At 59.7% G+C, this 57129-nt stretch carries 50 protein-coding genes and 1 pseudogene (1 of these 51 only partly in view); 32 read left to right on the forward strand and 19 right to left on the reverse strand.

The window, feature by feature from the left end; genetic code table 11:
* A pseudogene (locus HMPREF2712_RS04960) lies at nt 1–506 on the reverse strand (alpha-amylase family glycosyl hydrolase); the annotation flags it as partial.
* 70 nt (nt 507–576) lie between these two features.
* Nucleotides 577–1455, reverse strand: coding sequence for an endonuclease/exonuclease/phosphatase family protein (locus HMPREF2712_RS04965; protein ID WP_070819417.1), 879 nt, complete (start codon nt 1453–1455; stop codon nt 577–579).
* Nucleotides 1456–1874: 419 nt separating this feature from the next.
* On the opposite strand from HMPREF2712_RS04965, the gene HMPREF2712_RS04970 reads away from it, so the two are divergent.
* The 5 genes from HMPREF2712_RS04970 (at nt 1875) to HMPREF2712_RS04990 (ending at nt 9561) form a co-directional block, all read left to right on the forward strand.
* Nucleotides 1875–3512, forward strand: coding sequence for an alpha-glucoside-specific PTS transporter subunit IIBC (locus HMPREF2712_RS04970; RefSeq protein WP_070819418.1), 1638 nt, complete (start codon nt 1875–1877; stop codon nt 3510–3512).
* Nucleotides 3513–3775: 263 nt separating this feature from the next.
* Nucleotides 3776–4576, forward strand: a complete 801-nt coding sequence (locus HMPREF2712_RS04975; protein ID WP_256370599.1) for a MurR/RpiR family transcriptional regulator — start codon at nt 3776–3778, stop codon at nt 4574–4576.
* Between the two features lie 87 nt (nt 4577–4663).
* A complete protein-coding gene (locus HMPREF2712_RS04980) occupies nt 4664–5122 on the forward strand; it encodes a hypothetical protein (RefSeq protein WP_049346409.1) in 459 nt (152 codons plus the stop codon).
* 127 nt (nt 5123–5249) lie between these two features.
* Complete coding sequence (locus HMPREF2712_RS04985; protein WP_070819419.1) at nt 5250–9251, forward strand: DEAD/DEAH box helicase; 4002 nt, start codon at nt 5250–5252, stop codon at nt 9249–9251.
* Nucleotides 9244–9561 (forward strand): P-loop NTPase family protein, encoded by a 318-nt coding sequence (locus HMPREF2712_RS04990; protein ID WP_049341821.1) that lies wholly within the window; start codon nt 9244–9246, stop codon nt 9559–9561. Before HMPREF2712_RS04985 ends, HMPREF2712_RS04990 begins: the two co-directional genes overlap by 8 nt.
* A 92-nt stretch (nt 9562–9653) precedes the next feature.
* Here the strand turns inward: HMPREF2712_RS04990 and HMPREF2712_RS04995 are convergent, their stop codons facing one another.
* Together HMPREF2712_RS04995 and HMPREF2712_RS05000 are read right to left on the reverse strand one after the other, a co-directional pair.
* Nucleotides 9654–9839: an FmdB family zinc ribbon protein gene (locus HMPREF2712_RS04995; protein WP_005508445.1), complete on the reverse strand. Its 186-nt coding sequence runs from the start codon at nt 9837–9839 to the stop codon at nt 9654–9656.
* 230 nt (nt 9840–10069) lie between these two features.
* Nucleotides 10070–10738 (reverse strand): 5-formyltetrahydrofolate cyclo-ligase, encoded by a 669-nt coding sequence (locus HMPREF2712_RS05000; RefSeq protein WP_239662250.1) that lies wholly within the window; start codon nt 10736–10738, stop codon nt 10070–10072.
* A gap of 339 nt (nt 10739–11077) precedes the next feature.
* Between HMPREF2712_RS05000 and galU the strand changes: the two genes are divergently transcribed.
* The 7 genes from galU to HMPREF2712_RS05035 all read left to right on the forward strand — a co-directional run bounded on the left by galU (nt 11078) and on the right by HMPREF2712_RS05035 (nt 19081).
* Entirely contained in the window at nt 11078–11986 is a 909-nt protein-coding gene (gene galU, locus HMPREF2712_RS05005; RefSeq protein WP_005508447.1) for a UTP--glucose-1-phosphate uridylyltransferase GalU, read from the forward strand.
* 321 nt (nt 11987–12307) lie between these two features.
* Nucleotides 12308–13939, forward strand: coding sequence for a hypothetical protein (locus HMPREF2712_RS05010; RefSeq protein WP_070819420.1), 1632 nt, complete (start codon nt 12308–12310; stop codon nt 13937–13939).
* Nucleotides 13940–14361: 422 nt separating this feature from the next.
* Nucleotides 14362–14862: a DedA family protein gene (locus HMPREF2712_RS05015; RefSeq protein WP_049341824.1), complete on the forward strand. Its 501-nt coding sequence runs from the start codon at nt 14362–14364 to the stop codon at nt 14860–14862.
* Nucleotides 14863–14958: 96 nt separating this feature from the next.
* On the forward strand, nt 14959–16131 hold the full coding sequence (locus HMPREF2712_RS05020) for a LysR substrate-binding domain-containing protein (RefSeq protein WP_141762570.1): 1173 nt from the start codon (nt 14959–14961) through the stop codon (nt 16129–16131).
* Between the two features lie 26 nt (nt 16132–16157).
* A complete protein-coding gene (locus HMPREF2712_RS05025) occupies nt 16158–16667 on the forward strand; it encodes an NUDIX domain-containing protein (RefSeq protein ID WP_005508451.1) in 510 nt (169 codons plus the stop codon).
* Nucleotides 16667–17851, forward strand: a complete 1185-nt coding sequence (locus tag HMPREF2712_RS05030) for a glycine betaine ABC transporter substrate-binding protein (protein ID WP_070819421.1) — start codon at nt 16667–16669, stop codon at nt 17849–17851. The genes HMPREF2712_RS05025 and HMPREF2712_RS05030 overlap by 1 nt, the downstream gene beginning before the upstream one ends.
* 6 nt (nt 17852–17857) lie before the next feature.
* Nucleotides 17858–19081 (forward strand): pyridoxal phosphate-dependent aminotransferase, encoded by a 1224-nt coding sequence (locus HMPREF2712_RS05035; protein ID WP_005508453.1) that lies wholly within the window; start codon nt 17858–17860, stop codon nt 19079–19081.
* Between the two features lie 142 nt (nt 19082–19223).
* Here HMPREF2712_RS05035 and HMPREF2712_RS05040 read toward each other — a convergent pair whose 3' ends face one another.
* Together HMPREF2712_RS05040 and xseA are read right to left on the reverse strand one after the other, a co-directional pair.
* Nucleotides 19224–19481, reverse strand: coding sequence for an exodeoxyribonuclease VII small subunit (locus tag HMPREF2712_RS05040; protein WP_049354175.1), 258 nt, complete (start codon nt 19479–19481; stop codon nt 19224–19226).
* Between the two features lie 64 nt (nt 19482–19545).
* Nucleotides 19546–20847, reverse strand: a complete 1302-nt coding sequence (gene xseA / locus HMPREF2712_RS05045) for an exodeoxyribonuclease VII large subunit (RefSeq protein WP_070819422.1) — start codon at nt 20845–20847, stop codon at nt 19546–19548.
* Between the two features lie 155 nt (nt 20848–21002).
* On the opposite strand from xseA, the gene HMPREF2712_RS05050 reads away from it, so the two are divergent.
* The 8 genes from HMPREF2712_RS05050 (at nt 21003) to HMPREF2712_RS05085 (ending at nt 31413) form a co-directional block, all read left to right on the forward strand.
* Entirely contained in the window at nt 21003–22211 is a 1209-nt protein-coding gene (locus HMPREF2712_RS05050) for a dehydrogenase (protein WP_070819423.1), read from the forward strand.
* Nucleotides 22212–22238: 27 nt separating this feature from the next.
* Nucleotides 22239–23324, forward strand: coding sequence for a 4-hydroxy-3-methylbut-2-enyl diphosphate reductase (locus HMPREF2712_RS05055; protein WP_070819424.1), 1086 nt, complete (start codon nt 22239–22241; stop codon nt 23322–23324).
* A 498-nt stretch (nt 23325–23822) separates the two neighbouring features.
* Nucleotides 23823–24776, forward strand: coding sequence for an ABC transporter ATP-binding protein (locus tag HMPREF2712_RS05060; RefSeq protein ID WP_070819425.1), 954 nt, complete (start codon nt 23823–23825; stop codon nt 24774–24776).
* A 69-nt stretch (nt 24777–24845) separates the two neighbouring features.
* Nucleotides 24846–25604, forward strand: a complete 759-nt coding sequence (locus HMPREF2712_RS05065) for an ABC transporter permease (RefSeq protein ID WP_005508459.1) — start codon at nt 24846–24848, stop codon at nt 25602–25604.
* A 164-nt stretch (nt 25605–25768) separates the two neighbouring features.
* The gene (locus HMPREF2712_RS05070) at nt 25769–27031 is read left to right on the forward strand and encodes a sensor histidine kinase (protein WP_070819426.1); all 1263 of its coding nucleotides are present in this window, start codon (nt 25769–25771) and stop codon (nt 27029–27031) included.
* Between the two features lie 138 nt (nt 27032–27169).
* Nucleotides 27170–27802 carry a response regulator transcription factor gene (locus HMPREF2712_RS05075; RefSeq protein WP_005508461.1) on the forward strand — a complete coding sequence of 211 codons (633 nt, stop codon included), beginning with the start codon at nt 27170–27172 and terminating at the stop codon, nt 27800–27802.
* Nucleotides 27803–28109: 307 nt separating this feature from the next.
* Nucleotides 28110–29195, forward strand: a complete 1086-nt coding sequence (ychF, locus tag HMPREF2712_RS05080) for a redox-regulated ATPase YchF (RefSeq protein ID WP_070593684.1) — start codon at nt 28110–28112, stop codon at nt 29193–29195.
* 148 nt (nt 29196–29343) lie between these two features.
* Nucleotides 29344–31413, forward strand: coding sequence for an AAA family ATPase (locus tag HMPREF2712_RS05085; RefSeq protein WP_083323942.1), 2070 nt, complete (start codon nt 29344–29346; stop codon nt 31411–31413).
* 111 nt (nt 31414–31524) lie between these two features.
* On the opposite strand, the gene HMPREF2712_RS05090 is transcribed toward HMPREF2712_RS05085, so the two are convergent.
* Nucleotides 31525–31737 carry a TOBE domain-containing protein gene (locus tag HMPREF2712_RS05090; protein ID WP_044150246.1) on the reverse strand — a complete coding sequence of 71 codons (213 nt, stop codon included), beginning with the start codon at nt 31735–31737 and terminating at the stop codon, nt 31525–31527.
* Nucleotides 31738–32076: 339 nt separating this feature from the next.
* Between HMPREF2712_RS05090 and HMPREF2712_RS05095 the strand changes: the two genes are divergently transcribed.
* Complete coding sequence (locus HMPREF2712_RS05095) at nt 32077–32445, forward strand: zinc ribbon domain-containing protein YjdM (RefSeq protein WP_060824477.1); 369 nt, start codon at nt 32077–32079, stop codon at nt 32443–32445.
* 126 nt (nt 32446–32571) lie between these two features.
* On the opposite strand, the gene HMPREF2712_RS05100 is transcribed toward HMPREF2712_RS05095, so the two are convergent.
* From HMPREF2712_RS05100 to HMPREF2712_RS05115, 4 genes are all read right to left on the reverse strand, one after another.
* On the reverse strand, nt 32572–32829 hold the full coding sequence (locus HMPREF2712_RS05100) for a GlsB/YeaQ/YmgE family stress response membrane protein (RefSeq protein WP_005505157.1): 258 nt from the start codon (nt 32827–32829) through the stop codon (nt 32572–32574).
* A gap of 166 nt (nt 32830–32995) precedes the next feature.
* On the reverse strand, nt 32996–33388 hold the full coding sequence (locus tag HMPREF2712_RS05105; protein ID WP_012903126.1) for a DoxX family protein: 393 nt from the start codon (nt 33386–33388) through the stop codon (nt 32996–32998).
* Between the two features lie 454 nt (nt 33389–33842).
* Nucleotides 33843–34616 carry an LppP/LprE family lipoprotein gene (locus HMPREF2712_RS05110; RefSeq protein ID WP_070819428.1) on the reverse strand — a complete coding sequence of 258 codons (774 nt, stop codon included), beginning with the start codon at nt 34614–34616 and terminating at the stop codon, nt 33843–33845.
* A 204-nt stretch (nt 34617–34820) separates the two neighbouring features.
* Nucleotides 34821–35702, reverse strand: coding sequence for a hypothetical protein (locus HMPREF2712_RS05115; RefSeq protein ID WP_141762571.1), 882 nt, complete (start codon nt 35700–35702; stop codon nt 34821–34823).
* 174 nt (nt 35703–35876) lie between these two features.
* On the opposite strand from HMPREF2712_RS05115, the gene tpx reads away from it, so the two are divergent.
* Nucleotides 35877–36377: a thiol peroxidase gene (tpx, locus tag HMPREF2712_RS05120; RefSeq protein WP_049327611.1), complete on the forward strand. Its 501-nt coding sequence runs from the start codon at nt 35877–35879 to the stop codon at nt 36375–36377.
* Nucleotides 36378–36627: 250 nt separating this feature from the next.
* On the opposite strand, the gene HMPREF2712_RS05125 is transcribed toward tpx, so the two are convergent.
* From HMPREF2712_RS05125 to HMPREF2712_RS05135, 3 genes are all read right to left on the reverse strand, one after another.
* Complete coding sequence (locus tag HMPREF2712_RS05125; RefSeq protein WP_070819430.1) at nt 36628–37581, reverse strand: AzlC family ABC transporter permease; 954 nt, start codon at nt 37579–37581, stop codon at nt 36628–36630.
* A 10-nt stretch (nt 37582–37591) separates the two neighbouring features.
* On the reverse strand, nt 37592–37927 hold the full coding sequence (locus tag HMPREF2712_RS05130) for a branched-chain amino acid transporter permease (protein ID WP_005505182.1): 336 nt from the start codon (nt 37925–37927) through the stop codon (nt 37592–37594).
* Between the two features lie 534 nt (nt 37928–38461).
* Nucleotides 38462–39289: an AzlC family ABC transporter permease gene (locus HMPREF2712_RS05135; RefSeq protein WP_070819431.1), complete on the reverse strand. Its 828-nt coding sequence runs from the start codon at nt 39287–39289 to the stop codon at nt 38462–38464.
* 208 nt (nt 39290–39497) lie between these two features.
* Here HMPREF2712_RS05135 and HMPREF2712_RS05140 point away from each other — a divergent pair, with 208 nt between their 5' ends.
* Both HMPREF2712_RS05140 and HMPREF2712_RS05145 read left to right on the forward strand, forming a co-directional pair.
* Entirely contained in the window at nt 39498–40010 is a 513-nt protein-coding gene (locus HMPREF2712_RS05140; protein ID WP_210399530.1) for an OsmC family protein, read from the forward strand.
* Nucleotides 40011–40338: 328 nt separating this feature from the next.
* Entirely contained in the window at nt 40339–41832 is a 1494-nt protein-coding gene (locus HMPREF2712_RS05145; protein ID WP_049354198.1) for an amino acid permease, read from the forward strand.
* Between the two features lie 138 nt (nt 41833–41970).
* Here HMPREF2712_RS05145 and HMPREF2712_RS05150 read toward each other — a convergent pair whose 3' ends face one another.
* Entirely contained in the window at nt 41971–43641 is a 1671-nt protein-coding gene (locus tag HMPREF2712_RS05150; RefSeq protein WP_070819432.1) for a hypothetical protein, read from the reverse strand.
* Nucleotides 43642–43892: 251 nt separating this feature from the next.
* Here HMPREF2712_RS05150 and HMPREF2712_RS05155 point away from each other — a divergent pair, with 251 nt between their 5' ends.
* The 3 genes from HMPREF2712_RS05155 to HMPREF2712_RS05165 all read left to right on the forward strand — a co-directional run bounded on the left by HMPREF2712_RS05155 (nt 43893) and on the right by HMPREF2712_RS05165 (nt 45911).
* Nucleotides 43893–44441 carry an NUDIX hydrolase gene (locus tag HMPREF2712_RS05155; protein WP_210401009.1) on the forward strand — a complete coding sequence of 183 codons (549 nt, stop codon included), beginning with the start codon at nt 43893–43895 and terminating at the stop codon, nt 44439–44441.
* Nucleotides 44442–44591: 150 nt separating this feature from the next.
* Nucleotides 44592–45164: an LOG family protein gene (locus HMPREF2712_RS05160; RefSeq protein WP_070819433.1), complete on the forward strand. Its 573-nt coding sequence runs from the start codon at nt 44592–44594 to the stop codon at nt 45162–45164.
* A gap of 42 nt (nt 45165–45206) precedes the next feature.
* On the forward strand, nt 45207–45911 hold the full coding sequence (locus tag HMPREF2712_RS05165; protein WP_070819434.1) for a pyroglutamyl-peptidase I: 705 nt from the start codon (nt 45207–45209) through the stop codon (nt 45909–45911).
* A 128-nt stretch (nt 45912–46039) separates the two neighbouring features.
* Here the strand turns inward: HMPREF2712_RS05165 and pgi are convergent, their stop codons facing one another.
* Nucleotides 46040–47716 carry a glucose-6-phosphate isomerase gene (pgi, locus tag HMPREF2712_RS05170; RefSeq protein WP_070819435.1) on the reverse strand — a complete coding sequence of 559 codons (1677 nt, stop codon included), beginning with the start codon at nt 47714–47716 and terminating at the stop codon, nt 46040–46042.
* A gap of 129 nt (nt 47717–47845) precedes the next feature.
* On the opposite strand from pgi, the gene HMPREF2712_RS05175 reads away from it, so the two are divergent.
* The 5 genes from HMPREF2712_RS05175 to dapC all read left to right on the forward strand — a co-directional run bounded on the left by HMPREF2712_RS05175 (nt 47846) and on the right by dapC (nt 54775).
* A complete protein-coding gene (locus HMPREF2712_RS05175; protein WP_070819436.1) occupies nt 47846–48778 on the forward strand; it encodes an NAD(+) diphosphatase in 933 nt (310 codons plus the stop codon).
* A gap of 209 nt (nt 48779–48987) precedes the next feature.
* Nucleotides 48988–50901, forward strand: coding sequence for a translational GTPase TypA (gene typA / locus HMPREF2712_RS05180; RefSeq protein WP_070819437.1), 1914 nt, complete (start codon nt 48988–48990; stop codon nt 50899–50901).
* 372 nt (nt 50902–51273) lie between these two features.
* Entirely contained in the window at nt 51274–52623 is a 1350-nt protein-coding gene (locus tag HMPREF2712_RS05185; RefSeq protein ID WP_070819438.1) for a PIG-L family deacetylase, read from the forward strand.
* Between the two features lie 498 nt (nt 52624–53121).
* The gene (gene fdxA / locus HMPREF2712_RS05190; protein ID WP_005505213.1) at nt 53122–53442 is read left to right on the forward strand and encodes a ferredoxin; all 321 of its coding nucleotides are present in this window, start codon (nt 53122–53124) and stop codon (nt 53440–53442) included.
* 193 nt (nt 53443–53635) lie between these two features.
* Nucleotides 53636–54775 (forward strand): succinyldiaminopimelate transaminase, encoded by a 1140-nt coding sequence (gene dapC, locus HMPREF2712_RS05195; protein ID WP_070819439.1) that lies wholly within the window; start codon nt 53636–53638, stop codon nt 54773–54775.
* A 119-nt stretch (nt 54776–54894) separates the two neighbouring features.
* Here dapC and HMPREF2712_RS05200 read toward each other — a convergent pair whose 3' ends face one another.
* The 3 genes in view from HMPREF2712_RS05200 to HMPREF2712_RS05210 are tightly spaced (at most 20 nt apart) and all read right to left on the reverse strand, a layout consistent with a single transcriptional unit that may run on beyond the window.
* Complete coding sequence (locus HMPREF2712_RS05200) at nt 54895–55833, reverse strand: amino acid ABC transporter permease (protein ID WP_070819440.1); 939 nt, start codon at nt 55831–55833, stop codon at nt 54895–54897.
* Nucleotides 55830–56513: an amino acid ABC transporter permease gene (locus HMPREF2712_RS05205; RefSeq protein WP_049327621.1), complete on the reverse strand. Its 684-nt coding sequence runs from the start codon at nt 56511–56513 to the stop codon at nt 55830–55832. The genes HMPREF2712_RS05200 and HMPREF2712_RS05205 overlap by 4 nt, the downstream gene beginning before the upstream one ends.
* A gap of 20 nt (nt 56514–56533) precedes the next feature.
* Nucleotides 56534–57129: the 3' portion of a glutamate ABC transporter substrate-binding protein gene (locus HMPREF2712_RS05210; protein WP_049354212.1), read on the reverse strand. It continues 235 nt past the right edge of the window; only the last 596 of its 831 coding nucleotides appear in the window; its start codon lies beyond the right edge, outside the window; it ends in the stop codon at nt 56534–56536.

Genomic DNA, 57129 nt, shown 5'->3' on the forward strand with positions numbered 1-57129 from the left:
TGCAGGTAGAACTGGCCGGTCGCCTCGTCCCATTCCCACACGGAGGGGCTGAAGCAGGAAATCCAGTTGTTCGGCGGAATCGGCTTGCCGTCCTCGTCGAAGCCCTTGGGGTCGCGCCAGATGTAGTAGTCGCGGTAGGGGTTGTCCTTGGAAGAGCGTGCCTGCTTGAACCATTCGTGCTCGTCGGAGCTGTGGTTGACGACCAGGTCCATCATGAGCTTGATGCCGTGCTTGTGCGCGGTTTCGAGCAGCTCATCGAAGTCTTCCATGGTGCCAAACTCGGTCATGATGGCGCGGTAGTCGGAGATGTCGTAGCCGTTGTCATCGTTCGGGGAAGCGTAGATGGGGGAGAGCCACAGCACCTGAATACCGAGCTTGGCCAGGTACGGAATCTTTTCAGTAATGCCGGGCAGATCGCCGATGCCGTCGCCGTTGGAATCGTTGAAGGAGCGGGGGTAAATCTGGTAGACAACGGGTTCCTGCCACCACTGGGTTTGGGTCGTCATTGTTCTTCCTTCCCTTGGTATGGATGAGTGTTGTGCGGGGCCGCCCTGGGGCGGCTAAAGTCTGGCGCCCTTAGTGCTGGGTGGTGAGGGGCGTCAGGAGGCTCTGCGGTGCCCAGCTGGAGGGGTCAATTTCCAGGAGTAGACCGCTGTGGTCAGAGATGGCTTCGGGGGAGTTGTCGCGGAAGACTACCGCGTGCGAGTTCACCGTGAGCAGTCGGTCAGCGAACACGAAGTCAATGCGCTTGGCGTCCGTGCTACCTTCCCAGCCGGCGATTTCGCGGTGGACGGTGTTTTCGCCGTCGGTGTGCTCCGCCAGTGAGCGGGTATCAACCATACCGCTGGAGGTGACCAGCGCGTAGCCTTCATCGCTCAGATGCGCGGCGGAGTTAAAGTCGCCGCCGAGCAGTACGGGTGCGGTGAGGGCACATTCTGCCAGGGCCTGTGAGAGGCGGGTGTATTCCTGCGCGAAGAGGGGCTCGCCGTCGAAGTCCCACCAGGACATGTGGGTGGTTGCGCACCAGAAGGTGCCCGTCTCAGTTTCGATGAGCGCCGCCTGCGCTGCACGGCGCTGTACCTGGTGGTAACCGTACTCGGGGGACATGTCGATGGGCTTGATGCCGCGAATCGGCAGGCGCGAGAGAATTGCTACGCATTCGTCGTAGAGGTCCCAACCGATGTGGGCTTCGGTGAGAGTCCACTCGTAGGTTGCGCCCATTTCGTTGAGTGCCTGCACGAGTAGCAGGGCGTAGTTGTCTTCGTGAACCGGCACGCCTGCGCCGCCGCGGTAGTTGAGGGGGTCCTTCACCACGGGGGTGGAGGTGAGCTGGTTGACTTCCTGCAGCGCAATGACATCCACCTGCTGTTCAATGATGAACTTTGCGAGGGTGCGGATTTTGGCAATCTGGTGGATTTCGCACCAGCTGTGCGTGTTGAGGGTGAGGAAGCGCATGTATTAAGTCCGGGGTATGTGTGAGGTTGAAGAATGATATGCACACCGCGCATTGAGGCGGCGAGTGTTTTTATGCACTCTGACCTATGGGTGCACTGTTTATGCTATCGATTCTGTGCGCTAGGTAATAGGGAAAAAGTCTCATCTGCAGCAAGTATTTTTAACCAGTGCCGGGAGATGTTTCAGGTTCTGAAAAACTCTTTCAAAACTTCTGCTTTTGGTATCTGCGGGTAGGTATGACCTGGCATTATTGTTTTTGTCTAAAACACATTCGGCATTTAGCGCACGCAGGATATGTGGCACCCGTCTCATATACTTTCGTTTGGAGGTATAAAGATACGGCGTGACCATCGCAGGATGGCAATGATCGCCAACCCCTGCGTCCGCTCACTCGACAACCCGAAAGGGCGTATAGCCTCATGATGGAAAAAGTACAGAGGTTCGGCTCTGCCATGCTGGCACCCGTTCTTCTCTTCGCATTCGCTGGCCTCGCGGTCGGTATTGCGATCATTGCACAGAACGGCGACCTGATCCCCCTCGCTGCTGACAAGGAAAGCGCGTGGAACCACTTCTGGTCTGTTTGGGAAGCCGGCGCATGGACCGTCTTCAACCAGATGGAACTGCTCTTCGTGATTGGTCTGCCCATTGCACTGGCAAAGACCGCTAACGCACGTGCAGTGATGGAAGCTGCAATGGTCTACCTGACCTTCAACTACTTCGTCGGCGCCATGCTCAAGGTATGGGGCAAGGGTGGCACCGGTTTCTTCGACCTGGACTACACCACCGATATCTCTAAGAGCGCGGCAGGTACCGGTCTGAAGATGATCGCCGGTATCAAGACCATGGACACCGGTATCTTCGGTGCGATTATCATCTCCGCAATCGTGGTGTGGGTACACAACCGCTGGTTCGACAAGAGGCTGCCCGACTTCCTCGGTATCTTCCAGGGCTCGCAGTACGTTTACGGCGTCTGCTTCTTCCTGATGATGCCCGTGGCATTCCTGTTCTCCTGGCTGTGGCCCTACGCTCAGCACGGTATCTCCTCCCTGCAGGGCTTCTTCATCGCATCCGGCGCACTCGGCGTGTGGGTTTACACCTTCCTCGAGCGCTTCCTGATTCCGACCGGTCTGCACCACTTCATCTACTCCCCGTTCGTCTTCGGTAACGTTGTTACCCCGAACGGTATCGCTAAGGACTGGCCGAGCCACCTGAGCGAGTTCGCTAAGAGCGACAAGCCCCTGAAGGAACTGTTCCCCGGCGGCGGCTTCGCACTGCACGGTAACTCCAAGGTCTTCGCACCCATCGGTATCGCAGCGGCGTTCTACACCACCGCTCGTCCCGAGAAGCGCAAGGAAGTTCTCGCACTGATGATCCCCGTCTGCCTCACCGCGATCCTGATTGGTATCACCGAGCCCCTCGAGTTCACCTTCCTGTTCCTGGCACCCCCGCTGTTCCTGGTCCACGCAATCCTGGCAGCATCCATGGCAGCAATCATGTACCAGCTGGGTCTGGTTGGTTACATGGGTGGCGGTCTGCTCGACTTCCTGTTCCAGAACTGGATCCCGCTGTGGGCAAACCACTCCGGCACCTACCTCATGCAGATTGGTGTGGGCCTGTGCTTCACCGTCCTGTACTTCGTGATCTTCCGCTTCATGATTCTGAAGTTCGACTTCAAGACCCCCGGTCGTGAAGAAGACGGCGGCGAGACCAAGCTCTACAGCAAGGCAGAGTACAAGGCTGCTAAGGCTGCTGAGAAGAACGGCGGCGCAGCTGCTGAGTCCGCTGATGGCGACCTCTACGCACCCCGCGCAGCAGGCTTCCTCGAACTGCTCGGTGGCGCAGAGAACATCACCACCGTGAACAACTGCGCAACCCGCCTGCGTGTCTCCGTTGCTGATGAGTCCCTGGTCAGCCCCTCGGATGCAGACTTCAAGAGCGCAGGTGCTCTGGGTCTGGTCCGCAAGGGCAAGGCATTCCAGGTCATCGTCGGCATGGACGTTCCCCAGGTTCGCGAGCGTTTCGAGACCATGGTGAACGAAGCTAAGACCCTCTCCTAAGAGGATTCAGCTTTCAACCGTCTGACGGTATGACGCCTCATAAGGTATAGACTTCGCCGGCGGTATCGGATAACACCGATGCCGCCGGCGAAGCTGTACCCGGACACGTACCAGGCGCATACCCAGCTCAAATCTGCTGGCATACACACTCAAAGTGAGAGATGACCGTCCTCACCCACCCTGGCCGATGACTCTAGAGCGTGTACTATTTATATATTGCTCACCATCGGATTCAGGAGCTTTGAGTGGATTTACAAGACGTCGTGAATGCGAACCAGCACCGATTCAGTGAAACTGAACGGGAAATTTTGGCATTCATGCTAGAAAACGAAGAGTTCGTTGCAGAGTCAACGATCAACTCTCTGGCACATAAAACCTATACTTCGACCAGCTCAATTATCCGCCTGACGAAGAAGCTGAACTTCTCCGGATTTGCCGAGTTGAAGTACTTCATTAAGTCCTCTCTGAACCGCAGCGAACCTTTCAACCCGCGGTTCATTGAGAGCGGTCGCGAAGATATTCAGCGCACCTACGACTACCTCGAGCACATGGAACTGAGCGGACTGCTCAAGCGCATCCATGAGGCTCGCACCGTGTACTGCTTCGGTACCGGCTACGCGCAGCGCAACGCCGTGCAGGAATTTACCAAGTCCATGCAGGTGTGCGGTAAGTTCTGCCAGGTCATCCCGGCGCGCAATGAGTTCGAAAGCGCCATGAACAATATGACCCAGGACGATGTGGTCATTATTGTGTCCTTTTCAGGTCAGACCGAGAACATGCGCGAACACATTAAGATGCTGGCGCTGCGCCGCATCCCCATGATTGCGGTGACCGCCATTGGTGTGAACTACATGTCTTCACACGCCGAGTACTCCCTGCACTACCAGACCACCCCCACCCAGATCAGCACCCAGCGCAAGCCCTACTACTCCTTCGTTGCGCTGTCGGTACTGCTGGACTACATCGTGCGCCGCTATATTGAACACGTTGAACATGAGCGCCGCGAGTCCCTGCAGGACCAGGTGGATGACGCTCTCAACAATGGGGGCGAAATCGACGCCTGACAAGGCAATACTGTGCCCACCTGCCCCTTCACTCACTCCTCCTGAATCCGACCGAATCCACCTGAGATCACCTGAAAGAGACACCCAGTGACCGCAATTTTCGCGCTCATCGAAAACACCGAGAAGATGCGTAAGTACCTGTTCTGGTACCTCATGATCATCCCCGCGCTGCTGCTGCTGTGGATTGCTCTGGGCGCAGCGAACTCCCAGATGGACTTCCAAGCAGCCCTGAAGATTCCCTTCTTCACCGTGGCATTCCTGAACGCATGCCTCAGCCTGCTACTGGGCGGCACCCTCAAATTCGCGGGCGCAGAGAACGAACGCACCGAACGAGCCTACGCCCTGTACCTGACCATTCTGCTGGTCATCATCGGTAACCTGCCCGGCGCAATCCTGAGCTTCTTCCTCTTCCGCTCCCTGCGCTTCGGCAACCTGGAAGGCGAACTGGCACCCAAGTACCGTTGGGCGCTTCTGCCCGCCATGGTCTTCTACGTATTGGTGACCGTAGTGCTACTCGCTGCGAACATCGCAATGTGGTCGAAGTAAGCACAGAGGAACAGACAGCAAGCATGCGGGCACACTATGCACGCAGGCGCACGCTGACACCCGCCCCGCTTGAAGTACAGCATGAGGCACCCGGGCAGAGGACCCCGGAAGAACCACCATCTTCGGTGTGTACGCGCAAACGTACACCGCACTGACCCACAAGGACACTCACAACGTGAACCAGATTCCCGAGCCTACCGACGCGCAACACGCACCCGGCACCCCGGCTGATACTGCTCAGCCCGCCGCAGCCGCCGCGACCTCAGCAGAGGAAACCCACGAAGTAGCCGACGAAATCAACATCGCCGAGCTACCCGCACACCTGAACCCCGCCCACGAGGACTTCGACCCCTCGGCGGGGCTTGAGCGCTGGGCAGAACAGATGGACGTCTACACTGGACCGGACGCGATGCTCGACTTCAACCAGGTCGACTACGTGCACATCGACCTGTCCGAAGCGAACCCCTCCGGTCTGGCTCAGCTACTCGCCGGACGCAAGACCCGCCTCTCCACGATTCTGCGCGACAAGTCGCAGCTTGAGGCGGGTATGCGCTCCGCCCGCACCCTGCGCACCAAAATTTACGAACTCGCCACCGACCACGGCCTGGACTCCGGCTACTTCGTGGCGGGTACTGCCTCCTGGCTGTCGCACGACACCCGCGAGGATGCCGCCGCCTACGAGAAGCGCTTCATCGCACCGATTCTCATGGCGCCGCTGAGCATCACCCCGCACCCGAAGGATGACGACTTCGAGCTGCGCCTCGCCGGTTCCGCACGCCTGAACCCGGCAATGGTCCGCCAGATTAAGCAGGAATACGGTATTGACCTAGGCACCATGGACGTGGCTCAGCTGGCAAACTCCATGTCCCGTCTGGACCCCGAGCCGGTTATCGAGCGTATGCGCGCATCTGCCGGTCGTATTCCGGGCATGACCATTGAGTCGAAGTATTTCATCTCCACCTTTGCTGACCTGAAGGAAAGCCTGGGCGAGCTGCCGCACACCGCCATCACCCCGCTGGTTCGTGACCTGGCGGCACTGAAGGTTCCCGGCGTGAAGCCGCGCGAGCTCAACGCCCACAACCTGCAGCAGCCCCTGGACCAGCGCGACCCGGCAGAAGAAATGCTCTTGCTGGACGCTGACGCGAACGCCCAGGAGATTATCGACACCGCGGTCAGCGGTTTCTCCTTCACTATCACTGCGGCACCCGGCACCGAGCCGTTGCGCACCGCCGTGAACATTGCATCCGCGCTGATGGGTCGCGGTAAGTCCGTGCTCGTGGTGGGTGAGAAGCGCTCTACCCTGGCCGAGTTCTCGGCGCTGCTCAAGCGCACCGGCATTGAGAGCCTGCGCTACGACCTGCTCGCCGAGCACGACTCCGAGGCTCAGCGCGCCGAGTTCATTCGCGCCATTGTGCGCAATGAGAGTGCCGAAGAACCGAACTCCGAGGACCTGAACGAAGAGCTCGTCGCGACCCGCGCCGCGCTGCTCGACCACACCCGCGCCCTGCTGAACAAGGACGCGAACTGGCAGATTTCCGTCTACTCGGCGTTACAGCGTCTGGCTGAGCTGACCGCCTCCGAGGACGGCCCGGCAACCCGCGTGCGTTTTGACCGACCCATGCTTGATGCGCTCATGGAGCGCGAGCAGGTGCGTGCCGAGCTGGTGCGCCTAGGCGAGATTGATGGTTTTGCGGCGGCTTCGCGTACCTCCCCGTGGTACCGCGCCCGCCTAGTCAATGACGAGGAAGCCGCCGAGGCGTACGCCCTGGTCATTACCCTCAAGTCCTCCCTGCTGAACCTGCGCGAGGCAATGAACCGCACCAGCGCCATGCTGGGTCTGCGCACGGGTCGTACCATCGCCGAGTGGGAGTCGCAGCTGGCGATTCTGATGCGCATCCGTGAGACGCTCAAGCGTTTCCGCGCAGACGTCTACGACCGTCCAGTGACCGACCTGATTGCGGCGACTGCATCCGGTTCGTGGCGCCGTGAGAACGGCATCGAGATGAGCAGTATGCAGCGTTCCCGCCTGCGCCGCGCGGCAAAGGAGTACATCCTGCCCGGCGTGAATATTGGTGACCTGCACGAGCAGCTGAAGATTGTTCAGGCCGAGCGTGCCGAGTGGATTCGCCACATTGAGGCGCCCCGCACCCCGCAGATTCCTGAGAACCTGGATCAGCTGGCTGCCGCCCTTAACTCTCTGGTGTCTGAACTGGCGGGCCTAGGCATTGTCCTGGCTGACACCGTTGAGGGCACCGACTTTGTACGCACCGACCTGGATGCCCTGGACGCGCGCCTGGACGCCCTCATGGCGGACCGCGTGCTGCTCATGACCCTACCGGAGCGTGACGCCCTGACCCAGAAGCTGCGTGAGCGCGGCCTGTCGGAGCTGCTCGATGACCTGTACGCGCGTCAGGTTCCGACCGAGGTTGTTTCCGCTGAACTGGAGCTTGCCTGGTGGCAGTCTGCCTTGGAGTTCTTGCTGCAACATCACGAGGGTAAACTGTTGGACGGCGACCGCCTGCGCGATATGGAGTCCCGTTTCCGCCGTGCCGACTACGCCCACATGACTAGCGCCCCGGCGCGTCTGCTGGCGAAGGTTGCTCGCGTGTGGACTGAGCGTATTGAGTCTGAGCATGATCAGGCAGCGTACCTGAAGAGCCAGCTGCGCGGCTACGAGTTCGTGCTCGAGGAGCTGCTGACTCACGCCCCGGTGATGGCACGTACCCTGCTGCCGCTGTGGACTGCGAGCCCCTTCGCCCTGGCGCGTAAGGTTCCCGCCTCCATGCGTTTTGATACGGTGCTGCTGCTGGACTCCGAATCGACCCCGCTGGCGGCGAACCTGCCAGCGATTACCCGCGCCGACCAGGTGATTGCCCTGGGCGACCCGCATTCGGGTTACCCCTCGCCGTTCATCGTGTCCGCCCCGACCTTTGGGGCGCCGGAACCGGCAGGTGAGCAGCTGGACAGCACCTTCGACGTGCTCGCTACCGTACTGCCCAACCGCACCCTGGCGATGCTGCACCGTAGCATGGACCCGGTGATTCTGGACTACCTGAACCGTGAGTTCTACGGTTCGCAGCTGCATGCGGCTCCGGTGAGCCGCGCCTCCGCCCAGCCCGCCGGTTCGCTGACCGTTGAGTACATTGATACTCGCGGTAAAGTGAGCGATAACGCGAACCTGGATTCGCCCGGTGTTGAGGTGGAGCGCGTGACGAACCTGGTACTGGAGCACGCCTACCGTACCCCAGACCGTTCGCTGGCGGTGGTGACGGCTAGCCCGAAGCACGCTCAGCGTGTGGCTGAGTCGGTCCGTCATGCCTTGAGCCTGTACCCGCAGCTGGCGCCGTTCTTCGCCGCTGGTGAGGAGTCTTTCCGCGTGGTCGACCTGACCCGCGCCGAGACCCTCGAACGCGATACCGTGATTTTCTCCCTGGGTGTGGGTCGTGCCCGCCTGGGGCAGGCGTCCTACGATTTGGGTCAGCTGTCTGCTGAGCATGGCCGCCAGGGCTTTGTGGTGGCGTTGACTCGTGCACGCCGTGCCCTGCGCATTGTTTCGTGCATTGACCCCTCCGAGCTGGACCCGCAGAAGCTACATCATGGCGCGGTAGATTTCTACCACCTGCTGCGTGAACACGCGGAACGTCAGGCGCGTGAAGAGGTGGAAGCGAAGGCACAGCGCGTGCCGGAGACCCTGCCGCGTAACGCGTTCTTGGCCGCCGACGACGCGGACACCCCGGATTTGGGCGACTGGCTGCTGAACGATTTGGTGGCGCGTCTGCAGGCTCGCGGTGTGCGTGTGACCCGCGGTGAGGGCGATATCGCTCTGATTGCGCACGCCCCGGAGAAGCTGGCGGCTGAGCCGGTTCCCGCGCTGGGTGTGGCTCCCGTGGTCTCTTCGAACCCGAGTGTTCCGGCGGCTATGCCGCTGGTGGCGTGCTCCGATGGTGAGCCGAATTATGCGCGTGCTTCGGTGCGTGAGCGTACCCGTCTGCTGCCGGAGCGTCTGAGCCGCACGGGCTGGAACTACATTACGCTGGGCACCCTGGAAGTATTTGCTGATCCGGACGCCGTGGTGGCGCGCGTGCTGCACTACCTGGATATGGATGAGGGCGCTGAGGTTCGTGGCTAGCTATTCGTCAACGCCGAAGCCGCGCCGTGGGCACCGTCGTGTGAGCGGCGGCGGTTCGGTGAGCGGGGCTGAGCCTCTGCTGGTGGGCGTGACTACGCCTTCGGTTGTGGCTTCGGGTACTTCCTCTGCCGCGGGGGCTTCCCCGAAGAAAGCTGATGCCCAGAAGCAGAACCCCCAGAAGGCGAGTTCTCAGAAGGCGGGTTCTCAGAAAGCGGCTACATCTGCGCAGCCGCTGACCCCGGAGGAGCGTGAGCGTCTGGAATGGATGCGTCAGCAGCGTCCTCCGCACTGGGGTAACAATATCGTGTAGCGTCTTCCTGAGGGAGAGCACTTCTTAAAACGCCGAGGGGCGGGGCAACGTGTGTTGCCCCGCCCCTCTTTTGGGCTGGTGTGGGACCCCGTTTAGGAGTTGCCCTTGTCGGTGCTGTAGAAGCCGGAACCTTTGAAGGTCACTCCGACGGTGTTGTAGCGCTTGCGCAGGGTTTCTTCGCCGCACTGCGGGCAGATGCGCAGTGCATCGTCGCTAAAGGACTGGCGCTGTTCAAAGACGTGGTTGCAATTCTTGCACTGGTAAACGTAGACCGGCATTTTGTCCTTCTGTATCCGTTTTCGCTGGGATGGTTTATTAACGTGGTTTGAGTGTACCGCTTTTGAAAGGTTGGGAGCTATTTGCGTTTTCTTCTCAAATAGCTATTTCTGTTTCTTTTTACCTTTTTCCTGAGTGATTTTGTTGGTGTGTTCCTGCATATCTTTGCGTTTTTGCATAAAGATTTGGGTGTCAATCAAGAGTGAATCGGGCGTGGGTGAGCCGGGTGCTTTTAACCCTGCTGGTGAGCGAGGAAAATGCCCCGCTCGGTGAGAATCACCGGTAGAATAGCGTCCCACTGGTCGTAGGGGATAGCTTCGTAGATTTCGTCGCTGAAGACAATGCCGATGCTCCGGCCGGTGAGCTGCTGGTCGCTGAGCAGGGGGATAATGCGGTCGTAGTAGCCGCCTCCCTGACCGAGGCGGTGCCCGCCTGCATCAAAAGCAAGGGCGGGGATGAGGCGCAGGTCGGCGTCAATGAATGCTTGCGTGTCTTGTTCTTCGCCTTCGGGTTCGGGGATGCCCATGGGGCTGAGCGGATGCTCAACGGTGGGGTCCCAGTGCACCCAGGCGAGTTTGCGACCGGGGCGTACGACGGGCACGAGGATGCGGTGTCCCTGCTCATGGAGAGCGTTTAGTGCTTGGACAATGGGCGGCTCAGATTTGGTGGGCAGATACGCCGCAATGGTACCGGGGGAGTGGACCCGCTGTGCGACTGCTTCGAGGATGTGGGCGGTGAAGAGCTCCTGCATCTGCTGCTGGCCGTGTTCACCGCGGTGGCTGCGTGCGATGAGGCGGCGCGGGCGGATTTGGGAGCGGAGAATGTCTTTGTCTAGGGAGATATCGTCTGCGCTGGCACCGGCGTCGGAGTTGCTGGTGGCGGGGGTTGTGTTGAGGTGCATGGTGTGTCCCATCGTCGTTGCGGGTCTTGTGTGAAGGGTTGGGGAGTGGCGCGTCCCGTAGGAAGTAAGGTGCGTTCACTCTATGCTGAGAGGTATCCGTGCGCAGGGTAAAACTGCCCTGGTGGGTGGTGAAAATTGACCTATATCTGCGGGGACGTGGATTCCACTTTTTAGTATAGGGTTTGAGAAAAATAGTGCTGAGTTCTGTGGGGTGCATTTTCTTTGCACACCGAAGAATGGGCCGCTGTGGATATGTAGTTAGTCACGTTGAAGATTTTTTCATGTCATAGTGTCTATAAATCGCCTTAAGTACTTTACAACTTAGGGTATTCTTGTGGCATGGCTACTGAAATTAAGTCTGTTACTAAGGCAGTTATTCCTGCTGCTGGTCTGGGCACCCGATTCCTGCCCGCAACGAAGGCAACCCCCAAGGAAATGCTCCCCGTCGTTGATCGCCCCGCGATTCAGTACGTGGTGGAGGAAGCAATCCGTGCCGGTCTGAACGACGTTCTGATGATTACCGGCCGTAACAAGCGCGCTCTCGAGGATCACTTCGACCGCGTTCCCGTTCTGGAGCAGCAGCTCGCTGAGCAGGGTAAGGACGCCCTACTCGCATCCGTGGTAGCTACCAATGAGATGGGTGGCGACCTGCACTACGTGCGTCAGGGCGACCCCAAGGGTCTGGGCCACGCTGTTCTGCGCGCAAAGCGCCACGTTGGTGACGAAGCATTCGCTGTTCTGCTCGGCGATGACCTGATTGACGAGAAGGAAGACCTGCTCGCTCGTATGGTGGAGGTCCAGGAGCGCACCGGCGGTTCTGTCGTTGCTCTGATGGAGGTTCCCCGCGAGGCTATTTCTGCTTACGGCGCAGCTGCTATTGAGGCTGTTGAGGGCGAAGACGGTTTCGTTAAAATCACCGGCCTGGTTGAGAAGCCTGCTGCTGATGAGGCTCCCTCGAACTACGCTGTGATTGGCCGTTACGTTCTGAGCCCGAAGGTCTTCGAAGTTCTGGAGAACACCGCTCCGGGCCGCGGCGGCGAGATTCAGCTGACCGACGCTCTGCAGACTCTGGCTCAGGGTGAGGGCGAAGGCGAAGGTGTCTACGGTGTGGTCTTCTCCGGCCGCCGTTTCGACACCGGTGACAAGCTGTCCTACCTGAAGGCAAACGTTATTCTTGCTGCTGAGCGCCCCGAGTTCGGTGACGACCTGCGCGCATGGCTGAAGGACTTTGTTGCAGAGAACTGCTAATTACTCTGCACCCGCTCTCTAAAGAGGGCAACCGATAAATACCAACCACGCTGAGGAAGGCGTTCTTTCCGGTGGGGCGTTTTAGCCCCAAGGGAGGGCGCCTTCCTTTGCGTCGTATGTGTCTATTATGTGCTTGGGGTGCTACTGGGCGAGGGCCCAGGGTGTGCCTTGTGCAGGGACGCGACGACGTTGTAGTGTGCATATTCCTTCAGGGGTATATGTGCATATCCAGCCCGATTCTTGCCGCTTATGGAAAGCATTGGGAATATAAGGGTATGATTAAAGTCTAGGGATAAAGGGACGATAGAGGGCGACCTGAATATGACGCTTTTGAACACCTCCGGCGTGTTGGTAATTCTGACCGTGATTTTGCTGCTGTGGTTTGTGCCCAGGAGCCTGCGTCGCGCGCCCGCTGGCCCTGTCATGGAGCCTGAACGTCCCCTGATTAGTGCTGAGCGTACCGCGGAGGATATTCTCGCCTCCGCCGGTGTGTTGCTGAACGAGTCGGAGGCATACCAGTCCTCCGATCACGCGGTGGCACCGGGTACTTCTCTGCCGTCTTCTGCTCTTCCGCAGGCTTCTTCCCGTTCCTCCCACACGGTGGAGGAATCCGCCCAGCCTGCGCCCGATACGGCTTCTATTTCGCAGATTCGCGAATCTTCCCCGACTGCCCCTTACACGGATGAGATTCCGGTGGTGGAGGAGTCGAAGCCCTCGCCTCTGTCCTACTTTGATACTTCGAGCCCGAGCGGTATTGCCCTGCTGGTTGCTGCCGGTCTGGGTGTTCTTGCCCTGGTTACCGGTCTTCTGGCGCTCTTTGGTGTGCTGGCGTGGGGCTGGGCTGTTCTCTTGCTGATTCTTGCCGGCGGTGCATGGGCTGTGAGCCGTTTTGGTCTGCTGGAGTCTGTTGCTAACCAGGTCAAGGCGAGCCGCGATGCACGCCAAGCTAAGGCAGAAGATGATGAGGATGACGAAGCTGAGGACGAAGCCTACGAAGAGTCCGATGAACATGAAGAAGCCGGCGATGATGCTTCTGAGCCTGTAGAGGACTCGGCGGCTGAGGGTGTGGAGCCTGAAGTTGCTGAAGAGCCTGCACATCATGCTCGCCCCGCCACCCGTGAGGCTACTACCCGCAAGTCTGTACACGGTGTGAACCGCGAGGCGGCACGCTCGAGCCGCGCGCACATCGCGGTGGAGTCCTCCGATGAGGCTCCCGAGGCGGCTCCTCGTGCGGAAGCGCCTGCTGCGGCACCTGCTCATTCTTCTCGTGCCGTACCTGCCCGTTCTGCCCGTGCGGCGGAGGCGCCCGTCGCACACCGTCAGGAGCGTCGCCAGCAGCGTCCGAGTCGATTCCAACCGATTCGCCGCGGTAGCGTGCTCTTTGATCAGGAGAGCGGTTCCGCTACTTCCTCCGGTGCACCGCGTACTGCGGCACAGCCTCAGCGGGTAGAGCAGGCTCCGGTTGATCCGAGCCAGCCTGTCCAGCCTCAGCCTGCACAGCCCGCTCAGGCACCCGTACAGGCTCCCGCCAAGCCGGTAGCAGCTCAGCCTGCACCAGCCACCCAGGCACCTGCACAGCCGGTAGCAGCTCCTGCTCAGCAGCCAGCTATTCAGTCGGATCAGCCGGTGGCTCGCCAGGCTCTGCGCGACGGCTCGCCCGTCCGTCAGGCACCTGCGGCACCTGCTACTCAGGCTCCCGCTCAGCCGATTCCCGAAGAGATTCCTCTGCCGGATGTCCTGGACGATTCCGAGTTCGATGCGCTGGATATCGCCTCGCTGAACGATTCGGTTCTTTCGACCGGTGCTACTGCGACCGGCGGTGTTCGTTCGACGAACCGTCACCCCGGTGCCGGCTCCTCCTTTGAGGCGGTTAGCAACACCTGGAACCCGGTTCAGCTGCCTAAGCCGCTGAGTGCACTGCACCGCCAGGACAAGAACCAGGGTAAGAAGTAGACTTTGCTCCAGACACGCATAAAACCCCGACAGTTCACACTGTCGGGGTTTTTGTATGCCTGGGGATGATTGGGAAGAAGTTAAAAAGAAAAGGAACCCCGTCCATGGGGTTCCTTTTCTAGCATCACACACAGGAAGAAAGTCTTCTAGACCGATTAGGAAGGCCTTCCCACAAGGCCTGCCCTATTCGGTAATAAAAATATATCCTAATTCCCGTGCGGGTGACAAGCTGAAAATAGCGACACCCTGTCAATAAACTAAGGTTGCCCTAAGTAAAATCCGCGCCATTGCAGGCGACAAGGGGCAATAACCCCCGGCTGAAAAAATTTAAAAAAATTTTCTGACCCCTCCAAAAGTCGAATAAGAAGCCTCAAAGAACCTTCAATCAGGTTAATATCGCCCACTCATGAGAGAATAGCCGGGTGAAAGATTGGTTTGACGCACTCCCGATTGAGGTTGCCCTAGCTTTCATGTGGGTGGTCGGAATCGTCCGCACCAGCATCGTGTACGCTCTTGGCGCGCTTGCTGCTGAAGGCGGTGCCCGCCTCGACCGCATCCGCAAAGCCATGGACAGCCCGCTCTACCGTAAAGCGCGCCGCTTGATTAATCGGTGGGGCGTTATTGCTGTGCCCCTCTGCTTTCTCACCGTGGGTCTGCAAACCGCGGTCATCATCACGACCGGCTTCACGAAAATGCCTCTGCGTCGCTGGGTTCCCGCGATGCTGGTTGGAACCTTCATGTGGGCGTGTATTTACACCACCATCGGCTTCGCAATTCTTGCGGCCCTCGGCCTGGAGCCGTGGATGTTCCCGCTCGCCCTTGCCATTGTTATCACGGTGCTGGTCATTGTGACTCAGCTGCGCGAACGCCGCATTAACCGCGAAACCGTTGAGAACACTGCGGATAACATCGCCGAGAACTAGTCCTACCTTCAGCGGGGGATAGGTGCACTATCTCGCCGGGTTGAGGCCACTCACCTACCCTCAATGCCCCCGCCCAAGATGTGCTAGCGTGGAGGGATGAGTTCATCCGCATCCTCCACCGCAGGCACCCCCGAAGAGCAGCCCGTCAACGACTCTGCCCTCACCGCAATCGACCCCGAGCAGAACGCGCCCGAAAACGCTACCGACCAGGTAGAAAGCGAAGCTCCCACCCGCGTGTACCTGCATCCCGAGCAGCTGGCGATGATCCAGACCCCGGAGGCTCTGCCCGTCCCCGTGCTGCAGCGCTCTGTGCTGCGCATTAGCTACGTGCCCGCGATTATGCCCGGCAAGTGGTTCAACCGCTGGCACGAGCGTTACGGCGACCGCGTGCAGCTGGCGGAGGTGCCCGTGCGTGAGGCGCGCGGCCTGGACTCCCTGCATCAGGACCTGTGCCTGATTGACCCTGCCCTCAACTCCGCGGAAGAAACTGTCTCCGAGGCGCCCGCTGAGGATAGCGCCGAGGCTACCGAGCACGCCCCCATTGAGCGTAAGGCTGTGCCCGAGAACCCCTTCGCGCACATGAGCATTGTGCGCCCCGACCGTGAACCGGCAAGCACCGACGGCGAGAAGTACCATAGCATCCGCCTCTACGAGGAGCTGCCCGTGGTCATTCTGCCGGTGGACCATGTGCTCACCGTGCTTGATGAGGTGCCCGTGGAGGAGCTTGCTGAAGAGTTCCTGCTGCAGCCCGCCTCCGATATTCCCGCCTATGAGGAAGTCTCCCGCGCATGGCGTGAGAGTGCCGGTCGCATCGTGCCCGAGGGCCTGAACGATAAAGAAACCATCGAGCTGGTTGCCGCCGGTGTGGGCCTGTACATTGTGCCCATGTCCATTGCGCGTTTCTACCACCGCAAGGACCTCACCTACCGCCCCGTTGCGGGCCTGGACCTCTACCCGGTGCACCTGGTTTGGCCGCGTGCTCCCAAGGGTGAGCCGCGCAGCGAAGAGCTCGAAGCGCTCCTGCAGGACTTCATCGGTATTGTGCGTGGCCGCACCGCAACCAGTGACCGCGGTAGCGAAACCCGACAGGCACGCGCCGAACGCATCGCCGCTGAAAAGGCAAAGGAAAAAGCGAAGGCGCGAGCCTCCAACGCCCGCCGCGAAGCACGCGATAAAAAGCGCGCCAACGCCAAGAAAAACGGTAACGCGCGCCAGCACGCTCGACAGTCCGCCAAAGCTGCCAGCGCACGCCGCGGCAAGAAACGCTAAAGAACGATAGACGGTAAAATCAAACCATGGCATTAGCAATGGAAACCCGACCCGCAGCCTACGCAGTCATCATCGAGCAGGGCAAGCTGCTCATGACCCGCTGGGTGCCCGAAGACCGCGCGCTCAGCCCCCTCTGGTCCCTGCCCGGTGGCGGCATGGAACCCGGTGAACAGGCCGACGAAACCGCGCTACGAGAGACCCTCGAAGAGACCGGTTACAGCGTCGCCATTGAAGACATTCTGGGCGTGCACGCCGGACACTTCCCTGTGCGCTCCACCCAGAAAGACCCGCAAGCGCTACCCTTCTGCGCCCTGCGGGTGGTTTTCCGTGCCCACATTGTCACCGGCGAACTGCGCCACGAAATCAACGGCTCCTCCGACACTGCACGCTGGGTACCCATCGCTGAGCTGGACACCATCCGCTACGGCACCCTCATCGACGAGGTAGCCTCCATGATGGGCTACTCCAACGCCGCTAGCTGGGCACGCGAATACCGCGAATTTCTTGCCGATGAAAACGCACGGAAGCTTCCCTAATGAACCGACTGACCCTCACCCGCCGTGCGGCTCTCACCTCCCTGGCGCTCATGCCGCTGCTCGCCGCCTGCGGCAACAATGACACGACCCCGCATGTGGACCCTTCCGCCTCCAGCTACGGTACCCTGCGTATCGGCTACGGTGCCCTGCGTGAGATGCGCGCTGTCGCGCACGTGTATGCGCGTGCCCTGCGCCAGGTCGGCTACTCCGTTGAACTTGTTGACACCGACAACAGCCGCGCTACCGCCCTGCGCGGGCTCATGGTTCCTTCGGCTAATTCCGCCACCCCTACCGCTACTCTGCCCGACGACGAGGAAACCGGTAGCACCACTGCCGCGGCCCTTGAATCGTTGGACCTGGTCATCGACTACAGCGGCGACCTGCTGCTCTACCTGACCGACGACGGCAAAATTAGCCCCGCCGCCGCACAGAACGAACGTATCGCCGCCTCCGTGAGTGCCTCCGCTCAAGCCGCAGGCGTGACCCTGCCCCCGGCGGCCACCCCCACCGCGGAGGAGAGCACCGCCTCCGCGCATGCTACGGACGGTACCGCGAGCCCCACCGCAAGCTCCACCCGCTCCGCAGACCCCATCAACCTGCGCGCCATGAGCACCACCGACATGACCAACGCCATCTCGCGCATCCTGCCCGAAGAGCTCATGCTCCTCAACGGCGCCCACGCCACCAACAAGGATGTGCTGGTTACCACCCGTGCCGTGAGCGCCCGCCACAAGCTCAACTCCCTCGCGAACCTGCGCGATGTGCAGTCGAGCCTGGCGTTCTCCATCCCGGCAGGGTACTCCAGCGGCACCTACGGTGTGGATTCTTTGCGTAGCCTCTACCGCTACCGCGTGCATGACCCGAAGATTCAGGACGACCCCGCCGAGCGCGTCAACGCCCTCACCGCAGACACCGTGCAGGTGACCCTGCTGCACAGCAGCGACTCCGCGATTGAAGAGAATCGCCTGGTCACCCTGGAAGACCCCTCGACGGCGCTTTTGCAGCAGCAACTGGTGCCCATTATCCGCCGTACCCTGCCAGATAGCGCCCGGACGGCAATTAACCGCGTATCATCTACATTAGACACGGGTAACCTCTCGTTCCTGTTGCGTCTGACTAGCGGTTCCAACCCCATCGCAGATGATGACGCAGCACAATTCATTTTGGATCACCCTAGAAAGTAAATCATCATGACGAAGTACCGTCAGTCCTCAAAGTTGAGCAACGTCCTGTACGACATCCGCGGCCCTATTCTGGATGAAGCCAATCGCATGGAAGCGATGGGCCACCGCATCCTCAAGCTGAACATTGGTAACCCCGCACCCTTCGGCTTTGAGGCGCCGGATGCCATCATGATGGATATCATTCGTCACCTGCCCGAAACTCAGGGCTACTCTGACTCCCGCGGCCTCTACTCGGCACGTACCGCCATTGTGCACCACTACCAGAACCGCGGCATCATGAACCTTGACACCGAATCTATCTACTTGGGTAACGGTGTGTCTGAGCTGATCCCGATGACCCTGCAGGCACTGTGCGAGACCGGCGACGAAATCCTGGTCCCCATGCCCGACTACCCGCTGTGGACCGCAGCCACCGCGCTGGTCGGCGGCAAGCCCGTGCACTACCTCTGCGATGAGGAAAACAACTGGTACCCGGACATCGAAGACATTAAGTCGAAGATTACCGAGCGCACCAAGGGCATCGTGGTTATTAACCCGAACAACCCCACCGGTGCCGTCTACCCGCGTTCCGTGCTTAAGCAGATTGTGGATGTGGCACGCGAACACGGTCTGGTCGTGTTCTCTGATGAGATTTACGAAAAGATTACCTACGATGGCGCAGAGGCCATCAACATGGCGACCCTCACCGGCGACGACGTGCTCTGCCTGACCTTCTCCGGCCTGTCCAAGGCATACCGCGTCTGCGGTTACCGTGCGGGTTGGGTCGCTATCACCGGCCCGAAGAAGGACGCTTCCAGCTACCTGGAAGGCATTCACCTGCTCGCCTCCATGCGCCTGTGCGCCAACGTTCCGGCACAGCACGCCATCCAGACCGCGCTCGGCGGCTACCAGTCCATTAACGAGCTGATTGTTCCCGGCGGCCGCCTGTACGAGCAGCGCACCCTGGCGCACAAGATGCTCAATGAGATTGACGGCATCAGCTGCACCAGCGCGGACGGTGCGCTCTATCTGTTCCCGAAGATTGATGTTGAGCGCTTCGACATTACCGACGATGAACAGTTCGCCCTGGATCTGCTCAAGAGCCAGAAGATTCTCTTCAGCCACGGCCGCGCGTTCAACTGGAAGGACCCGGATCACTTCCGCCTGGTGTTCCTGCCCGATACGCAGACCCTCACCAGCGCCCTAGAGCGCCTGGGTAACTTCATGGCTGACTACAAGCAGAAGCACTAGCCTTCCCGCCTCTGCTACATATAGACAGAAATAGCCTGCCCCGCAGTTCTGATGAGCTGCGGGGCAGGCTATTTTTAGCGGCTTCGCAGATGCGCGATGCGCAGATGACGAAGCAACGCGCCGAGGGGGAGAGAGAAGCGTGCTAGTTCGCTGCAGGCTCCTGACCTGCCTGTGCGCCGCGTGCCGCGTTCAGGCGCTCCTGCGCGCCCTGCAGCCACGCCTCGCAGCGGGCGGCAAGCGCCTCGCCACGCTCCCACAGGGCGATGGAGGTCTCCAGGTCGCTGGCGCCGGACTCCAGCTGGCGTACGACCTGCTCCAGCTCGGCACGTGCCTGCTCGTAGCCGAGGGTTTCGACGGGGGCGCCCAGCTCGGCGCTGTTGAAGCTAATGTTCTCGCTCATTGAGGAACCTTTCAGAGGTAAAAACTAGGGATAAAAACTAGAGGTAAAACGTAGGTATCGAGGTTTAGGAGATGTTCGAGGGGTCCGTAGAAGTCACGGCCGCCTGCGCCGAACCGGTCGCCGCACGCACCGTAATCTGCTCGCCCTCACTCAGCGCCGAAGCGTCACGCACAATAGCGCCCGCGGCATCCTGAACGATGGAGTAGCCGCGGTTGAGCGTCTGCGCAGGCGAGAGCGAACGCACCCGCGCCAACGTATGCGACAGAGTCGCCGACTCACGCTCCAAGCGGTGCTGCACCGAACGGTGAGCGCGCTCGCGTAGCTGGCTCAGCTCCTCCACACGCATGAGCAGGGAGGACTCCGGGTGGGTGAGCACCGGGCGGCTTCGCAGCTGGGCAATGTAGTTCATCTGCATGCCCACGTAGCCGAGTACCGCGCGGTCCAGGCGGGCGCGGGCCTCGGTGATGCGGGCGGTTTCCTCCGAAATATCGGGCACGATGCGCTTACCCGCATCGGTGGGGGTGGAGGCGCGCAGATCGGCAACCGCATCGAGGATGGGGGAGTCCGCCTCGTGACCGATAGCGGAGACCACCGGGGTGGTGGCCGCCGCGACGGCGCGGATAAGCGCCTCCTCGGAGAAAGGCAGCAGGTCTTCGAAGGAGCCGCCGCCTCGGGCGATGACGATGACGTCCACCTCCGGGTGGGCGTCCAGCTCGGCGAGAGCCGCAATGACCTCAGCCGCCGCACCCTCACCCTGAACGCGGGTATTGCGCACCTCGAAGACCACGCCGGGCCAGCGCAGGGAGGCGTTGCGGATAACGTCCTTCTCCGCGTCAGAATCGCGACCGGTAATCAGACCCACGCGATTCGGCAGCATGGGTAGCGGCTTCTTACGCGCGTCAGAGAACAGCCCCTCAGCGGCGAGAGCTTCACGTAGACGCTGCAGCTGCTCGTGCAGGTTACCGGTGCCGACCGCGTACACTTCCTTGCCGATGAGGGAGAGCTTGCCGTTCTTCCACAGGCTCGGCTTGGCGCGGGTGACGATGCGAGCGCCTACGGTCACATCAGCCGCCAGGCCGCTACCGGCACGCCCGAAGAGCGCGAGGGTGAAGGAGAAGTCTTCGTTGAGGTCTTTGAGCTCCATGAAGACGTTGCCGCCGCGGCCGTTGAGGGAGGCGACCTGCGCCTCCACCCAGAGCTCGGGAACCTTGTCTACGTAGTTTTTGAGGTTCTGCGCGAGCAGGGCGAGGGGCCAGGGGTTGGTGGCGGTGGTTTCCTGAGACTTCCCGGGAAGCTGCCGCTCGTGCACGGGCGGCACCACCAGTGCGGGTGCCGGCTGCACTGCGGAGGGGTTGTAGAAGTTCATACTCTCTATTGTCCCTGATTGGTCGGTTATGCGCCTGCTTACAGGTCAGCCTGGCGACTCGGGTAGCTTGCACGCAGTGCAGGCAGAACTTAGCTTCTGGCGCATTCTGCGGGTCTGAATCGGCTTTGAACACTGTGAGCGGGTACCCTAGGCTCATGCGCTCACCCGATCAGTCAGCACATCAGAACAACGCCCTCAACACCGCCGCGGCTTCGTCAACGGCGGGTACTGGCGCGCAAAACTACCCGGCGGACGCGACCCGAGTCGTCGACACCCGGATTACCCGCACGGACGGCTACTATACAGCGGATGAAGACACCACCCTGCTACAGCCCACGCGCACGCTCGGCCACGCCGCAGCCCCCACCAAGGCTGAACTGCAGGCCGCCCCGGAGCCTCCCTTCGCGGCAGGTTTGCGGAGGTTCCTGACCGTTGTGCTGTGCGCCCTGGCCCTGGTGACCGCTCTGGGTGCAACCACGGGTGCCTGGGTGAACTCCAAGCTCATGTCAGAGCGCGGTTTCTCGCAGATTTCCTCCAACCTGGCGGAAGATTCGCAGCTCGCCTCACGCATCGCGGACGGTGCGGTTGAAGACCTCATGAACTCCGAGGCTATGACAACCTTCCTCGACGGCACCAAACAAAGCGGCTTATACTCCATTCTTGTAAAGCCGACACAAGACGGCATACGTTCCCTGCTCAACCGTTCCGCGGCTGAGCTGTCAAAAACTGAAGAATATCGAAGCCTCTGGAAGGAAATAGCCGAGGAAACTCGCCGCTACAACCTCGAACACCAGGACGGTCCCGCCGTCATTGTGCTCACCCCCTTCTACCGTGCGCTGGATGCGAAGGTCGGCTCTATCGGCTCCTTCGACCCGGACCTGACGAAGCTCGGCCCTGAAACCCTCAACATTGACCGGGTAAAGGACAGCAACAGCCAGCAGGAGCAACAGGAGTGGTACCTGCACGCCGGCATTAACCGTGCCGCCGCGCTGGGCAAATCCACCGTGCCGCTGACCATCATCTCGGTGCTGAGCCTGCTGCTGGCTACGTTGCTGGCACCCAGGCACCGCATCCTGGTACCGGTGGTCACGGCTCTGCTCTACGCCCTGCTGGGCTGGGGTGCCGCAGCCTGGTTTGGCGCCCAAAGCCCTGAATCCTTAGGAATTACCAGCCACAGCACCGCCGGAACGGCACTGATTACCGGGGCATGGAACCAGCTTGCACCGTCACTGACCGGGCACTTGCAGGCGGCGGCAAGCTACGGGCTGGTCATGGCGATCCTCGCCCTGCTGCTCGGTATTCTGATTCGCCTCATCGCCCTGGGACGTAGCCCTGCGAGCGGTGCCACAGTCATCACACACTAAAAGTCCGAACAACGTAGGATAGTAACCATGTCCACTGAAACTATTGCCCTGGGCCTGCCGCCCGTACCCCGCGAGCGCCGCACCCGCGCCGACGTTGAAGCCGCCGCACCCGTCACCGGTGAGAAGAAAGTCCTGCTCGCCACCCCGCGCGGTTACTGCGCGGGCGTTGACCGTGCCGTGATTGCTGTTGAGAAGGCGCTGGAGCACTACGGCGCGCCCGTCTACGTGCGCAAGCAGATTGTTCACAACCGCCACGTGGTGGAGACCCTGGAGAAGCAGGGCGCTATCTTCGTTGATGAAGTGGACGAAGTCCCCGAAGGTTCCGTGACCGTGTTCTCGGCGCACGGCGTGTCCCCGGCGGTGGTTTCCGCAGCTGGCGACCGCTCCCTGAACACCATTGACGCGACCTGCCCGCTGGTGAACAAGGTGCACCGCGAGGCTGTGCGCTTCGCCAAGCAGGACTACGACATCCTGCTCATCGGTCACACCGGCCACGAAGAGGTCGAGGGTACCGCCGGTGAGGCGCCCGAGCACATCCAGATCGTGAACTCGCCCGAGGAAGTGGATCAGGTAACGGTCCGCGACCCCGAGAAGGTTGTGTGGATTTCTCAGACCACCCTGTCCGTGGATGAGACCCTGGAAACCGTGGCGCGTCTGCGTGAGCGTTTCCCGTCCCTGCAGGATCCGCCTTCGGACGACATCTGCTACGCAACCTCCAACCGCCAGGGCGCTATCAAGGAAATCGCTCCGCGCGCAGACCTGGTCATCGTGGTGGGTTCGGCGAACTCCTCGAACTCCGTGCGCCTGAAGGAAGTAGCACTCGAATACGGCGCTAAGCGTGCCGAGCGTGTGGACTTCGCACACCAGGTCGACGAATCCTGGTTCGAGGGTGTGGCAACCGTGGGCCTGACCTCCGGCGCGTCCGTGCCCGAGGTTCTGGTTCAGGAGGTGCTGGCTCTGCTCGCCGAGTACGGCTACAGCACCATCGAAGAGGTCGAGACCGCGAAGGAAGATATTCTCTTCTCCCTGCCGAAGGAACTGCGTTCCGCTCTGAAGAACGACGAGAACGTAGGCCGCCAGCTCGGTGGCCGCGGCGCTAAGCCCACTCGCTAAGCCTTTTAGCTGATGACCCCGTGTCCTTTTCCCCGTGTGGGGAGAAGACGCGGGGTCTTTCGTGCATGAGGATGCATGGGGAGGGATGGCGGTACGCGCCGGTTTCCGCTCGCGGGGGAGAAAACACTGGGTTTTCGCGCATGAGGATGCACAGGTAGGGGTTCTTGCGCAGCTTCGCGGTCTCGCTACGCGGGGGAGTGCCCCCTCTGCGGCGCTGGGGCGCCTTGAGGACGGAGCCCCCGCTTCGCGTGACCGCCTCCGCTGCTGGGGGAGTTCCCCTTCTGCGGCGCCCCAATAACGATTGACACAGGCGCCTTGAGGACGGAGCCCCCGCTTCGCGTGACCGCCGCCGCTGCTGAAAATACCTCGTTGCCATGCCGTATTACCGCTGAAAATGCCTCGCTAGAACAGCCGCTGCGTGAACTCATGACATTTGTCATGTGCAGGTCATGACACTCTGTACCGCAGCGGCGCGAAAACCGGAGGTGTAATAGAAACATGAACACCGCAGCACTTCAGAACAGCAAGCACAACACCGCAGAAACCGTTATTTCCGCCCGCTCCCTCCGCCAGGTTTTCTCCACCCGTGCGGCAGGCACCGTGGTCGCCGTCGACTCGATTGACCTGACCGTCAAGCGCGGCGAAATCATCGCCCTGCTCGGCCCCAACGGCGCAGGTAAGACCACCCTCATCGACATGATTCTTGGTCTGACCCAGCCCAGTGGCGGCGAGTTGAGCGTCTTCGGTCGCAACGCCTCCGAGGCGGCACGCGCCGGTCTGCTCGGTGCGGTTCAGCAGACCGGTGGCCTGCTCAAGGACCTGACGATCCGCGCCACGGTCGAGATGATTGCGGCGCTGTACCCCAAGCCCATTGACGTGGATGAGGTACTCGCCGGCGCCGACCTGACCGATATTGCTAAGCGTAAGGTCGGCAAGTGCTCGGGTGGTCAGCAGCAGCGTCTGCGTTACGCCCTGGCGACCATGCACTCGCCGGAACTGCTGATTCTGGACGAGCCGACCGCCGGCATGGACGTGAATGCACGCCGCACCTTCTGGGAGCGTATGGAAGCCATCGCAGAACGTGGAACGACCATTCTTTTTGCGACGCACTACCTGGAAGAAGCACAGAACTTCGCCCAGCGCATCGTGCTCATGGAATCCGGCTCCATCATCGCTGACGGCTCCTCCGACGAGATTCGCGCCCTGACCGGCCACCGCCACCTCAGCTTCCTCGCACCCGCACCCATCACCGACCTGGATGTGCCGGTTGAGGTCACCGAAGAGTCCGGCGGGTACCGCCACCGCATCTCCGTGCTGGAGATTGAGCAGGTACTGCGCACTCTGCTGAACAATTACAGCATCACCGACCTGGAGGTCACCAAGCCCTCCCTGGACGAGTCCTTCACCCTGCTGACCGAGCAGGCCGCCGCCTCCAAGGCATCCGCCTCCTAAACATCAGACCACCTAAACACCACACCATCTAAACGCTACGCCGCCGTTACACACCTCAAGGAAAACATCATGCTCCGCTACGCACTCTACGACATCCGCGCTTCTATCCTCTCGACCGACCGTTTCTTCTTCGGCGTGGCACTGCCGATTGTCTTCTTCCTGCTCTTTGGAGCGATGCAGGACTACTCCTCCCAGCCGATGGGCGACGGCAACGTAGCAGCGTACGTCATGATTGGCATGGCGCTGTACGGTGCTGTGCAGAACACCGTGGCGATTAGCGGCAGCACCGTCACCGAGCTCTCCAGCGGCTGGAACCGCCAGCTGGCGCTGACCCCGCTGACCACCGGCAAGTACCTGGGCGCGAAGGCGCTGACCGCCCTGGTGATTTCTGCGGTGCCGGTGATTGCGGTGAACATTGTGGGCATGTTCACCGGTGTTGAAATCCCCGTGAACCAGCAGCTTGCAGCCGGCGCGCTGACGGTGCTGTGCGGTCTGGTGTTCGCCTTCTACGGCATCATGATGGGTCTGCTGATTCGTAACGAGAACGCCGTGTCCATTGCGAACGGTCTGCTGGTGATTATGAGCTTCTTCGGTACCGTGTTCTCCCCGCTGAGCACCGACCTGCTGAAGTACGCCCGCTTCACCCCGCTGTACGGTGCCGCTGAGATTGCCCGCTACCCCTTCAGCGCAGGTCAGACCATTATTCTGGGTGGTGAGGACTGGTTCGTGACCGAGCCGCTCTGGTACGCAGTGGTGAGCCTGGTTGTGTGGGCGGCTATCTTCCTGGGTGTTTCTGCCCTGCTGATGCGCCGCGCAACCCGCCGCTAAATGCTTCTTCCCGCCGCAGTCTCAAGGGTTCCGTAGTATCAGGGGCTCCCGAGGCTGCGGCGGAAGCCGTACCTACTCAGGCTGTATCTACTAACACTGCCGCTACTGACACCGCCGCACCGGTGGTATCTGCACCCGCGGCACCCGCACGTTAGGCTAGAACCATGACCGAAACCCACACCCATTCCTACGAGAACGAACACCCCCACGCAGAGAACGAGGTGGCACCCTCCGCCGCGAAGCGCACCCTGGGCAAGCACCGCTTCCGCTTCCTCCACCGCGAACGCAGCGGCAACGTGAACTGGCTGGCGCTGGGCTTTAGCGCCCCGTGGCTGGTGTTTCTGCTCATGCCGCTGGACAGCTTCCTCACCACCCCGGAGCTGGGGCCGGTGCGCTGGGCCGGTGTGGCGCTGGTGGCGCTGTTTGCGGTGGTGAACTGCTCGGCGTACGCGGTGCCGTGGCTGGTGCCGGTCACCTCTACGGTGCGTCGAAGCGTCATCTGGACGGTGCTGATGGCACTGCCTGTAGCTGGCCTGACGGCACTGCAGCTGGAATCGGCGTATATGGTGTTCTTGTCGTTCAGCATGTACTTTGTGGCGTTCTGGATTTTTGGCACGATCGCCCCGTACCGCCTGCGCCTGGGTGTAGCGGCGACGATTGCCCTGGCCTGCTGGCTAATCTTTATGGCGGGCATCGGTTTTGATGTCACCGCGCACGGCGGAATTGCCCTCTTTATCGGTGCACCTATGGTGGGTATGCTGGGCTTCTCCTACCTGATTGAGCTGGGCGAACGCGCGGATGTAGCGCGTGCCTCCCTGGCGCTCTCCGAGGAACGTGAAGAGATTGCCCGCGACGTGCACGACGTGCTCGGCCACTCCCTGACCGTCATCACCCTCAAAGCGGAGCTGGCGCAGCGCCTGCTGGAGATTGACCCCGCCCGCGCCGGCGCCGAAATGGAGGCAATCGCGCAGCTGTCCCGCGCATCCCTGGCGGAGGTTCGCTCAACCGTGACGCGCCTGCGTGTGCCCGACTTCTCGGGTGAGATTGAGGGTGCGGGCCGTGCCCTGCAGACCGCCGGTATCCGCGCCGAACTGCCGGATGCTCAGAGTGCGCTCGCGGTGGCTGGTGTGAACGCGAAGCTGTTCTCCTGGGTTCTGCGTGAGGCGGTCACGAATATGGTGCGCCATTCGGGTGCGAACGCGGCGCGGGTGCGTCTGAGCGCAACCGGTCTGGACATCCTCGATAACGGTGTGGGTGTGGGCGATGCCCGCGGTAACGGCCTGACGGGTATGGCTCAGCGTGTGGCGGCGTCCGGCGGTAGCGTGGTGATTGAGGCGGCGCCCGAGCAGTGGCTGGCGGAGAACCCTGGCGGTGGGGTGGGTACGCGCATCCGTGTGAGCATGGACGGTGACACCTCACTGCTGTAGGTAGATTCTGCAGATTGTGGAACTTGGCGTCGCGCCCTGGACGGGGGAGCTACCCGCCCCTGTATGGTGGTGGTAGACAACCTCACGCGGTTGTTCCGCCCGCCGTTATCACCCTGTCTTCAGCCCTGGGAGGCTCCCATGATTCGTGTTCTGCTCGCTGACGATCAGCAGCTCATCCGTGAGGCTCTTGCCGCTCTGCTGGGGCTGGAGGTTGACCTGCAGATTGTGGGTCAGGTCGGTAGTGGTGATGAGGTGCTGGGCGCTGTCGCCCTGTTGAAGCCGGACGTGGTGCTGTTGGATGTGCAGATGCCCGGTACTTTGCTGGCTGATGGTATTGAGGCGGCTGCGGCGCTGCGTGATGCAGGTGCGGTGAGTGAGTCGGGTGAGCCGGTGCGCACGCTGATTGTGACGACGTTTGGCCGCCCGGGCTATGTGCGCCGCGCCCTGGAGGCTGGTGCGAGTGGTTTCGTGGTGAAGGATACGGGTGCTCGCCAGTTGGCGGAGGCGATTCGTCGTGTGCATGCGGGGTTGCGTGTGGTGGATCCGTCGTTGGCGGCGGATTCTTTGGTGACGGGTGCTTCTCCGTTGACGGAGCGTGAGGCGCAGGTGCTGCGTGAGGCGGCGTCGGGTGGTACGGCTCAGCAGATTGCGTCGGCGTTGTTTTTGTCGGCGGGTACGGTGCGTAATTATTTGTCGGCGGCGATGGCGAAGACGGGTGCGTCGACTCGTCAGGATGCGGTGCGTATCGCCACGGAGAACGGCTGGCTCTAGGCCGATTTTCTGGTTAATTCCGGCGGGGGAGCGGTAGCGCTTCCTCGCCTCCACTTTTTGCCGCCGTTTTCTCCTTTTCAGCGCCCCGGTTGGTGCCTATCCCTGTACTCGGGGCGGCTCCAGCGCGAACACGGTAGAATGGTAGTGTCTATGCCCGCAGGCGCCCCGCCCCCTTTTCTTCTTGAGACTGGCGGTGTCGCGCTTGGAAGCGGGCACCATTTTCGCCCTGTGCCCGCCCGCACCCGCCGCATCACGTACGCGGCGCATCCTGAGTGTTTGGCAGGGTACATGATTCGAAGGAAAACTTGTGGCTCTAACTATCGGCATTGTTGGCCTGCCTAACGTGGGCAAGTCCACCCTGTTCAACGCTCTGACCGGCAACACTGTGCTGGCGGCTAACTACCCGTTCGCGACCATTGACCCGAACGTGGGCGTGGTGAACCTGCCGGATGCGCGTCTGAACCGTCTGGCTGAGATTTTTGGTTCGGAGCGCATTCTGCCTGCGACTGTTTCGTTCGTTGATATTGCGGGTATTGTGAAGGGCGCTTCTGAAGGTGAGGGCCTGGGTAACAAGTTCCTCGCGAACATTCGTGAGGCGCACGCTATCGCGCAGGTGGTGCGTGCGTTTGATGACCCGGACGTCATTCACGTGGACGGCAAGGTTGACCCCGCCTCCGATATGGAGACCATTAACACTGAGCTGATTCTGGCTGACCTGCAGACTCTGGAGAACGCTATTCCGCGTCTGGAGAAGGCTGTGAAGATTAAGAAGGGTGACGCCGCTCAGCTGGAGACTTATAAGGCTGCGCAGAAGATCCTGGAGGATGGTGACACCATCATTTCTCGTGCGAAGGACGCGAAGCTGGAGCTGACCCATTTGAAGGAGCTGAACCTGCTGACTGCTAAGCCGTTCATTTACGTGTTCAACGCGGATGAGGGCATTCTGGCATCTGAGGAGAAGCAGCAGGAGCTGCGTGACATGGTTGCGCCGGCTGAGGCTGTGTTCTTGGACGCGAAGCTGGAGGCTGATCTGGTGGAGCTGTCTGAGGAGGAGGCTCGCGAGATGCTGGAGATGAACGGTCAGGATGAGTCCGGCCTGGACCAGCTGGCTCGCGTGGGCTTCTCGACCCTGGGTCTGCAGACTTACCTGACTGCTGGCCCGAAGGAGGCTCGCGCCTGGACCATTTATAAGGGTGATACTGCGCCGCAGGCTGCTGGCGTGATTCACTCTGATTTTGAACGCGGCTTCATTAAGGCTGAGGTTGTGTCTTTCAAGGACCTGGACGAGGCTGGCTCCATGGCGGAGGCGAAGGCTCGCGGTAAGGTCCGCATGGAGGGCAAGGATTACATCATGCAGGACGGCGACGTGGTCGAGTTCCGCTTCAACGTCTAAGCTTGGAATAATTAAATAAATTAATATCTGAGTAACAGTGAAGTTATAAGATCCCCTTGAGACAGTTGTATCTTTGATGAACTGATGCTCAAGGGGATTTTATTATATCTATTCAATTGAGGAAATCTATTGGTTCTAGGAGGAACAAATGGTTGATGCAACAAAAGTATCATCAATAAAGATTAAAACAAATCATACAGGTGAAAAAAAATATTTAATATTTGATGTTGTTAATAATATAGAAACTCAATGTGCAATTATTTTTGGCAAAAATGGTTCGGGCAAATCAACGCTTGCTCGGGCTCTTAGCGTTGACACTAAATCCACTAAATTCTTTGGTGTTGATAAAAATTATCTGGGAAGTGATTGTTCAAATGTTCACGTATTTAATGAGTCTTATGTTATTAAAAATTTCCGTAAATACCCAAAAGAGAAAATTAGGCCAGTTATTTTATTGGGCAATTTTGAGCAGAGGAGAGAGAAGATTAGTGAGCTAAAGGATAAAATATCATCTAGCGAAGAAAAAATAGAAAACGTACTAGAAGAATGTGTAAATAGAGCTCTGGGTGAAAATTCGTTGATTGCAGGCTTGTCTTTCGATGGAATTACCATAAGAGAGTATGTTGATGCTTACGTTAGGTACAATGCTTCATATGCTGATAATCCTGAAAAGGTAGCTGTGGGAACCTGGCGGTTTGGTGAATTATCTGAGGTGGATAAAGCAAAAAGCATAATAGACCTCAGAGCTAATTGCAACCGGGATAGGTATATATGGCTTACTTCTATATGCTTTGATTTTGCCCGCGGCAATATACTAAATGACTTAGCTGAAAATGAGGGAATCTCAAATTATTCTGTCGATGAAATAAAAGAGAAGGTAAAATATAGTTATCGTCGGATTGATGAGATAGTGGAGTCTGACTTAATGGGTCTGGCAGATATTATTTATAAAGTTGGGGCTATATGGTGCGAGGCTGCATACTGGTTGATGCTTCTAATATATAAAGAGGATGAACCTTTATTTCAAAAAATTAATGAAGATATTATCGCACAGGAGGATCGTCGGATATTGGGGATTTTTGAACAAAATCTTGAGCAATTCCAGGATAGTCTCAAGAAGGAGCAAGAGGAGCTAGATAAAGAGCAAGGGAAGTATTCTTCTGAGCAAGTAACGAAATATATAAACACCTTACTTAGTATGGTCTTTGGTGGGCGTAAAATATGGCTTGAATCGGATGAGGATTTTGGATATATTGCAAATAATAAGTATGGAGTGATCCTTCCGAGTAGGTTGTCTATTGGGGAACAGAATATTCTATCTTTATGCTATTTTTTTGCAAGTTTATGCGAAGGTGAAAATTTTGATAGATTATTTACGAAAAATCAAATTGTTATTCTTGATGATCCTGTCTCAAGTTTTGATGATAGTAATAAATATGGCGTGACGGCTCTTCTTGGTTATTTGTGTCAATCCGTATTGGATAAATCGTCAAAAACAAAACTGATTATTATGACGCATGATTTATCTTTTGCGCTCAACATGAGTAAAATGATAAAAGCTATCGATGATAGTAAATTGTCCTGCTGGGAGCTGCAAAAAGATTCTTCAGATGTGCTTATAAAATCAAAATTTGAAGATATTGACAGGTACGCTGACATGCTTAGAATCATGTATGATTTTGCGGTGTCGAGTCAAAAGAACGCGGTCGTTCCTGCACCGAATGATGTTCGACGTGTATGGGAGGCTTTTTTATCGTTTGAGCTGGGGGAGACTTCTATTGCTGAAATGGGGGCTATGAAAAAGCTGAGTGAGTCCTTCTCGAAGGATAAACAAATTGAGAGATTTATTAAAATATTCATTCCTCAGCTTTTTATAAATAGTGACTCGCATTCAAAGAGCCAAATTATGAATGGAAATATGTATCTTACGCCTACTCTGGTTGGTAAACCGTATGAAGATTTTGTGAAAAATATTGTATGCTGTATGCATATTATTGCTCCGCGACATATAGCATGGCGCATGAAGAAATATAAAGGGGAGGGGAAGAGTATCCTTAAATTTGTTAAAGAGTTGGATAATCTGCTTAAAGATGTTCTGGACAGTCCTAAAATAGTTACTGCTATGGATTCTTTGGGAGAAATTGAACGGTTGCATCGGATGCGCCACCGTGGAGGGCGTGTGCCCCTGAATATTCGTCGGCAGGCTGCTAAGCGATAAAAGCATAAAAGCGGAGCCCCGCACTGTGAACGTACAGTGCGGGGCTCCGTCCTATTAACCCTCACGCGCCATAAAAGGCAGCCACCCGGGTGTAAGTCTTATCGACCGGGATTAGTGGTCAGCACCAACCATAACGTTGGACGCCTTGATGACTGCGTAAGCGGTCTCGCCAACCTTCAGGCCCAGCTCCTTGATGGACTCGTTGGTGATGGACGCAGAGATAATAACCTCGGGAGCGATCTCAATCTTAACGATGCCGTTGGTTGCACCCTCGGTGATCTCAACAACCTTGCCAGCGAACTGGTTACGTGCAGAAAGCTTCATGAAGCCGTGCCTTTCACTCAATAAACGTACAAATGCTCTAGATACTTTACACACCTTATCTTCTGCATAATGAGCAAAAACCCGAATTTTCGCAAATATTACGCACAAACCATGCAAATTTTATTTTCGGCTTCACCCACGCCCCGCACCCGCCCCAAAAGACCGGCAAAAACCAGCCCCACACATGCGGTTCACACCCGCCAAATGGTATAGTCAGCACGAACGCGAGAATCCTCGCACCCTCCACCGTCGCACCCCTTGCCTCGCTGACGCGCGCCCACACGCCGCAACCACACACCGTAGGGGAGCGGCGCATCCGCACAGATCGAAGAAGGAACCATGAGCGAAAACCTCAACGAAATCGAAGCACCCGCCTGCCCCGAATGCAACGAAAACTACACCTACGAAATGGGCGAACTCTGGGCATGCCCCATGTGCGGCCACGAATGGGAACGCACCGCAGCAGGCGAAACCGAAGAAGCAGCAGGCTCCAAGGTTCTCGACTCCGTCGGTAACGAGCTCGTCGACGGCGACTCCGTCACCATCGTCAAGGGCCTGAAGGTCAAGGGCGGCGCAGACATCAAGGCAGGCACCAAGGTGCGCGGCATCCGCCTGCTCGAATCCCCCGTCAATGGCCACGACATTGAGGCGAAGGTCCCCGGCGCAGGCCAGATGTACCTGAAGTCCTCCGTGGTGAAGAAGGCATAAGCCAAGAAGACGTAAAACGCCTCCTGTGAGGCGCAGAAAAGGCGGCACCTCCCGCACTAGCTCACGCTAGGGGAGGTGCCGCCTTTGTACATGAGGGACTCCGTGAGCCCTCAATAGGTCGGATTGTTACTTCCTGCCGGTAAGGCCCAGGTAGACGGAAATAGTCAGCATTGCTGCGAAAATTGAAATAATCCAGCGGATCCAGTCAATGCCGCTGGTGTCCGCTACACCCAGCTGGGTCGCTGCCCAGGTGCCGATAGCCGCGCCGACAGCACCGCAGATAATGGTCCAAAGAATCGAAATGTTCTGACGGCCTCGCATGAAGAAACGTGCGATCGCGCCAATAATTGCGCCGGTAATAATGGTGCCAATAATAGTGCCCATTGTTCTCTCCAAAGGTTGTACACCTGCCGCTGTGACAGGTGGTGTATTAGTTCCAGTGTAGGCAATGCTGGTTACGGAAAGCTTAATAACGGGTATGTTAAGGTAAACGGCACCTCAATGTTTTACGTGTAAAACACTGAGGTGCCGTTCCTAATGAACGAAGCGACTACTTCGACTTGCGCCAAATCTTCAGAGCGCTACAAATCATCGGCAACTGCAGGGGCAGGCGACCGTACGCAATAGCCTTACGCTGAGTGGACTGGTTACGCGCATCCAGAGCCATCTGAATGTTCGCGGGGAACACCGCAACAAACAGCAGAGCCGCCAGCAGACCACCGGCGCGGCGGGTCTTATCATTAGCCAGCAGGGCAGCGGTGCCCAGCTCAGCTACACCCGAACCGTGAGTGTACGCGTGGGGAGGACCCGGCAGGTACTTCGGCACAATCGAGTCGAAGGGATCCGGGATGATGAAGTGCAGCGCACCCATCACAGCGAGGGCACGAGCCATGCGAGTAGCCGAGCGCTCAGCGCTGTACTCTTTCTTCTTAAAAATACTCATGCTCCCATTATGCGCCCGTCAGAGGCTTATTCTCTGCCTCAACGATGCGCTGAACCGCTGCGTGTTTGACTGTCTAAAATGCGGACTAGGCACGTCAAACAGAAAACATTGTTCAAAAGCAGGTAAGATAGGGAGCAACGGCACCACGTGCGGATGACGCCCCGCCTGCCCTCACCTTTAGGTGAGTCGCCAGACGGAGTAAAACACCGGGTGCCTACCGGAACAATCAAAGGAGTTATACCGTGAAGAAGATTCTGTGCATCGCTATCCTGGCAGGCGCCGCATACTTCGGTTACAAGAAGTTCGTTGCCTAAATAGCTAGCCCTCGGGCACTCTACATATCCTTAAGCAACGGAAAACCCGCCGTCTCACATATGCACCATATGCGAGACGGCGGGTTTCTCGTATGCCCAACCTCCTGGGCATCAAACACGTAGCCTATAAGGTGAACCGGCTACTCGCTCGGCGGAACCTCACCGGTCATCACAACCTTGTTCTGCGAAGAGCTCCAGCTGAACTCAGCAGTTGTGCGGCCGCTCGCGCTGGCGGAGCTCTCATCGCCCTTTACGTAGCGGTAGGTCACGCTAATCGAGCTGTCCGAGGTGCGAGTAATCACCGGGGAGAACGAGTACGGCTCATAGGTTGCGGTACCAATGAACTTGCCGCGGTGGAACAGCAGAATATGGTGTGCCATCGAGGAAATGCAGCAATCAGACGGGGAAGAACCCGGAATCGCGTCAATCCACGACAGCTCAGCACAGGGGTCGTAACCCTCGTACGTGCGCGAAACGTTCGTCCACTGATCCCACTTGCTCTTATTCTTCAACTCGCGCAGAGCCTTAGACACCACGGTCGATGCAGAATCAGACGCGCAGGTGGAATCCTTCTTCGACTCAGACTTAGAGGTCTTCGACTCGGAGGCGGTCGGCTCAGCATGAACCGTAATCGTCACCACCGACGGCACCGGAGCAGGCGACGAAGCACTCGGGGTAGCGCTTGCGGATGCGCTCGGGGTAGCGCTAGGGCTCGCCGACGGGGTCGGGAACAGTGCCTGAGTGGAGGTCGCGCTCGCGGAGGCAGAAGCGCTGCCAGAAGAAGACACCACGGTACCCGAAACGGCAGAATCAGTGCTTGCCGAGCAGGAAGTGACAACGAGAGCTAGAGCGGCGCCCAATGCAGGTAGAGCCAAAGCGGTACGGCCGGTGAAACGGCGGCGATTAGAAGACATGGATACTCCTGAAGATGCGCGGCAGCGCGCATCGGTGCTGGTCAAGAAGTGAATAGTGAACTCGTCCAGTATAGGGAAAAAGAGGCGGGCACGTGGTGCGCGCGGTCAGTGCCGTTTGTTACCAGCGTCGTTCGTTACCGTGACATGGGCGAATAGCTGCCCTGCGGCAAACCCCCGGCCCAAACACCCAGCACCAAAAACCGGCTAGCAGACCTTATCATTCGTCAGATAATGCACCAGCCAGGCGCGCCTCGCGGTCGCAATACGCGCCGTAATCCGTGGAAAAACCCACAGACTAATCGCGCCCTGAGCCCACAAAATCAACGAAAACAGTAGCGGCCGGAACGCAACATCGCGCGGATCCACTCCGGGGTTGAGAAGGCGCGCGAGCGCATCCGACAGGAAAATCGACGGGAACATCAGCGACATCAGCACCGTACCCAGCACCCAGCCCGGCCCGAAACAGAGCAGAACCCAGCGGGCACTCATGCGCAGGTTCTTGCGGTGCGCCCAGCGGAACTGCCAGCCGCGCAGACGGTACGGATACATCACGCCCAGAATCGAGCCGAGGGACACCACAATAGCCGGCACCACAAAGAACGATAGGGACATCATGAGCGTGGGGGTCAGGTTCTTGTCCTGACTGTGCAGAATCAGCGCCAGCAGGGTGCCAGAAACACCCGTGATCAGACCGATTGCAATAGCCTTCGTGCGCACGAACAGGTGCAGGGCGTGCGGGTCGCTACTGCGCAACGCACGTAGCGCATGCTCCTCATCGTGGCCCATCAGGTTCGTTGAGGTGACGTCCGCAACCATCCAGCCAACCATCACCAGCGCGAAACCGGCCGGGCCCTTAAACTCGCTAAACAGCCACGAACGCCAGGCTTCCGGTAGCAGATACCAGCAGATTGCCGCCAACAGGGCGTTACACATGAGCGTCTGCGTTTCCACCGGGAGGGGGTGCGTGAACATGCGGCGCAGCTCAGCGCGCACACTCGGACGGTACGTATTCTGCGGATCAACGAGGGCACGACCCTCCACCCGCTGACGGCGCAGGTCCTGACGGAGTGCCCTGAAATTCGTCACGGGATGCGCCAGCGGCGCAAGGCGGGAAGATATGTGCCTCAAAATGCTCACCTGCCCATTGTAGAGGTGCCGCTGAGGCGAAGCGGCACAGCAGAAAATCAGCTATGCGGAAACTCCACCCGCTAGAGCCTGTGTCCCCTTGCACACCCGCCGCATCCAAGGGACAATGAAAGCATGGCTGAAGTAACTCTACAGAACGAACTCGTAATCCACACCAACGGCGACCTGCCCGCAGTCGGCGCAAAGCTGCCCGAATTCTCGGTTCTCGCGGCTGATCTCTCCGAGATTTCCTCCGCAGATTTCGCAGGTAAGAACCTGGTGCTGAACATCTTCCCCTCCGTCGACACCGGTGTCTGCGCAAACAGCGTCCGCACCTTCAACAAGCAGGCTGCAGGCCTGGAGAACACCGTCGTGCTGTGCGTCTCCAACGACCTGCCCTTCGCAATCGGCCGCTTCTGCGCAGCCGAGGGCATTGAGAACGTTGTGACCTCCTCCGCTTTCCGCTCCTCCTTCGGTGAGGACTTCGGCGTGAAGCTCGTGGACGGCCCCCTGGCTGGTCTGCTGGCACGCTCCGTGGTCGTCGTGAACCCCGACGGTGAGGTTGTCTACACCGAGCTGGTTCCCGAAACCACCAACGAGCCCAACTACGAAGCAGCCCTGGCAGCTATCAAGTAAGCCCTAATAGCTATCAACTAGTAGCTATCAAGTAAGCTTAGTACGGGAGCCGGACGCAAGCCCGGCACCCGCATAGTACTTCCGTCAGGGACACCTGGCGGTACACAGCACAGCAGATACTGAACGTCTACAGTGCATGATCTGGGGTTCACCCACACATGCGGCTGGCGACAGCATAACGCCCCGCCCACCCGGTATTTCGGGTGGGCGGGGCGCTTTACTATCTTCAGACTTAGTGCGCGATTCAGATTTAGTGTGCAGAGGCTCCGGGATTGCCGGGAGCGTCGGCTTCGGCGGGCTCCTCATCCGCGACCAGCATATGCTCCGGCAGGGTGCCGCGGCGCTTAGCCACCACAAAACGCGACACCAGCAGCAGAATGTACACCACCATCGAAATCAGTAGCATTGACTGCGGCGCCACCAGCAAACCAACCGCCGCAGACACACCTGCAATAGCCGCAGTGGTATGGTCTTTTGAACTCTGATAAGCATCGATGGCGAGCACCGCAAAGAGTGCCGTCATCACAAAATCCACGCCCTTGAGCTCGCTCAAGAAGCTTGCACCCAGCACGTAGCCGAGCGTAGCGCTCGCTAGGACGCTCAGGTGCAGACCCGCATGAATCCACAGGATGCGGGAACCACGGAGCTTATGGCGGTCCGGTCCGGTGTTCAGCGCGTATGCCTCATCGATGAGCGTGTACACGGTGTAGAACTTCGCCAAACCACCACGCACCCGCTCAATCGGGTACGACAGGCCGTACATGAGGTGGCGCGAATTAATGAGCAGAGTCATCACCGCAATAGAGAACAGCGACGCATGATTCGAGATCATGTCGATCAGCACGAACTCTACCGAGCCCGCAAAAACAACGGCAGGTAGCAGAGGCGCCACCCAGAACGGCAGGCCGTAACTGTGCACCAGCACGCCCAGACCAATGCCAACAAAGAACAGGCCCAGCATAATCACGCCGGCAACGCGCATCGCCTCGGCGAAGCCGCTCTCGCGCGGCTGCTGAGAGTCCTGCGCATCGGGGGAGGCGGGGGTCTCCACCACGGGAATCATGCCGGTTAGCGGAAGGGCAGAAGCAATGACCTGTTCCACCTGCTCGGGAGAAGCCTGATGGGGCGCGGGTTGGCTCGCCTGCTGAGGCTCGGGCTGAGAAGAAACGGCGGGGGAAGAAGCAGAATTCTTAGAGATGCTCATCGTGACCCCCCTAGAAAACCCAGTTAGCCAGCACAACGCAGGTGACGGTACCCGCCACCATGCTCAGCACCATATTCTTACGCCACAGGTGCGCACCAACGGTCACCACCAGACCCGCCAGGTACGGTGCCGCCGTTTCAACGGAAGAATAATTAATCTTTGCCACCGCATAGATGGCAAGCAACGCGACCGCGCCGAGCGGAATCCAGTGGCTGAGCGCGTCCAAAAGTTCGGAGCCAGCCAGAGCCTTCTTCAAACCGAAGGGGAGCAAACGAAGCAGGAACGTAATACCTGCGGCCACAAGAATTGCGGCAAGAATATAGCCGGTGGTCACTTCACTGTTCATGAAGATTTTCTCTTTCTGCACATACTCAGCAAAAGACCCCGAAAGAGTGCCCTGAAAAGAGCGGAAGGGCCCTGAAAGAGGCGCGCGGGTGAAGCCGTGAAAGCATCCGCGAAAAAAGGGTAGGGGAGAGCCCAACCGAAGAAGGGGCTGGGGGCTAAGTAGTGCGGTAGGTACGTGAGTTGATGAAAGCCGCGAAACGAAGAGGCGGAGGGTCGTTCCTCCTGCACGAGTTTCCTGTGTGGATAGTTGCGCTCGGCAGTAGTTCTGCGCGGGTAGTTGCGCGCGGCAGTAGTTCTCGTGTGTGACCTCGGGTGATGCCGCTCCCGGTGCGGTGTTACTCCGGGGCGGCACAGCGTTCTGCGTCGCTAGTTTCCTTAGCGGTGTCTTTCATCTGAGTCATGGGGTACCTTCACCTCTGGGAGCCTCCGTGCAGGTTCGCGCGGGAGGCATTTTAGTAATCCTAGAAATAGAAAGAGGGGAGAGCGAAGCTCCACTCATCTATCCTAACCGGTTTCGAACACGTATGTAACGTTCTTATCGCTGTGTGGAAGCGGGAGCATCAGCGGTAGCGGCGGTGCCGGAGCTCTCCGCGGCGCTTTCAGCCTCAGCCGCTACCTCATGCACAGCACGATGCGGCAGAGTACCGCGGCGCCTCGCCACCGGGAAACGCGCCAGTAGCAGCACCACATACGAACCCAACGCCACCACCAAGAACGAGGACGGCGCAAAAATCAGCGCAACCGCCGCCGAAGCCGCAACAAAGAGCGCCGTCACACGATCCGGGTTGGCGCGGTAGCCGTCCATCGCAAGAACCGTGAAGATAGCCACCATCACGAAGTCCACGCCCTTCAGACTGCTGAGGAAACTCGCGCCCAGCACATACCCGAGGACTACGCTTAGAACCCACGACACGTAAATCAGCACGTTCACCCACAGAATGCGCGCCCCCGAACGCTCATGACGGTCGGGACCGGAGTTAACCGCGAACGCTTCGTCGCAAAGAGTGTGAATCGCCAGAGCCTTAGCCCAGAAACCCTTCACATTGTGCAATGGGTAGGAAAGACCGTACACCAGGTGGCGCGCATTCACCAGGAACACCGTCAACGCAATCGACGCTAGGGGTGCGCCACCACTGACCATGCCCACCATGAGGAACTCCACCGAACCGGCAAAAACTAGGGCAGATAGCAGTGGCGCAGTCCAGATCGGCAGGCCGTGCGCGTTGAGGATAATACCCAAACCCAAACCCAGCACAGCGATACCGAGCATCACCACGGAAGAATCCGCAACAGCCAAGCGGAAATCATTCTGCGTGCTCGTACGCCCAGTGCCGGGACGCCCAGTGCCGGGGGTCTGTGCCATAAAAGAGTTCCTTGTGCCTGTTGTGCTCTTCAAAAAATCTACTGTGTGCGTGAGGGACTTCGAAGCTCCGCCGCGGTTTTCCAGTGTATAGGAGCAAGCGGTTGACCGACGAGAAAAAGAGTCCGGGAATAAAATAATGAGAAACACGCTTATAGTGAATGGCACTAAACAAAGAACCACCCGAAAGGGCAACCCGAAAGGAACCTCAATGGCTGAACAGAACAACGCTGAGCAGAACAACACCGTGCAGACTGCTGAAGAGCAGAAGAAGGTGTACTCGCGCCAGCAGGAACGCCGCGAACTCGACAACTACCGCCAGACCAAGATCGAGCGCATCGACCGCCTGCGCTACCGTGCCTACGGTGCCAACGGCGCAACCCTCGACTTCGGTGTGGGCGAGGGCCTGCTGACCCCCGTCGAGCTGCTGCTCGCCGCGATTGCCGGCTGCTCCTCCGTGGACGTGGACGCGGGCACCTCCCGCCGCTCCACCCCCGAGGTGTTCGAGGTGCTCGCCTCGGCGCTGAAGCAGACCGAAGACGGCGCGGTGCGCCTCGACGACGTTGAGGTGGACTTTGATGTGCGTTTCCCCGCCGATGAGCAGGGCGCCAAGGCACAGAAGATGGTGGACCGTCTGATTCAGCTCAGCGAGCAGAAGGACTGCACCGTTTCTCGTACCGTGGAGCACCCCACGAACGTTTCGTTCCACAACCTGGCTGACTAAAGCCGCGTGAGCTAAAAGCCTGGCGAAGTAGATAAGCCAGAGGAAGCCAGTAAACAGGATTTGAACCCTCCCGTACCGCTTATACATGAGCGGTGCGGGAGGATTTTTCTGTGTTTTTGTGGTTTTGAGTGGAAAAGAGCCTTAAAAGCGAGTAGGATTGACCCTCAGATTAGGAAAACTTACGGTACGTAAGAATTCCTTATGATTGAAGAATTTCTTGACCCAGGCACAAACCTTCGGCGGCACCACCCGCAGCAGGACTAGACTGGACACCAGACTAGACCGCTAGCAAACGCACGAAGCAATAGCCTCAGAAAGAAGACCTGACATGGCACAGCCTACAGAGACTTCCGGCGCTGCATCGGAAGCCACCCCCGCAGAGGGTGAACTGAAGCGAGGCCTCTCCGCCCGCCACATGCAGATGATCGCAATCGGCGGCGCAATCGGCACCGGCCTCTTCGTCGCCTCCGGTAAGACCATCTCCACCGCAGGCCCCGGCGGCGCAATCCTCGCCTACGCCCTCATCGGCATCATGGTGCTCTTCCTCATGCAGTCCCTCGGCGAGATGGCTGCGCACCTGCCCGTCCCCGGCGCATTCCAGACCTACGCGGCACGCTACGTGTCCCCGTCCTTCGGCTTCGCCATGGGTTGGAACTACTGGTTCAACTGGGCGATTACCGTCGCCGCCGAACTCGTCGCTGTCGGCGAGGTGATGAGGTACTGGTTCCCGGACATCCCATCCTGGGTGTGGGCGGCAGGATTCCTCGTGTTGCTGACCGGCATCAACGCCCTCTCGGCACGCTCCTACGGTGAAAGCGAATTCTGGCTCGCCACCATCAAGGTCGTTACCGTGGTCGTCTTCCTCATCGCGGGTATCGCCATGATCTTCGGCATCCTGGGCGGTAGCTCCCCGGGCGTCTCCAACTGGACCGTCGGTGAGGCACCCTTCGTCGGCGGCGCACCCGCCGTACTCGCCATCTTCATGGTGGCAGGCTTCTCCTTCCAGGGCACCGAAATGATCGGTGTGGCTGCCGGTGAATCTGAGAACCCCCGCCGCGACGTGCCCCGCGCACTGACCAGCGTGTTCTGGCGCATCATGCTCTTCTACATCGGTGCGATGGTCGTCATCGGCTTCCTGATTCCTTACTCCGACCCGAACCTGCTCACCGCAGCAGACGGCAACATCAACATCTCCCCGTTCACCCTCATCTTCGAGCGTGCGGGCATCGCCTTCGCGGCAGCCATCATGAACGCCGTGATCCTCTCCGCAGTGCTCTCCGCAGGTAACTCGGGCCTGTACGTTTCGGCTCGTATGCTCTTCGCGCTCGCCCAGGAGGGTAAGGCACCGAAGATGTTCACCCACATCAACTCCGGCGGCGTGCCCATGAACGCACTGCTGGCAACCGCAGCTATCGGCGCGGTCGGCTTCATCGCCGCACTGCTCTCGCCGGATGGCGCGTACCTGTGGCTGGTGAACGTGTCCGGTCTGGCTGGCTTCATCACCTGGGTGGGTATTGCCGTAGCGCACTACCGTTTCCGCCGCGCATACCTGAAGCAGGGCAACAGCCTGAAGGACCTGCCCTACGTGGCGCCGTTCTTCCCCGCGGGCCCAATTATCGCCTTCCTCATGTGCCTGGTCGTTATTGGTGGCCAGAACTACGAGGCGTTCCTGAGCGGTGACTGGGCTGGTGTGCTCAGCTCCTACATTGGTCTGCCCGTGATTATTGCGGTCTGGCTGGTGCACCGCGTGGTCACTCGTGACCGCCTGATTCCGCTGGAGCAGATTGACGTGAGCGGCATCGAGGTTAAGGCTTCGAAGTAACACGAACACTTGCGCCAGCTGATTGAATGAGCTGATACGTGAAGAGCCGCCGGTTCCCCTGACTGAGGGGAGCCGGCGGCTCTTTGCTATCCGCAGTTTATTCCGCACGGGAGAGTTAGGTTGTATGCCCTGCAGCTCTTAGGAGTGGCGGCGCGAGCGCAGAACGCTCAAACCCAGACCCGCACAAATCGCGACAACGCCAATGCCAACAATCACACCAACGCTGGATGTGCCGGTGTTCGCCAGAGTAGCCTTCTTGGGGCTGCTCTCCTTAGCGAGGCTGTCCTGTGCCAGGGAATCCTTTGCCGAGCGGGTGGCGGTCACCGGAGCCTCCTGAGAGGGCTTGCTCTGAGCAGGCTTATTCTTGGGATGCGCCACGGTTGCGTCCTCCAGCTTGTCAGCGTTGGGGGTCTTATCGGCAACCGGTGCTTCCGGCAGTGCAGGAACGGTCGGTGCGTCGGTGGGGTTCACGCCAACGGTGGCTTCCGGCAGAGCGGGAACCGTCGGTGCGTCAGTGGGATTCACGCCAACGGTGGCTTCCGGCAGTGCGGGGACGGTGGGTGCGTCGGTCGGGTTTACACCGATGGTTGCTTCCGGCAGGGGTGCCACGGTCGGTGCGTCAGTGGGGTTCACGCCCACGGTTGCCTCGGGCAGGGGTGCCACGGTCGGTGCATCAGTGGGGTTTACACCCACGGTTGCTTCGGGCAGGGGGGCTACGGTGGGCGCATCGGTCGGGTTTACACCCACGGTTGCCTCGGGCAGGGGTGCCACGGTCGGCGCATCGGTCGGGTTCACGCCGATGGTTGCCTCAGGCAGGGGTGCCACGGTCGGTGCGTCGGTCGGGTTCACGCCAACGGTGGCTTCCGGCAGGGGCGCCACGGTGGGCGCGTCCGTCGGGTTCACGCCGATGGTTGCCTCGGGCAGGGGAGCCACCGTCGGAGCATAGGTCGGAACCGCAGAAACCACGGGCTCCTGCGCGAAAAGCTCAAGAGGCTTCTGAGCATCAAACGAGCCGTACTCAGCACCCTGAACGCCAGCCGCCATAGTGCCCGCAATGTACTTGTGAGAGGTATTCAGCGTCGCCGCAACATTCGCCGGGACCTTCACCTCCGTCTCAAAAGCACCGTTGTGAATCTGCGAAGCAGGTACGGTCACCTCAGCCGCGAAACGCATACCCTGCTGGGGAAAACGACCGGGAACCCACACATTCGTATCAGACACCACCACGCGCACACCGTGCGGGGTCGCCTCACCCGTGTAGCCGGTACCGCGCACCTTCAACACGGTCTCACCCTTGGTGTTCAGACGCGGCGAATCCACGTGCAGAACCGGTGCGGCGCTATCCTTCACAACGTCCATGCGCAGAATCTGACCGCCCCCGTAACCATCAACGATGATATTAGCGACAAAGCTGTAGTTCTTCGCCGGGTCAATCAGGCTACCGGGAACGTAATGGGTCGCAGTCGCCGTGCCATCCTTGAACGGGCCCTCAACGCGCACCGTCTGAATCGGGTTCAGAAACGGGAAACCCCTATGGTTTGCCTCGTGCAATGCCGGGGCGAAAGCGGTAGTTTTCGCGGGTAGTTTCGACGCCTTGAACGTAATCTTGTTCAGACGCAGGGCGGTCTTCAGCTCACGAGTATTGGTCTCAACCTTGTAGTTGTAGACCGTAATAACCGGTGGGTTATCCGGATTCGGGGTATTCGCTGCCGCAACAGAAGGCAGAGCGCACAGGCTCAACGACGCGGCAAGAAGAACAGAAGCACCGGCGCTACCGTAGCGGCGGGCATGAGAAGAGTTAGCCATCATGAAGTTCCTTCTACATGAGTGATTGAGCGAATCGCACTCTTCCTGTATCGCGCCAAGCCGAGTGCGTATACGGTACCGCGACATCGCGGTTAACTACACCGTAACACGCACCTAAACGCATGAACCGGACATAAGATAACTCGCCGAAATATTACGTAAAACCAACGCCTACAGGGCGCACAATAGGGCGGATGAATAAGACAAACACGCACAGCGCCGGCTGGAGGACACGGAAATGCTAGGGTAGAAAGATGCCCACGCAGAAGAACCCGCAGAACCGAGTAGAAGCAGTCCAGCCCGCCCCACCCGCCGAACCCAACGCTACTGAGCACAGCGCTACTGAGCACAGCGCCATCGACAGCACGCACCGCGTCGTGAACGTGTGCGCTGTAGCAATCCGCAACCGGGACGGGCTCGTACTCACCGTGCGCAAGCAGGGCAGTGACGGGTTCATGATGCCCGGCGGCAAACCCGAACCGGGGGAGACCCCGCTACAAACCGCCTGCCGCGAAGTGAACGAAGAAATCGGGCTCACCCCCGACCCCGCTCGGATGCACCACCGCGGACTCCTGGAAGCGGCGGCACTGAACGAGGCAGGCTTTACGGTACGCGCCGAAACCTACGAATACGCACCCACCGACGAGCAGCACGAGCTATTGGCTTCTCTGGTGCCGCAGGCAGAAATCGCTGAGCTGCGCTGGGTCAACCCCGACATGGGTAGCCCCTCCGATTCTGTTGCACAGGCACCGCTGAATACCGAGCAGATTTTCCCGCTACTGGCACGCACCCCGCTACCGTAACCACCGCCCCTGACGCCACTCCTGAACCGGCTGGCGGCACACATGAGGTACACAGGTGCATCCGGTACCCTCAACACAGCAACATTTATCGCGGGTAGAACGCATAGAGGCGCTCCACCCCGGAAACCCCCATACACCCCAAGGAGAACCATGAAGAAGACTGACTACAACCTCGCCGTCTACTGCGGGGCACGCTCCGGCAACGACCCGCTCTTCACCACCCGCGCCCAGGAGCTCGGCACCCTCTGCGCCCAGAACAATATTGGCGTGGTCTACGGCGGCGGCCGCACCGGCCTCATGGGCACCGTCGCGGGCGCAACCCTGGACGCCGGCGGAGTGGTCTACGGCGTGGTCACCCACAAGCTGGTCGGCCTGGAGGGCGTGTACCCCGGCCAGACCACCCTCGACATTGTGGACACCATGCACCAGCGCAAAATCGCCATGATTGAGAAGGCTGACGCGTTCGTCGCCATGCCCGGCGGCCCCGGCACCCTCGAAGAGTTCTTTGAAGTTTTCAGCTGGCAGTTCCTCGATATTCACTCCAAGCCGGTCGCGCTGCTGAACGTCAATGGCTACTGGGATAAGCTCATCGACGCGATGCACTACATGGCGTCCACCGGTCTGCTCAACGAACGTTACCTGGACGAGCTCATCATCGTCACCACCCCCGAAGAGCTGCTGGAGGCGCTTGCCAAGGACCTGGAGCGCCGCGCCGCTGAATAAAGCCAACACTGCATAAAACCAACGCAGAAAGCTAGATTGACTATGACCACCGCCCCTACGCAGGCACGCACCCTGCTGCTGACCTTCTTCGGTCCGTTCCCCGGCGTGCCGGTGAACCCTACCGTAGCGCTCGCCGAAGGTGCTCAGCGTCTGCTGGCCCGGATGCGCCCGGACCTGAATGTCATCACTCGGGAGCTGCCCGTCAGCTACGACGGATCCAGCACCGCTCTGCGCACCGCACTGCAGGATGTGCAGCCCGATGCGCTCATCAGCCTGGGCGTGGCGGTTGGCCGCGACGTGGTCAGCCTCGAACAGGTCGCTATCAACCTGGACTCCGCCGGTATTGAAGATAACGACGGCGACCAGCGCTGCGATGAGCCGATCGCCCCGGGCGGTCAGGAGGCGTATTTCTCCTCCCTGCCGGTGCGCGCCAGCTTTGAGCGCCTGCGTGCGGCGGGGGAGCCTGTCGAGATTTCGTACACCGCCGGAACCTACGTGTGCAACCACGTGTTCTACGAGGGTCAGCGCATCAGCCGTGAACTGGGTCTGAGCATCCCCGCCGGATTCGTGCACGTGCCCGCAACCTGCGCCGACGGCGAAAAGACCACCGAAGACACCGGCATGACCGCCCACCGGGACGCCGGTGGTGTGGTGCGTGACGAGCAGGGCATCCCGCAGCTGCCCGAATCCACCGTGGTGCGCATTATTGCGGAGGTCGCCTCCGACACCCTGCCCGCAGTGAACTAGCAACACTGGGCGTAGCTAGAACCCATATAACAAAACCGCCGGATAGCCTCCCTAGCTGGGAGCCTATCCGGCGGTTTGTGCATCCTATACCCGCAGGCCATAAAACCCTCGGGGCTATGTTTGAGCTACTACTTGGTGCGGTTCTTCAAGTAGTAGTCAATCAGCGAAGCAGTCGAAGAATCCTGACGAGCCAGAACCTCGCGGTCACCCTCAATAGCGGGAACCAGGTCCAGTGCCAGCTTCTTACCGAGCTCAACACCCCACTGGTCGAAGGAGTCAATACCCCAAACAACACCCTGAACGAAGGTGATGTGCTCGTACAGGGCAATCAGGGAGCCCAGAACGCGCGGGGTCAGGCGCGGCGCCATGATGGAGGTGGAGGGGCGGTTACCGCTGAAGATACGTGCGTTGACCACGTGCTCTGCGGTGCCCTCTGCGCGAACCTCTTCCTCGGTCTTGCCGAAGGCGAGAGCCTGAGACTGTGCGAAGAAGTTAGCCAGGAACAGCTCGTGAACGTCCTGCTCGCCGTCCTTGGTCGGGTGTACCGGGTTAGCGAATGCCAGGAAGTCCGCGGGAATCAGGCGGGTACCCTGGTGGATCAGCTGGTAGAAAGCGTGCTGGCCGTTGGTACCGGGCTCGCCCCAGAACACTTCACCGGTTGCGTAGTTGACGAAGGAGCCGTCCGCGCGAACGGACTTGCCGTTGGACTCCATGGTCAGCTGCTGCAGGTATGCGGGGAAGCGGTGCAGGTACTGGTCGTAGGGCAGAACCGCGTGGGTCTCAGCACCCAGGAAGTTCACGTTCCAAATGTTCAGCAGACCCATCAGAACGGGTACGTTCTGAGCCAGGGGAGCGGTGCGGAAGTGCTCATCCATTGCGTGGAAGCCTGCGAGGAAGTCAGCGAAAACCTTCGGGCCGAAAACGATAGCCAGGGAGGTACCGATCGCGGAGTCTACAGAGTAGCGGCCGCCAACCCAGTCCCAGAAGCCGAAAGCGTTCTCGGGGTCGATGCCGAATGCTGCGACCTTATCCAGTGCGGTGGAGACAGCCACGAAGTGCTTAGCCACAGCCTCGGATGCTTCCTTACCTTCCAGAGCGCCAGCCTCAGCCAGTGCGGACAGCAGCCACTCGCGTGCCACGCGTGCGTTGGTGAGGGTTTCGAGGGTGCCGAAAGTCTTGGAAGCGACGATGAATAGAGTAGTCTCGGGGTCCAGGCCGGAGACCTTCTCAGCCACGTCGGTCGGGTCAATGTTGGAGATGAAGCGTGCGGTGATGCCTGCATCAGCGTAGGGCTTGAGAGCCTCGTACACCATGACCGGGCCCAGGTCGGAGCCACCGATACCGATGTTCACAACGGTCTCGATGCGCTTGCCGGTGATACCGGTCCACTCGCCGTTGCGCACGCGCTCAGCGAATGCGTAGATCTTCTTCAGCACGGCGTGAACGTCTGCGTCTACGTCCTGGCCGTCAACGGTCAGTGCGGGGGTGTAACCCTCGGGGCGGCGCAGCGCGGTGTGCAGTACTGCGCGGTCCTCGGTGACGTTAATGTGCTCGCCGGAGAACATCGCCTCGCGAGCCTGCTCCAGCTTGACCTCTTCAGCGAGCTTGACCAGCAGCTCGACGGTCTCGGGGGTAATCAGGTTCTTGGACAGGTCGACGTGCAGTTCGTCGGCGGTGAAGCTGAGCTTCTGCGCGCGTTCCGGGTCAGCGGCAAACCATTCGCGCAGGTTCGGAGTGAGGGACTTGTGGTGAGCGGACAGAGCAGACCACGCGGAGGTGGTCGTAGGGTCAATAGAAGTAGTCATGTTTCCATTCTCTTATTTTCGGGTGTCTATGTCACCTCTTTCGAGAGTGATATGGGACGATACGGCGAAAAAATCGAAACCTGGCACGCTGTTGTGGGCCTTGCAACATCAAGATGTAGAGTAAAACCTATGACTTCTTCACCTGAACACACGCCCGCTGACACTCACACACCGCGCTACCTGCTCATCTCCCGTGAAGGGGAAACCCTCCTCAACGATGACGGAACCCTGCACTACCTGACCGGTAAGGATGCTGTCGAGCCGCTGACCGAAGAGGCGGTCCTTGCGCGCAGCGTCATCCGCCCCGCCGCCTACGGTGCCGACACGGAGAAGAACAGCGGGGCACAGGTGCACGTGCTCTACTGCGAGAACGAAACCCTCGCGCAGGTCGCCGCCGACCTCAACAACCCTCGGGTGCGCGCCTCCACCAGTGGTTTCCGCTACTACCCGGTCCACGATGACCCGGAAGGCCGCGCCCACTACGCCACCGCCCTGGCACGCCGCGACTACCTCATCGACATGCGCTACTCCGCCTACAGCGGCGAGGAGGCACCCCTCGGCTCCAAGGGCATCCGCCGCACCGCCTCCGGCGAGATGGTGTTCCCCCGCATTGAGCCCGCTGTGATGGCTCTGGTGACCAGCCGCGACGGCGAGCGCGTGCTGCTGGCGAATAACCGCCAGTGGCACCCCAACCGCTTCGCCCTCATCGCCGGTTTCGTTGACCCCGGCGAAAACCTCGAAGAGGCAATCGCCCGCGAAGTTTACGAAGAAACCGGCCTGCACGCCCTGAGCACCGAGTACCGCATGAGTGATGTGTGGCCTTTCCCGCGCTCGCTCATGATCTGCTACCGGGTGCGCGTGGATGAAAACGAAACTATCATTCACCACGATGGTGAGATTCGTGCCGCCCGCTGGTTCACCGCCGCTGAGTTGCGTGAGGCGATTGCTATTTCGGAGGAGCGCGGCAACAGCGACGAGGATGACCCCGCCAAGCTGGAGTTGCCCGGCACGAACGCCGTTGCCCGCCGCATGATTGATGAGTGGCTCGCAGAAAAGCCCTAGTGATACACTGGTAGCTAAGCCCAACGGAGGGGGGTCCGTTTTGGCGTGCCCGGAAACGTTCTCATTGCAGAGCGGGTCCACTGGCATACACTCAAACCGGCAAACACCCCCAGATACCTATCTGAAGGTACTGCCCCGTGACCCCCGCGCCTTCTAGAGCGCACCCGCTGGCAAGACTATCCCCTAGATTTAAGCGAGAAACTTAACGCATGTCTGAAAACACCGCTTCGCGCCCCGACCTTCGCAATGTGGCCATCGTGGCACACGTTGACCACGGCAAGACCACCATCGTCGACGCGATGCTGCAGCAGACCCACGCCTTCTCTGCCCACGCAGATGTTGAAGACCGAGTCATGGACTCCGGCGACCTCGAAAAGGAAAAGGGCATCACCATTCTGGCGAAGAACACCACCGTGTTCTACAACGGCCCTTCCGCCAACGGTGAGACCATCACCATTAACGTTATTGACACCCCCGGCCACGCCGACTTCGGTGGCGAGGTGGAGCGCGGCCTGTCCATGGTTGACGGCGTTGTGCTGCTCGTGGACGCATCCGAAGGTCCGCTGCCCCAGACCCGCTTCGTGCTGCGTAAGGCACTGGCTGCTAAGCTGCCCGTGATCCTCGTGGTGAACAAGGTTGACCGCCCCGACTCCCGTATCGACGAGGTCGTTGGCGAGTCCATGGACCTGCTGCTCGGCCTGGCATCCGACCTGGCGGACGAGGTTCCGGACCTGGACCTGGACGCTGTGCTGAACGTTCCGGTGGTGTACGCATCCGGTAAGGCTGGCGCTGCATCCCTGAACCAGCCCGCAGACGGCCAGCTGCCCGACAACGACGACCTTGAGCCGCTGTTCAAGACCATCATCGAGCACGTGCCCGCCCCCACCTACGACCCCAACGAGGTTCTGCAGGCACACGTGACCAACCTGGACTCCTCCCCGTTCCTGGGTCGTCTGGCACTGGTCCGTATCTTCAACGGCACCCTGAAGAAGGGCCAGACCGTTGCATGGGCACGTCACGACGGTGAAATCAAGAACGTCCGCATCTCCGAGCTGCTGGCTACCAAGGCTCTCGAGCGTGTACCCGCAGAGTCCGCTGGCCCCGGCGAAATCGTCGCAGTGGCTGGTATCGAGGACATCACCATTGGTGAAACCCTCACCGACGCTGAGAACCCCAAGCCCCTGCCGCTGATCAAGGTGGACGATCCCGCGATCTCCATGACCATCGGTATTAACACCTCCCCGCTGGCTGGTCGCGTCAAGGGCGCAAAGGTCACCGCACGTCAGGTGAAGGACCGCCTGGACCGCGAGCTCATTGGTAACGTGTCCATCAAGGTTCTGCCCACCCAGCGTCCGGATGCGTGGGAAGTTCAGGGTCGTGGCGAGCTCGCCCTGGCTATCCTCGTCGAGCAGATGCGCCGCGAAGGCTTCGAGCTGACCGTGGGTAAGCCCCAGGTGGTTACCAAGACCATCAACGGCAAGGTCTACGAGCCCATGGAGCACATGATCATTGACGTGCCCGAGGAGTACCTGGGCGCTGTCACCCAGCTGATGGCTGCACGTAAGGGCCGCATGGAGAACATGGCGAACCACGGTACCGGTTGGGTCCGTATGGAGTTCGCTGTTCCCGCACGTGGTCTGATTGGTTTCCGTACCCAGTTCCTGACTGAGACCCGCGGTGCCGGTATTTCTTCCTCCTACTCGATTGAGCACGAGCCGTGGGCTGGCGAGATTGAGTACCGCACCAACGGTTCGTTGATTGCTGACCGTGCCGGTGTGGTGACCCCCTACGCGATGATTAACCTGCAGGAGCGTGGCACCTTCTTCGTGGAGCCCACCTCTGAGGTGTACGAGGGCATGATCGTTGGTATGAACTCCCGTGCAGACGACATGGAAGTTAACATCACCAAGGAAAAGAAGCTGACCAACATGCGTTCTTCGACCGCGGACAACTTCGAAAACCTGACCCCGCCGAAGAAGCTGACCCTGGAGGAGTCCCTCGAGTTCGCTCGCGAGGACGAGTGCGTTGAGGTGACCCCCGAGGCGATTCGTATCCGTAAGGTCATCCTGGACTCCAACGAGCGTGTCCGCGAGTTCCGCCGCCGCGCCCGTGCCAACGACTAATACTGCGCGAACTAATAGCGCGTTAGCGACTCACCTGCTGTAGCGGGTGCTGTCGTTGCGTAAGAACCGCCGCTGCCTTCTGAAGAGGAGGTAGCGGCGGTTCTGTTTAACCCTCAGGCACGTTCGGGAAGTACCGAAGGGGTAGGGCGGAGAGAAGAACAAGGAGAGCGGAACGCTTTTGCTTTCTGCCTAAAACTGCTTCCGAAAAGCCTGAACACCCCGCGCTGTACATGCGAGTGTGTAAGATAAAATAATGCGCCTGCACGGTGGCGGCACCCGTCCGTTACTCAACGTCTGCTGATCAACGATGCAAATTGCTGGCGCGCTTTGACCGTCCAAGAAACCCAACCCTGCGTATGAGAGGGAAAGCCTGTGTCTGAAACCGAGAACACTCAGCCTGATTCTGCGACCCCCAGCTACCCCACGCAGGGTGAGCGCATCACTCCCGGTTCCCGCCGTGACCTGCTTCCGAATAATTACGATGCGAAGAATGCGCGCATCCTGTTCGTGCACGCGCACCCGGATGATGAGACCTCCTCAACCGGCGCAACTATGGCGTACTACGCGCAGAAGGGCGCGGAGGTGTACCTGCTGACCGCTACCCGCGGTGAGCTGGGCGAGGTCATCCCCGAGGAACTGCACCACCTGGAGGTCGGTAAGCCCGGCTGCCGTGATAACGGTGAGGCGCTGGGTGAGTACCGCACCGGTGAGCTTGCCGGCGCTATCAAAGCGCTGGGCGTGAAGAAGCAGTTCTTCCTGGGGCAGGAACCCGCCGTTGCGGAGGGCACGTTGCCGCTGTACCGTGACTCCGGCATGGCGTGGGGTCCGGAGGGTAAGCCCGTCGCCAACCCGGTGGCGGCGGCTGATTCGTTGACCGCGCAGCCTCTGGAACCGCAGGCTCAGGCTCTGGTTGCCGCTATCCGCGCCCTCGACCCGGATGTTCTTGTCACCTACGATTCGGACGGCGGTTACGGCCACCCCGACCACGTGCGCGTGTACGAGATTGTGCACCGCGCCCTGCAGATTCTTGAAGATGACGAGGACCGCCCGATTCTCACCTGGGGTATTGAGGGCGAGTTCGATACGGCTGATCAGCGCGTGCAGGCGGCAATCTACGGTGACGGCACCGCCAAGCGCAAGGCGATGGAGGCGCACCGCACCCAGATCACGGTGGTGGACGAGAAGACTTTTGAGTATTCGAATAAGGTGCCGCAGAAGATTTCTGCCGTGGAGACTTTCCGTGTGCTCGACGGTGACCCGACGGCGACCGTGCACCCGAAGCCGCAGGAGGCTGGTCTGGTGGCGGGCGTTCTGACCGGCTCGATTCTGGGCATTTTTGCCGGTATTGCCGGCTCGATTTACCATGCCTGGGTCGTGTACGTGGGCGATACCGCCCTACCGCTGGGTCTGCTGGTGGCGTACCTGACGGTGTTCTTTACCGCCCTGTGGTGTGCCCTGTCGCTGCGTCGCGGCTACGCAGCGGCGGTTGTGGCTGTTGCCGTGTTCGTGACCGTGTACGTGCTCGGTTATGGTCGCCCCGATTCGCCGTTCGTGCTGGTGAACCCGAGCCATTCGGCGATTGGCTTCTACGGCGCCCTGTGGTGGTTCGGCGCCCCGGTCGCGGCGATGCTGGGCATGCTCGTGTACACGCGCGCTCGTGTGAAGGACGCACAGTATTTCTCGCCGCGTGCGGCTCATCAGCGCGCTCGCGCTAAGAAGTAGCCTGATGGTTATCGCTAAGTCATAACGTGGGGGAGGGGCGTTCCTGTCTGCCGGGGCGCCCCTCCTGCTGTTTTGGGCGCGGCACAGTTGCTGTCTTCTGCACCCGCCGGACAGAGGTCCGGATAGCGGAAAATAGGGAAGAAAATTTATGCGTTATTCGGTGAATTTAGCGGGGTGGAAATAGTCGCGACCTCATCAAAAAATTCATGTGACGAAGATTTCATTTTTGGCTTAATCTATTTTTGAAAGCCAGCCGACTAGTCGTAATGCAAATAAATACCAGGTCAGCCTAGCCTAAAAAATACCCCCACAAACCCAATGACCCGCTGTCTGATACACCACGAAAATACTGTTAAACACTCGGCGCGCGATAGACTATACACAGACTTCCCCGCCGGGTACCACCTACTCGGCGGTTTACTCTGTAGATTTTGCCCTGCAGCAGACGACCCGCAGAACGGCGGGCACGGGGCGAACAGCTTCTAGAAAGGCACACCAATGACCTACGTAATCGCGCTTCCCTGCGTGGATGTCAAAGACCGCGCATGCGTTGAAGAATGCCCCGTCGACTGCATCTACGAAGGCGAACGCACCCTGTACATCCACCCGGATGAGTGCGTGGACTGCGGCGCCTGCGAGCCCGTCTGCCCCGTAGAAGCAATCTACTACGAAGACGACGTCCCCGAAGAGTGGAGCGAATACGTCAGCGCCAACGCAGACTTCTTCGACGACCTGGGTTCCCCCGGCGGCGCAGCAAAGCTCGGCCCCACCGGCAAGGACGTGCCCTTCATCGCGGCGCTGCCCCCTCGTGGCGAGTAATCCCTGCGGCGAATAATAGCGACAACCGCATAGACTGACCGCACCCGCTAATGGGTGCCAAGAGCCTCCATAACAGCACCCGGTGCCCACGCACCGTCTAGGCGCTGGAATGGAGGCTCTTGCTGTAGGCACGCCAGCGCACGGACGCTAGACTAAAATGACGAAAACTATTCCCAAGCAACCAGGTGACACAATGACTTACGGCCTGAACCTGCCCGAATACCCCTGGGAGGCGCTCGCCCCCTACCGCGCAACCGCGGCCGCCCACCCGGACGGTTCGGTGGACCTGTCCATCGGCACCCCGGTCGACCCGACCCCGCAGAACATTCGTGAGGCGCTGGCTGCTGCCTCCGATGCACCCGGCTACCCGACCACCCACGGCACCCCTGCCCTGCGTGAGGCTATTGCCGAGTGGTTTGCGCGCCGCCGCGGTGTGACCGGTCTGAGCCCGGAGGCAATCATGCCCACGGTCGGTTCGAAGGAACTCGTGGCGTGGCTGCCGTTCTTGCTGGGTCTGGGCCCGGGCGATGTGGTCGTGTACCCGCGCGTTGCGTACCCCACCTACGATATGGGTGCCCGCTTTGCCCGCGCCGAGTCTGTGCCCGCCGATAGCCTGGACGAGCTGGACGCTGACACGCGTAGCCGTGTGAAGCTGATTTGGGTGAACTCCCCGGCGAACCCGAACGGTGTGGTGCGTACCGTGGAGCAGTTGCGTGAGATTGTGGCGCAGGCGCGTGAAATCGGTGCCGTGGTGGCATCTGATGAATGCTACGCGGAGCTCGGTTGGGGTGCCTGGGATGAGGCGCGCGGCGGTCAGCCGGTGCCGTCCATCCTGGATCCGCGCGTGTGCGATGGTGATTTTACCGGCCTGTTTGCCGTGTACTCGCTGTCGAAGCAGTCGAACCTTGCCGGTTACCGTGCCGCGTTCATTGCCGGCGCCCCCGAGCTGATGCCGAACCTGATTAATAGCCGCAAGCACGCCGGCATGATTGTGCCCGCCCCCGTGCAGGCTGCCATGATGGTGGCGCTGGCTGATGAGGCACACGTGGCGGCGCAGAAGGACCTGTACCGTGCCCGCCGTGAGGTGCTGGAGGAGGCGATTACCGCCGCCGGTGGCCGCATCGAGAATTCTGAGGCTGGCCTGTACCTGTGGACCACTTTCGGTGAGTCCACTTGGGATTCGATTGGTCGCCTGGCGGAGCTGGGTATTATTGCTGGCCCCGGCGTGTTCTACGGCGAGGACGGCGAAGGCTACGTGCGTATCGCTCTGACCGCTTCTGATGAGGCGGTGGCGAAGGCTGCTGAGCGTCTGAAGGCATCTGCCGCTAAGTAGCCCCGACGGGTCTAACTAGCCCGCATAGCAGAAAGCCCCCGCACCCTCCCGAAAGGGGAGTGCGGGGGCTTTGCCGTATCCGCTGATTGTCGTTGGCTGAGGAGCCCGAACGAGAAGGGTTACTTGCGGTCGCCGGGCAGAACGAACATCTGAACGGTCGGCGGGTTCGGGTTATCCAGAGCGTCCGGAATCAGGTTTCGGGTCACCTTTGCGGAGGTGCGCGACGCCAGCCTGTCCGTAATGCCGGTTGCTACAGCCGTCAGCACGAAGTTCACCGTCACGAAGAGTGCCGCCGCCAGAATCAGGGTCTGCAGCACGTTGCCGTCACCGGAACCGATGCGGCGCGCCGAAGCGAGCAGCTCGGGGTAGGAGATGATGTAACCGAGGGCGGTGTCCTTCAGAATCACAACGAACTGGCTGAGCATCGAGGGCATCATCGCGGTGAACGCCTGCGGAAGCAGGATCCGAATCAGCGTCTGGGTCGGGGTCAGACCAATCGCAAGACCCGCCTCGCCCTGACCGCGAGGAAGTTGCTTCACGCCCGAACGCAGTAGCTCAGCAATCACCGAGCCGTTGTACAGGGTCAGACCAACCACCACGGCGATGAAGGGCAGCTGAGCCGGCGGAAGGCCGCTGTACTTGCCCAAGAACAGCCAGAAGAAGATCATCATGATCAGCACCGGCACGGCGCGGAAGAACTCCACCACCACGGTGCCGAACCAGCGGATAACGCGGTGCTGGGAGAGTCGAGCAATACCGAAGACCACACCGAACGCAACCGAGGTAACCACCGAAACCGCTGCCGCCGACAGGGTCGAGGCGAGGCCCGGCAGGTAGTAGGAGCTCCAGGCGCGGGCGGTGAACAGGTCAGTCCACTTTTCTGCCTCCAGCTGCCCCTTCTGACCCATCACGGTCAGCACATACACCGCAAATAGTGCAAAAAGGACTACAGCAACAATGTTGAAGATGCGGATACGACGCTGCGCGATAGGACCCGGCTCGTCGAAAAGCACCGAAGAAGCGGCGCGGGTGTCATTACTGATAAAAGGGTTTTTCATCGCTTCACCGCCAGCTTACGGGATGACCAGGTGGTCAACGCACCAATGGGAACAACAATGATGACAAAGCCCATCGCAAACATGATGAAGATAGCGAGCACCATGTTCGCGTCGAACTCAATCATGGATTTCATCAGCCCGGAGGCCTCCGCCACTGACGCGACCGAGGCGACAGTGCTGTTCTTCGTCAACGCGATCAGAGTATTGCCGAGCGGGGTAATGGCACCGCGTAGAGCCTGAGGGAAAATCACCAGGCGGGCGGTGTCGAAGAAACCCAGACCGATAGCGCGTGCCGCCTCAGCCTGACCCTTCGGCACGGTGTTCACACCCGAACGGATTGCCTCGCAGATAAACGCCGAATGGTAAATCGACAGGGCAATGACCGCGTACACGAAGAAGTTCGTGTCGAAATCGTGCGAGAAGGAGAGCTGGAACTGCGTCCACACACCCAAAATGGCGAAAGTCATCATGATGGTGAGCGGAGTATTACGGACAGTATGCACATAGGCGGTGCCCACCCAGCGCAGGGACGGGACGGGACTGATGCGCATGAGCGCCAGCACAGTACCGAGAACGAACGAGCCAAGAGCCGCCCAGAAGGTCAGCTGAATATTGGTCATGAAGGCGCCAACCACATCGTACTTGGACAGGAGGGTGCCGAGTTGGTCAAAGAATGACATTCGTGAACCTCTCTAGAGGCCTAGGCGCAGGAGGTGCCCAGGTGCGGCGGGTTGGTTTCGGTGTTGTAGTGGTAGCCGGTGCCTTCGGTGTACTTGGTGATGAGCTTCTCCCAGGTACCGTCGGCAACCATCTCGTTGATGGCGTTGTTCACGGCTTCGCACTTGTCGGTGCCCTTGGGCAGACCCACGCCGTAGCGTTCGGTCGTGAAGGGGGAGCCGACCACTTTCAGCTTGCCCTTGTTCGCTTTGGTGGCTGCCAGACCGGCGAGGGTAATGTCGTCGGTGGTGACGGCGTCCACCACGCCGCCGTTGAGGGCGACCACGCAGTCGGAGTAGCTGTTCTGCTTGACCAGGTTCACGTTCTTGGCGAACTTGTCCTGCACCTTCTGGGCGCTGGTGGAGCCGGTGACGGAGCAGAGGTTCTTGCCGTTGAGGTCGTCCGGTCCCTTGATATCGGTGTTGTCGGCACGCACGAGCAGGTCCTGACCAGCCGTGTAGTAGGGGCCGGCGAAGTCCACGGTCTTCTTGCGGCTTTCAGAGATGGAGTAGGTCGCAAAAATCATGTCTACCTGACCGGTGTTGAGCATGTTTTCGCGGTTAGCGGCGGGGGATTCGA

Origin of the sequence: Rothia sp. HMSC064F07 (assembly GCF_001837265.1) — a bacterium.
Lineage (GTDB): Bacteria > Actinomycetota > Actinomycetes > Actinomycetales > Micrococcaceae > Rothia > Rothia mucilaginosa.

What these genes read in the sequence shown, in the direction of transcription:
- HMPREF2712_RS04965 (WP_070819417.1), bottom strand. Translation starts at nt 1,455, where the DNA reads ATGCGCTTCCTCACCCTCAACACGCACAGCTGGTGCGAAATCCACCAG.
- HMPREF2712_RS04970 (WP_070819418.1), top strand. Translation starts at nt 1,875, where the DNA reads ATGATGGAAAAAGTACAGAGGTTCGGCTCTGCCATGCTGGCACCCGTT.
- HMPREF2712_RS04995 (WP_005508445.1), bottom strand. Translation starts at nt 9,839, where the DNA reads ATGCCGGTCTACGTTTACCAGTGCAAGAATTGCAACCACGTCTTTGAA.
- HMPREF2712_RS05000 (WP_239662250.1), bottom strand. Translation starts at nt 10,738, where the DNA reads ATGCACCTCAACACAACCCCCGCCACCAGCAACTCCGACGCCGGTGCC.
- galU (WP_005508447.1), top strand. Translation starts at nt 11,078, where the DNA reads ATGGCTACTGAAATTAAGTCTGTTACTAAGGCAGTTATTCCTGCTGCT.
- HMPREF2712_RS05010 (WP_070819420.1), top strand. Translation starts at nt 12,308, where the DNA reads ATGACGCTTTTGAACACCTCCGGCGTGTTGGTAATTCTGACCGTGATT.
- HMPREF2712_RS05020 (WP_141762570.1), top strand. Translation starts at nt 14,959, where the DNA reads ATGAGTTCATCCGCATCCTCCACCGCAGGCACCCCCGAAGAGCAGCCC.
- HMPREF2712_RS05025 (WP_005508451.1), top strand. Translation starts at nt 16,158, where the DNA reads ATGGCATTAGCAATGGAAACCCGACCCGCAGCCTACGCAGTCATCATC.
- HMPREF2712_RS05030 (WP_070819421.1), top strand. Translation starts at nt 16,667, where the DNA reads ATGAACCGACTGACCCTCACCCGCCGTGCGGCTCTCACCTCCCTGGCG.
- HMPREF2712_RS05035 (WP_005508453.1), top strand. Translation starts at nt 17,858, where the DNA reads ATGACGAAGTACCGTCAGTCCTCAAAGTTGAGCAACGTCCTGTACGAC.
- HMPREF2712_RS05040 (WP_049354175.1), bottom strand. Translation starts at nt 19,481, where the DNA reads ATGAGCGAGAACATTAGCTTCAACAGCGCCGAGCTGGGCGCCCCCGTC.
- xseA (WP_070819422.1), bottom strand. Translation starts at nt 20,847, where the DNA reads ATGAACTTCTACAACCCCTCCGCAGTGCAGCCGGCACCCGCACTGGTG.
- HMPREF2712_RS05050 (WP_070819423.1), top strand. Translation starts at nt 21,003, where the DNA reads ATGCGCTCACCCGATCAGTCAGCACATCAGAACAACGCCCTCAACACC.
- HMPREF2712_RS05055 (WP_070819424.1), top strand. Translation starts at nt 22,239, where the DNA reads ATGTCCACTGAAACTATTGCCCTGGGCCTGCCGCCCGTACCCCGCGAG.
- HMPREF2712_RS05060 (WP_070819425.1), top strand. Translation starts at nt 23,823, where the DNA reads ATGAACACCGCAGCACTTCAGAACAGCAAGCACAACACCGCAGAAACC.
- HMPREF2712_RS05065 (WP_005508459.1), top strand. Translation starts at nt 24,846, where the DNA reads ATGCTCCGCTACGCACTCTACGACATCCGCGCTTCTATCCTCTCGACC.
- HMPREF2712_RS05070 (WP_070819426.1), top strand. Translation starts at nt 25,769, where the DNA reads ATGACCGAAACCCACACCCATTCCTACGAGAACGAACACCCCCACGCA.
- HMPREF2712_RS05075 (WP_005508461.1), top strand. Translation starts at nt 27,170, where the DNA reads ATGATTCGTGTTCTGCTCGCTGACGATCAGCAGCTCATCCGTGAGGCT.
- HMPREF2712_RS05085 (WP_083323942.1), top strand. Translation starts at nt 29,344, where the DNA reads ATGGTTGATGCAACAAAAGTATCATCAATAAAGATTAAAACAAATCAT.
- HMPREF2712_RS05090 (WP_044150246.1), bottom strand. Translation starts at nt 31,737, where the DNA reads ATGAAGCTTTCTGCACGTAACCAGTTCGCTGGCAAGGTTGTTGAGATC.
- HMPREF2712_RS05095 (WP_060824477.1), top strand. Translation starts at nt 32,077, where the DNA reads ATGAGCGAAAACCTCAACGAAATCGAAGCACCCGCCTGCCCCGAATGC.
- HMPREF2712_RS05100 (WP_005505157.1), bottom strand. Translation starts at nt 32,829, where the DNA reads ATGGGCACTATTATTGGCACCATTATTACCGGCGCAATTATTGGCGCG.
- HMPREF2712_RS05105 (WP_012903126.1), bottom strand. Translation starts at nt 33,388, where the DNA reads ATGAGTATTTTTAAGAAGAAAGAGTACAGCGCTGAGCGCTCGGCTACT.
- HMPREF2712_RS05110 (WP_070819428.1), bottom strand. Translation starts at nt 34,616, where the DNA reads ATGTCTTCTAATCGCCGCCGTTTCACCGGCCGTACCGCTTTGGCTCTA.
- tpx (WP_049327611.1), top strand. Translation starts at nt 35,877, where the DNA reads ATGGCTGAAGTAACTCTACAGAACGAACTCGTAATCCACACCAACGGC.
- HMPREF2712_RS05125 (WP_070819430.1), bottom strand. Translation starts at nt 37,581, where the DNA reads ATGAGCATCTCTAAGAATTCTGCTTCTTCCCCCGCCGTTTCTTCTCAG.
- HMPREF2712_RS05130 (WP_005505182.1), bottom strand. Translation starts at nt 37,927, where the DNA reads ATGAACAGTGAAGTGACCACCGGCTATATTCTTGCCGCAATTCTTGTG.
- HMPREF2712_RS05135 (WP_070819431.1), bottom strand. Translation starts at nt 39,289, where the DNA reads ATGGCACAGACCCCCGGCACTGGGCGTCCCGGCACTGGGCGTACGAGC.
- HMPREF2712_RS05140 (WP_210399530.1), top strand. Translation starts at nt 39,498, where the DNA reads ATGGCTGAACAGAACAACGCTGAGCAGAACAACACCGTGCAGACTGCT.
- HMPREF2712_RS05145 (WP_049354198.1), top strand. Translation starts at nt 40,339, where the DNA reads ATGGCACAGCCTACAGAGACTTCCGGCGCTGCATCGGAAGCCACCCCC.
- HMPREF2712_RS05150 (WP_070819432.1), bottom strand. Translation starts at nt 43,641, where the DNA reads ATGATGGCTAACTCTTCTCATGCCCGCCGCTACGGTAGCGCCGGTGCT.
- HMPREF2712_RS05155 (WP_210401009.1), top strand. Translation starts at nt 43,893, where the DNA reads ATGCCCACGCAGAAGAACCCGCAGAACCGAGTAGAAGCAGTCCAGCCC.
- HMPREF2712_RS05160 (WP_070819433.1), top strand. Translation starts at nt 44,592, where the DNA reads ATGAAGAAGACTGACTACAACCTCGCCGTCTACTGCGGGGCACGCTCC.
- HMPREF2712_RS05165 (WP_070819434.1), top strand. Translation starts at nt 45,207, where the DNA reads ATGACCACCGCCCCTACGCAGGCACGCACCCTGCTGCTGACCTTCTTC.
- pgi (WP_070819435.1), bottom strand. Translation starts at nt 47,716, where the DNA reads ATGACTACTTCTATTGACCCTACGACCACCTCCGCGTGGTCTGCTCTG.
- HMPREF2712_RS05175 (WP_070819436.1), top strand. Translation starts at nt 47,846, where the DNA reads ATGACTTCTTCACCTGAACACACGCCCGCTGACACTCACACACCGCGC.
- typA (WP_070819437.1), top strand. Translation starts at nt 48,988, where the DNA reads ATGTCTGAAAACACCGCTTCGCGCCCCGACCTTCGCAATGTGGCCATC.
- fdxA (WP_005505213.1), top strand. Translation starts at nt 53,122, where the DNA reads ATGACCTACGTAATCGCGCTTCCCTGCGTGGATGTCAAAGACCGCGCA.
- dapC (WP_070819439.1), top strand. Translation starts at nt 53,636, where the DNA reads ATGACTTACGGCCTGAACCTGCCCGAATACCCCTGGGAGGCGCTCGCC.
- HMPREF2712_RS05200 (WP_070819440.1), bottom strand. Translation starts at nt 55,833, where the DNA reads ATGAAAAACCCTTTTATCAGTAATGACACCCGCGCCGCTTCTTCGGTG.
- HMPREF2712_RS05205 (WP_049327621.1), bottom strand. Translation starts at nt 56,513, where the DNA reads ATGTCATTCTTTGACCAACTCGGCACCCTCCTGTCCAAGTACGATGTG.